Raw genomic sequence first — 57,671 nt, 5'->3', positions numbered from 1 at the left:
TGGTATCATTACTGTTGCTCCGTTAATTTTTCCACCAGGGACAAAACTATTTTGAACATCGTGGAATAAAGAAGCTGGCTCTTCATATATTATTTCTTTTCTTTCACTATTAATTGTAAATTCCTGCAACATACAATTATTCTTACACAATTGCGGATTGAATTTACATACTTCTACTTTATATAAAGCCACTCCAAACAAATTCACTAATACATATATATTTTTATTTTGACTCAAGTACCCGATAATACAATGACTTGCTAACAGAGTATTTTGCTTAAAGCAACCTATAATATCGATATCTTCAATTACAGATACAGGCTGCCCAACACCCAAAGTAATGAAATCGATAATGTCCGTAAAATCATTGTATTTATCGTCTATATCATTTTTTAAACAATACCATTCATATGCGATTTTTGAGATTGTTCTAAACATTTCTTCACTAAAAAAAATACTGGTATTAATTTGAATTTTTTTTTCAATCTCAAGCTTATTTATATCAATTTGTTCAACTCTATTTGGATCTTTAGCAATATTCTCTATATCGTTCAGTAATCCCATCAGATGCTTACCATCTGTGCTTCTCAGCTTTCTTCCTCTAAATAACTCAGTTTCGGAAGATAGCTTTGTCGAATAGTCCAACCCGGCAATTTTGTATATCGCCTCATACTTAGGGTATGAACTGCTTTTACTTGATTTTATATCTAATGAATTAGTGAGGAATGCCAGTTCACTAATTACCTTATACTCAAATAAGTCACTGAACTTATTATTGTGTTCTGTTTTACATACATTCCTATTTAATATTCTTGCGTTTGTTAATGCATCCGGAATAATATCCGATTCTGACAAATTATATTCAGTTCCACAATATATACATTTAGCCATAACCTATTAACCTCACAGTGTATCGTACTTACCGCAACATTTTTTATATTTTATACCAGACTGACACGAGCAGGGATCATTTCGACCGACCCGCTGGTTAAGCATTTGCTCAATTTCCATTATCCGTAAGTACATATCAGCGGGTAACGAAAATGTATTTTGCGTTGATTCTGATGCTATTCGGTCACGTTTATTATAAAGACCAATGAACTCAGCCACTAACGGTGATGAGGTCAATGCTCTACGTATATTAGGTATGCAATTACCCTCATATACCATGTGTTTGTCAACTAAAAACAAGATTGATGTTTCTCCATTGGAATGTGGAGTAATGTCAACTATATCGCCAGTCGGAGATTTCCATACAGCATGAGCCTCGGCTTCAATTAAGACATTCGACCTCTGCCAGATGCTCCATCCGAGAATTCTTTGACCCCCATGCTCTTTTACATATGTGCCAACATTTTGAAAGCATTCGTTAATGAGGCTTCTTGGATCAGCGACAACCGGAACAATCAACGGTTCATATTTAGATATGGACTGGCATAATTCTCGAATTTGCGGAGTAATTACGCGTGGAGTGGTTACTCTTCCCATAAGAATCGACCTCCTTAATCAGTATTTAATGCCAGGAAAGTTCTATTTAAATCTCCTTAGACATGTAGTTCATTGTAATGCTTCTCCAATTCTATGTTTGAAACACATTTTTTAAGTAAACCACTTGCACTACTCTGCGTATCTTTCAAGCAATTGATATCTCCGAACATAAAGAAGTTATCTTTTGCACGAGAAACTGCTACATTCATTAAGCTCTTGTTTGCATCAATAAAAAAACATCCGTCCTGCTTCCCATACACTGTAGATAAAATGATAACCCTCCTTTCTGCTCCTTGAAAAGTATGTACTGTGCCAACGCTTATCTTCGAATAATTGGTTGGCATCTGCTTTTTCAGCTCCGACTTTATACATTCGACCTGTGCTTTAAACGGCGTAATAATTCCAATCAAATTTTCTTTTGGTTCCTTAGGGTAGGCACTTACAATAAATTTGAAATTATTTTTCAGCCATTCTGCGATATATTCTGCTTCTAATCGGTTAAATCTACTGCTGCCTTTTCTGATTGAATTCTCTGTATCAATCTGTTTGAAACCCATTTGCGGCCAGTACTTCATAGCAAGCTTCTCATCTTCCTTGCCCTTCCCTCTCATCGGTTGGAGATTTCCCTTGTAAACCAGCTTATTGCAATAGTAAATAATTTCATCATAGCAGCGACGATGCTCACTAAGGAACAGGCCTTTTTCATCGAATTTTTCATATTTGCAGCACTTTGCAGCAACTTTCATCACGCTAGAGCAAGAACTGTTTAACCCGGTCTGTTCTAGTAATTCAAATTCATCTAAGGATTTTATTGCTCCATTTGACACCGCCAGTGCTTTGTCCAGTGCTCTGTTCACACTCCATACCGGCTCTATCTGATAAACATCACCAACGACTACGGATTTCTTGGCAAGGGAAAACGCCCCTGCAGCAATCTCTGGCGATACCTGTCCGGCTTCATCTACAATGAGCAAATCGATGTAGTTGTAGAGAAAAAAGGTTTTTTGATCTCCAAATGCCATGAACTGCTTTGGCAACATGTAGAATGTCATAACCAGGCAAGGTGTTATCATGCTAAGCCTGTTATAAAACTTTTCTAAAACATTTATAAAGTTAGTGCCCTTCTGTTTTTCCGATAGTTCATCCTCTCCACTCACCCACCTACATTCATAATAATGAACTGCCAGCCAAAACTCCACATACCTATGCTTTTTATCCATCAAGTCGTTTATATATTCAAGGTCAAGCTTATACTTTTCATCTTTTTCTCCATGTAAATCAATATTATGCTGTTGTAGCTGCTCCAGTTCATTGTCATATCGGCTTTTTATTTTCCCAATCACAGATTTTTTCTTCTTAAGGTCAGAAATTGTTTTATTGCACTCTGCATACAACTGGCTGTATTTTTCTTTAATTTCGTCAAAGATCATATATTCATTCAAAAAGCTCTGCTCTTCATCGTTTATAAACAGCCTGAATTCTGTTTGTATTTTCCTTGCAAAGTTTTTTATAAACTTTAACCATTTGACATAGAAGGGTATCTTTTTGTAACAGCTTTCCCAGTCAATAATTCTTTGGCGGATGTTGACGATAGCTGCTTGCTTTTCTTCAATTCCCAGAATTAACTTTTCAAGGTATTTATCAACAGTTTCACCATTCAAATCACATTGGGAAGCCTCCTGAGCAAGTGAAAGCAATGCAGTTTTACTCTTTTCAATGAATAACAGCTCTTCATGCAATTTCTCCTGACAAGCGGTTATATTTTTATATTCGCTCCCAAAATATTCATTGCAGGCTTCTATTAGCTTAACCTTGGATTTTTCGATATTATCTTTGTCTTCAACATCAGAGACGAAGAATTCCCCTTTTTGATTGGTATACTGATACCCTTTGCTTTTTGCTTCTTTTATCTTTGAGGAAGATGGAAAATAGGCTGCGAAACTATTCACTCCCTCAACCCATCTTTCTTCCAGATTAGATATGCCCATCTTTTTGATATTTCCGAAAGAGGCAATGATATTTGTTACCGCCTGATTGTTCGTTGAAGAAGCTACAATAAGTGGAGCCTTTTCCTTTTTCATGGCCCTTTTAACATACATGTCTGCAACTATGGTTTGCAACAAGGTGGTTTTCCCCGTACCGGGCGGACCATTTACCGCCAGAATTTCTCCACTATTTATAGTGTTAAAGTGATTGACGGCCTCCCTTTGAGATGGAGACAGAGGATACTCTCCATTCATCTGACCACAATGTACCTGCATTTTTGATAAATCGTTTTCTATAAGCGGACTTACATCTGCCATTTGCGTAGATATGAAATTATCATAAAGCGCTTTGGGCTGATCATCTTCCTGCAGGTGATTATATAAATTCATAATATGAAAAGTAGAATAAACAGTCTTGTCCAAGAAAATATACACATTATTCTCTAATTCAAAAAAAGGTTCTTTTGCATCCATATTCCGGATTATGTTTTGTTCAAATGGAGAATCTGCAACAGCTTCATATAATCCTTTAAAAAACACAGAGTAATCAGACCAAGATTTAATCTTTTCAATCCGGTCTACGTGATTGCTCACGAAACTATCAACAGCATCGGCAGTCCCTACCGCTAATTTGGGTTCAACCATCGGCATCAAATATTCTCTTGGGAACCAAGGAAGTTTTTTCTCACCCTCATCAAATAGTAGCAGGCCTTCCTCATTAAGAATTGCCGGGACATAGTATATTCCCGTCAGTTCATCAATTTCATCTTGCACCTTCTCATTTGCTTCAAAAATTGTTTTTATGGTTTTAGCACAGATGATGATATTGACAAGAGGTTTTTGCTTTGCTTCATTCTCATCATCAAAAGTATCTTTTTTCGCTTCTGCAAAAATGCCTTCACAAGTTGCCGGGTTAATCTTTCCTTGTACCAATTCTTTATGATCAACTATAAAAAAATTATCAACTTTAAAATCAATTCCCATATTAGCCTGAGCTGCTACTGTACTTCTAAAGTATCTTGTTATTCCTTTTAATCTATCGTTCATCTTCCTCACCCACACTAATTGAATTTTATTCACGTTATAACCATTATTCAACGGTATCGTTGTTATCAATCACCTATTATTTACCTGCACAATCCGGTTTCTGAAAAGGCGTAGTTTTATCTTGGTGTATACCTCTAAATTAGCAAGAAAAATAATTAAATACAACTAATCTTCTTCGGCTCTGAATAACAACTGTCTCCAAGATATCTCATTGTCTATTTCTAAAGAAAGTAGTTTCTTTTCTTTAGCTGGCTTACTTGGAGTTCCATAGAATTTATAGCTGTCATCTTCAAAAGATATGGACACTTCAAATATAACAGCTTGATTTCGCTTTTTTAATATATCTAGCAAACACTCTTTTTTAATAATAACCACGTTTCCGTATGTACTATGTTTTTCATATCCACTTTCATCTTCTGGCTCACTCCAATGATATACTTGAACAGGGAAGTCATCAACATTATATATTCTTGAACGTAAAATTTGGTCTTCCAGCGTTACAGACAAGTACTTTGCGAGATCATCGGATACCCCCATTAAGTAGTTTGATGTAGTTAGATAATCTTTTAATAACGGGTCTTTTTTATCAAGTGCATAATCTGGGAAAGTAGTTATTACATCACATGTTGGATAAATAACGAGCTCTGGTTGTTCTCCATTCTCATATTCATCATCCTCATAATAAAAGTGAGAAAGTACTGTATATGGTTTTTTCATTTCTGATACTAACTTGTCAATATTCTCTTTCTCAACAAAAGCGCTTTCGATACGAATGTATCTGTTGCTTTTCTGAAAATGGGCAGAATATTTCATATTAAGGGAAACGCCCAAACCATGTTCTATCATTATTGATGCTAAATCACTTGGAATAAAATACCTTTTCTCTGGCACATCTTCCACCGTTTTTGTAAAATCCCAAAGTAAAGGAATAAGTGGAATATGGTTACGAAATTCAAAGCACCAGAAGCCTGCCTTCCCCGGCAGATATTTATTCAACCAATCTTCATATGATGAATCTTCATCTTGGATCTGTTCCTTGCTCTGACGATATTTATCTGCTACATGGAACATAGAATGCCATTCTGCATATTTTTCCAGTGTTTCTACGGTAGGAATAATGCCGTGATCATTGTAGGTCTTTTGGTATTCATTTTGGACCAAGTACCGTTTACTCCATTCTCTTGCATTCTGATTTGTAATCCCAAACTGAGCAACAAAATAATCGCATTCGGTCGCTATTTCCTCTTCCATACATGCAAACATCCCAGCTAAATCATCATACCAATACCGCAATGTATCCATCGTACCAAAATCAAACTTCCAATTCTGAGTACTATCTTTACATTTGCGTTGATAATACGACATTTTTTTCCTATGACTATCGCTACTTATGCACTGATCACACACAGATAATTGTTCTATATCATGAGGTTCACAATAGGGAGCTACTTGCAGACAAATGTCTCTGGCTAATCTGCGATGCAAAGCATGCACCACCCCTTCAGCACATGCGATAGACTTGAAAAAAGAATATAATGGAGTAAGTAGCTTTGCATTCGCCTTTCCTATCCTCATACAGGTCGCTAAATACCAAAGTCTTGCCGATTCTATAAAAAAGTAATTGTTATTATCCAAATACATTTGAGGCAATGGTTGGAAGTATAGCTCAGAAATCTGTTCTACTACTCCTACATCTTTAAATAAACCATAACGCAACAAAACATGAGCTGCTTTACAACGCACACCTTTATCTTTGTGTCCCATCAAACGCCATATAAAGCATGCCACGCTACTATTAAAATTTCCATTTACCCCTAACTCCGGTTTATAGCTTTCACTATCTCCAGAAGCAGGGTGAATTTTATCCATTTCAATCTCTGTCGTCCATTTTAGCAGTTCTTTCGCGTCTTCTCTGGAAAGAGCAACCGACATTCTGCAAATTGCCTTTACAAGTTGTTCGTCATAAAGTTCAATATGATTTGATACATATTCTAAAAATGCATCATACTGTGTCGCAGTATCAGCAGGAAACACGCGGAGTATTGTCCTAAACTCGTCATCATATCCGTCATATAAATGTAAAAGTTCTCTCGAAAACGCTTGTAAATAGTACTTTTGATTCTGAGTATTATTGCGCCATTTATCAATTTGTGGCCATGCCTTTACGCTATCTACAAAATCTGCAATGATGCTTAATATTTTTGTAGTTCCAAATCGATAATAATCTTTTGAAATAAGCTCTATCATCCATGTTAAAGCTTCTGTATACCTATCTGGAGAAAGACCTTCCAGCCACTCCTTAACAAAATTCTCTCTGTCAGTGGTATTTAGTCTTTTCACTCTCTCTTCCAACACCTGTTGGGATACTATATTACTTTCAGCTACATACTGCTTTATATTTACTGCACTGTGTACATCTGAACGGTTTTCATCATAATTTGGGCTTTGAGTTTCCAATTGTTTTAAAAACTTGTCCATTGCTCTGATCTTATCAGCATTCAGCTCTGGAGAAGACACGTTCGAATCTAAATATTTCACAATGCAATGACTTCTATATTTCTTTTCGTCCATAGGAATATTAAAAAGAACGTCATGTATTAAAATTTCAAGTATAGGCTTCTGTTGCCCAGGCGTAAATTGTGAAATCTTCTTTAAAATAATGTCTACCAGATCATTGTACTGTGATGATAAGTCAGGAAGCAATAAGCCCATTAAGGCTACTGCATTCTCAATCGAAATTCGATCTGTTTTTAATAATGTATCTAATACAATCGGTATAGTATCTTGCAATGAAAATCCATCATAATTATCTCTATCATCCAAACGACAGAGTGCCCCCCAAATGCTTACCGTGGAGAGCAGTGTGGCAGCTGATAATGACTCATGATAAGGGAAGTTTTTTGTATCCCCCATTTTTCTGCAAAAGTCTTCACTTAAGCGAATAATTCTATAGGCCAGTACGGAATTACTCGTATCATCTTTACCAATTTTGTCAGAAAGTGTTTTGTATAGGTAGATTTTTCGATAAGACTCATAATCTAATCCCTTTGTGCATTCAATCGCCTTGGCGAAATATTTCGCCCCAAGTCCTTTTTCAATTCTCTGCCCCATTTGGGCACAACTTAAATATACCTCAGCCATTTCTTTGGCTGAAGCCGGGTATTTTTCATAGGTAGCATTAATTTCCTCCAATACGGATAACCCTGCCTGATAAGCACGTTCATTGCATATCAACTTTTTTAAAAGCTCCATCTTAAATTGGGGTGATGTATTTCTTATATTCAAAGTTTTATCTATTAAGCCTTTTAATTCTTTTTGATTCAAACTTTGTTCGAAGCAAATCGACTCAGTGAACACCAGCAATCCTATTTCTAATAATTTATGCTTATCATATGAATAGAAACTCCACGAAGAACGATCGATCTTTGAAAATGTCTCGTTGCATGTAGCAAAAAAATTATCGTCCTCATTTTTCTGAATACAAGTTAACCGAAACAAATAAAGTGGTAACAGAAAATCCGCCATTTGTATTATAGATTTTTTGTTATCTTCGGATTGACACTGTTCTGAATTTTCCTTAGCTTTCCAAAAATCAGCCGGGTTAGTGGAGGTCCTTTTGCATACATGCCTTAGCGCATAATATCGCAATGCATCAGATAATTCTTCCTGCTCATCTTCCCTATAAAGAGAAGGTACACTTGAAAACTGAAATTCTATAGAAAATTTATTTATTAGATCTGACACGATATCCTTGGCATCTTCAATACGCAGTATATACTCGACAAACATCAGTAATTGGTTGTTACTAAAACGGCTTTCCGGAATTTCAGTCATCCGATTAAATAATTTTAACAAATAATCAGTATATATTTGCGGTGGCGTTTTTCCTAATGAAATATATGCACAAACGATAGCTAACTTATTGGGGCTTGACCATTTCTGTAATAATAGAGCTTCATAAAGCTCGTGATAATCATATTTTAAAAGCTTTTGGAAAAGTTTATAAACAAATTTAGTTGCAGCCTTTCTAGGACTCCAGCCGCATATCCAGTCAACCGCCTTTTCAGTTTCTCCTAATCTCAACATTGCTTCTGCAATATTAATAATGTCTGCTGTCCTAGGCCGTGAATGATAACCTCTATCATCTTCATTTTTATTATAGTAAACTTTAATTGCTGCCAGATAGCTTTTGATATATTGCTGCGAAATAGTTTTATAGATAGGCAAACGTGAAAACACAAGTGCTGCTTTTCCTAAACTATCAAAATCATTAGAATCTGTATAGAAAATATTATATACTGACAATTCATCACAGTACGTAACAGCTTCATCGGGTGCGCTCAAGAGTAATTCCTTTAATGCGTCCTCTTTGGCATTATAATCAATTAGTCTATACACTAATTTACATGCTAACAAACGATTTTGAGGGGCATACATCTCATGTCTTTTCAGAACATATTGTATGCGCTGTTTCATTATTTGATTTGCTTCTGCTATTCCAATAGCGGCATCATCAATTTTTTCATTTAGGGCAATCTGAACTAAGCAGTCAAAGTAATCCGCCTTATCCACGAAAATGTGTAAATATCTAGCACAGTATGGATTTGTCACTCTATTTTGATACATATAATCGGCAATAAGGTTGATTGCAGTTTCATTGTCCTCGTAGCAAGTTCTTAAATATGTTTCAAAATCCTCATCCTTAAGAAATATAAAAGAATCAGCTATATAAAAACCACGGCGGCATTCCACACTCATGCTCATCAAGGTATCAAACGTTATAGAACAAAGTTCACATAACATAGCAACCGGAATAGGTCTTGGCAAATTTATTAGTGCAGAAAATAGAATTTTTATATCCACTATGCTGTTATATTGCTTTTTAGTAGCATGAATAAACTCTTTAAATAAAGAGTTTATAGTCTTTCCTTTTGGTTTTATCTGTGACAACATTCCATCAATCGAACAAGCTTCAGATAACATATATGCTTGTAAGCGAGGATTCCTATCTGTAAGCATATGGAATTCTTCACACTGCGCATCAGTTGCGTCCGAAAATATAGAACGGATATGTTGGGAGCTTTCGGACAATTCAAACGGAGGAAGATTGAAAACTTCCACTTCGTCTCCAAACGGAATCAAATGCTGTCTTTCTATTCTTGTAGTAACAATTATCCATACACCATCAGGAAGAGTTTGATTTAATAGTCCCTGTAAAAAGCATTCTTCCTTAAACACATTAGCAGCTACCATGCTGTTATCTGCTGCATCTATGATAATTACTACTGCCGCTGATGCATTTTGCTGTTTTACATAAGATACTGCTTTTTCCAATCGGTCGTTTAACATACGCCAATATTCATATTCATTAGGAAGCCGACCAACTATCCACTCTGTTCCACATTCCGTTGCTAATGTGTTACAAATTTGTGGGATTGCTACTTCCGTTAAATGTCTTCGTTCACCAGGTTGTAGAAATGAGCCTCCACCATAACAATCATATAAAACAGTCACTGATTCTTCAGGTAAAACGTTATGTAAATGACTTACAAAAGTAGTCTTACCTGCGCCCGCAGTAGCTTGCAGACAGACAATCTTTTTTTTGTTTTTCTGAATGCATTCAACAATATCATTTTTGACACCACGTTCAATATAAGTATCTAAAGCCAATTGGATTTTTATTGGCGCTGGAAACACCTCATTAACGCTGGTATCAAGCGCTGCCAAAACATATTCTCGATTCATCGGAAAACCAAGTGTATTTTCCGGTAGCATCATTTCTCGTAAGTGCATAATTAAAGAATTATATCTGCTACGTATATCGCTTGTATTCCAATTGCCCAATTGCTTTATTATTTCTGCTCTATGGATGCTTCGAATTTCAGTACCACAATCATCAAAATTTAAAATTAACAAAAATTTAATGAAACCAGTGGAGCTCAATTTTGAAGTTTTATATATTTTATTGATATCTTCTTTGCATTTAGGAGTCAATCTTTTTATTAAATCGCCCGTGCGCCTATACTTCTTTTCCTTTAGTATAGTTATGCACTCATCTATGTGGGCTGAAAAATCTGTTTGTAAATTACGGTTGCTGACTAATTTTAAAATAAGTTTCGAACTAACATTATCATACTTCTCGCAAAATCCACTATATGTGTCCGCCAGCCGTCGAATGATCGAGTTGCCTTTATTAGTACCAGAACATAAATTAGATGCTGTCCATGGCTTGTCCATTTGATATGCACTGTATTTTAATTGAGAGAAGACAATTCGCTGCGCTTGTTCAAAGTTATTTCCACCATAATACTCTGCCAAATCAATAGAGTATAGTTTTTGTTCATCCTCAATTTGAATAGAATCTTCCCAGGTAGGACCTTCAACTGATATAGCTGTTAGTTCACTATTGGGTTTTAATATTTCTAAAAGCTTCTTACATGCCCAGATCAGATGAAAATCGTCTCCAGCATTAGAAGCAACAGCTCCAGCATTATTTTTTCTATCCATTAAGAATACACCGCCTTTCATTTCTTATATCGCAGCATTATACTGGTTTTACTAAATTTCACTTTAAAAATTTTTGCAACTCTACATATATGGTATTAAATAACGTATCATTATTTATAATTCTTATCTTTATATAACATTATTCTATTTTAGAACAGAGGCGTTTTTTATATCTCTGCTGCCCAGACGAAGTCTTTTCAATAGGAACAATCCTAATATTAACTGTTTTAACATAATTGAGAAATAAAGTTCCCAATAGCAATCTGTCATTACGAGAAATTCGGTTTCATTAACAACCCTTAAAAAGATCACGAACTAAGAATATTTCACCTGGATTAAGATTTTTCAATTCATTTCTTGATATATCCAATAATTCATTTACTGTTCGCTTGTTATACCCAACCAAAATTATGATATAACAACATTGTTATTCTAATTGTATAACCTTTCCTGCTAATTTACAACAACAAATCTATTTATCATACATATATTTACAGAATATTTAGATTTAATCTAGTAAAACTGCCAACAATAAAACCCTCAGCGTACTAAGGCTTTAATCTTAACAGTTTTATATATAGGTAGGGAGTAAAACCTACTCCTGTCTTAGTTTCTTATTCATCATATGGCACTCGCTGTTTCATCACAATCCCTAACTTAAACCGTATTTCGATTTTATCCTCATTGACAACTGTGATTCTTTCTAGAAGCCTTCTAACTAGATCATCATCAAACTATCCAATTTTATAGCTTACCTTTCCGATACATCGATCCACATCTTCAACCCGCTGGTCATAAATCTCAGCCAGCTTTTGATCCTGCACCACTTCAGTTTTTTCAGCTTCAAATCCCTGACTTCTTATGATTGACCGAGACAATACTATTTTCAAATTGCCTGACCAAACACCAGCGAGTATTTTCACTTAGGTTCCGGCTTTTCTCCTGTGCCTGACTGCCGAGGATAGTAATGAAAAGCTCACTGGTACCCTCTAGCGTATAAACACCCTCTTTTTCAAAATAAACACCAATGTTTTTCTCTTTGAGTTTTCGGATGTTCTGTAGGGAATCCAATAATCCTTATCAGCAAAAATTTCATTTCTTATATATGTCTCATCATTTTTTCATATTAATCTCCATTCCGCCGCCAAAACTGGCGGCACAAATAGTAATGAAAGTGTTTCCACCTTCAAGTTTTCGCGTTATAATAAATTCATTATTAAGGCATCCCGGCATCAATAACAGATAGACCCACCTGTTTGCTGTTGATGTGCAGGTGCGCCTCGTTTAAATTAAGTATTTGGTTTTATTAATGCTGCAACTCCATTCCTAACTGCATATCGTTTCCATCGACAATAGACAATGTCTGATTTTGGCTATCATAACGGTATACATTGTCTGATAGATACTCTGTCTCTTCGACTGTAGTCTGATTGACTAACTTCACAAGCTCCTGCAATTCACTTATATCCGCTGTAAGTGATTCCTTCAATATTATAATTTCATTCACCGAGGAAGGAAGAATCAGAAAATCCCCATCCATTTCTTCACTAACCAATTTCAAAACATCCGGACAGCACAGATAGGAAGCTCCATAGTATTCTTGGCTATTGGTCAGGACAAACATTCCATTTTCATCTTGTACCTTTTCTATTTCAGGATAAGGTACTCCCATTAAATTTAGTATTTTACTCTCTAACGAATAAAACTCTAGAGTAAATAAACGGTTCATATTTTTCAATGCCCGTTCATGAAGGGTTTCCTTATCAATTCCCCACTCTTTCAACAATCCGTTATTTATCAATACCGATCCAACCTGCTCGTTGCTCTTATATACCATGCTACGGTATATTACTGCTAAATCCTCTATCCTCTGATGAGGTACTGAATCTAACATTTCTTGATTTTTTTCTGCATTAACTACACAGAGAAATAACTTATCTTTCATATGATCATATGATAAATCTATGCCCTGCTGAAATCTAATGCTATTTTGTGCAGAAAGATAACTCTTTCCTATTAAACGCAGGGTATCCTCTATTGACATACCTTCTTGATAAAGTGCATAATAATCCTCCAAATAAATAACTGGACAAATATTCTCACTAGGACCTTTCAGAGACATTCCATGAAGGAGCATGTCATTGTTTTTTCTCATCTGTTGGATGAGTACCTCTGAGTCTTTAAATTCCCTTGGTAAATACTCCTTCACATGGAGCTTTATTTGTTCTACATAATTAGTAAACTTCATAGTATACCTCCCATTTTAATTTATTTGAATGTATCCCGTATCTTGTTCCTTTAAAAGGCTAAAAGCACTATGCTATCATGCCCCGTAACAGAACATTTCCATGATGATACAACAGGAACTTTATCACCATGGAAAAGGTAGAAATTCTTTATTCCATTTTTATTTCAGGCTGATTTGGATAGCACCCATTAAGCATCTCCATTATCTTTTCCGGTACATTATCAAAATCCACATGATGGTCACGTTCCACAGATATGGTATACCAGTAATCATAGGGAACATAGTTCCGCTTTAAATACTTAGAATCAGAAGCTGATAGCTTTTCCATTCCCTGATCAATCACACCTCTCGGTGTGAAAAAGAAAGTTCCCCAATGTTCACCGGATGACTGCAAATCAAGCGTTACGATACCGAGCCCAATATGACCGGTATTGCGCCCTTGTATAACCGCAGGGAGTTCAACAAACTCATACTCACTGTCCAGATAATCTGTATCATAGACTTCAATAAAAATGTCATGCATTTGCTTCAGTATTTCCTTAGCATATTCATCTTCTGCTGAATTACAGGACTGATCCAATTTTGTAAAGTCCAAGGTAGGGAGAAATGCATTTAGGCGTTCAATATAGACTTCTTGCAAATTTTTATTTTCCATCTCATTCACCTCTCATTCCATTTTCATGTTGCATTGTTCTGCTTCATTTTCCGGCTGATCTGCTTCATCGAAATTTACATATTCGCTAATAATATTAAGAGCCTCTTCATAGCTTCCGGAAACTATGAGCTTATTGCACATTTGATCAGCCTGGTCTTGCAACCCCGCCTCACGCAATGTACGCGAAGCGATACCCATCAGATTGAATATATTGCCGTTGGCACCAATGAGCGGTGCATGTGGTTTGCATTTCTTCTCCTGCTTATGCTCTGGTTTTGATATGGTGGCGAAGTTGTCCACATCAGGAACAAGGGCAAGAGAACGGCCATTATCCCATTTCATCTGTAGCTGCCCGATGTCATCCACAAAATCTACAGTTCCCATTAATCCTGAAGGCATATCCGCTTCTCCAGACATGGAAATTAACTGAATGCGGGTTCCTGCAGGATATTTCTCTTTGAGGTGCTCCATCTTTTTTTGGTCATATAGCATATTTCTATTCCTCCCTTCTAAAGTAAAAATAGCAGGAGCAACAAATTACTGTCGTTCCTGCCATAATGTTAATCAAAATATGAAACCTGCTGCTTCATCACAATTCCGGATTTAAATTGAATTTCAATAAGTTCTTCATTGATCACTTTAATATTCTGTAGCAGTCTGCGTACCAAGTCATCATCAAATTCCCGCACCGCACAAGTGGTTTTTTTCAGGCAATCATCCATGTCAACAATCCTTTGTTGAAAGCTTTCAGCCTGCTTGCGTTCCCGAACCATATCCAGCTTCTTATGTTTTAAGTCCTTTATCTGTTCAGCTATTATTTGGTACTGTTCGTCAAAATCCTCTGTTATGGAGCCTTTTTTTGCATTGTCCTCGATTAGTAACATCATCTCACTCTGTAGTTTTTCAATCTGTTCATCGTATTCAGTTGGTATATTTTTAGTAGTATAGCTACCGATAACTCTGATGACATTTTCACGGAAGGCACCCACAAATTCACCGTGGTTTTCCACTACGCTATTTATAGCATCCATAATCGCTTCCTGCAAAATTTCTTCTTTTAAAGTAGGAGAGTGCTTGCAATGTTTGGTGCCATTCTTCAGGCGGTTTTCACATCTCCAAACAGCACTTTTCTGCCCGTATTTCGACCATACTTGTCTACGATATGGCTGACCGCATTCCTTACATACCATGATATCTGTTAGAGCGTATTTTGAGCTATATTTGCTTTTCTGTTTTTCTTCTTTTGCTTTTCTAGCTACGGCAGTTTTACTTAGGCTTGCTCGTCTAGCCTTTTCCTCCTGCACCTTGAAGAAAAGTTCTTTCGGTATAATAGCGTCATGATTATCTTCGATATAATACTGAGGAACGATTCCAGTATTCTTCACACGTTTTTTGGTCAGAAAATCTACTGTATAAGTTTTCTGCTGAAGAACATCTCCCATATATTTTTCATTGCTTAACATCTTATTAATAACGCCAGGACACCATTCGGTTAATCCAGTAACAGTTTTGATTCCATCCTCTTCTAAATCCTTTTTAATTTCAACGATACTTTTACCTTCTAGATAAAGTCTGAAAATCCGTCTGACCAGTTCTGCCTCTTCTGGGACAATGATCAGCTCTCCGTTCTCGTCCTTGGTGTATCCTAAAAATTTTTTATGGTTGACCGAGACAATCCCGTTTTCAAAACGTCTGACAAGACCCCAGCGAGTGTTCTCACTTAGATTACGACTTTCCTCCTGTGCCTGACTGCTCAGGATGGTAATTAAAAGCTCACCTGAACCTTCCAGTGTATTGATTCCTTCTTTTTCGAAGAAAACAGCGATATTTTTTTCCTTGAGCTTTCGTATATTCTGCAGACTGTCAACGGTATTTCTAGCAAAGCGGCTTACTGATTTGGTAATCACCATATCGATTTTGCCTGCCATGCAATCCTCAATCATAGCATTAAAATCATCACGTTTTTTTGTGTTGGTTGCACTTTTTCCATCATCGGCATAAATACCGACGAACTTCCAGTTAGGATTGCTCTTTATTTTTTCCGTATAGTAGGAAACTTGAGCTTCATAACTGGTTTCCTGCTGCTCCAGAGTAGTACTGACACGGCAGTATGCTGCTACCCGCAGTGCTTTAAACTGGAGCTTTATACTTCTATCATATTCCGGTTGAGGAGGTATGATAGATACATTCTTCTTTTTCGCTGTTGCTGTCTGCATCGCATTCTTCCCCTTTCTGGAAATTTTCCATACTTAACTTAAAATGTTTCTGCTGAGCCTCAGGATATAATTGCTCTATATTACCAACTCTTATATACATCGCAGTTTTTAAAGGCTTTTCTTCTTTATTTTTATGATTGTTCTTTTTCATCATTTCACCTTCTCTTTGATTTAATATTGAGCTTCCATAGTCAATCCATTAATAAATTCAAACATCAGCCGATGGTCAGCATAAATCGTGACTTGCTTCACTACCGTTAAAAACAGTTCTTTATCAAACTCTCTGAGAGGTTGTATGCCGGAAAATGCCTGTTTTATCTTCTCGGTGCTATAGTCATAGTCATCAATCTGTGCTGTTTGATAGAAGGCCTTTGCCCGTTCATAAATAAGAGCTGGTAGCTCTTTGGACGAATACCGCCCTTCTGCTTCCAGCTCTTTAATCTGTTGATCCAATTCATGAAATTTATGGTTATATGGGATAGGTTCTTTTTTACATTTTCTATCAAGGATTTGAATTCTTGCGAGAATTTTATTAGCAGTATCAAGGAAGGCTTTTTCTATCTGCTCGTCTGTTAGGAAACTACATCGACAGCACACTCTGTTCTTGTAAATGTATTTCTTACATTTCCAGAGAGATCTCTCCGTCTTTCTTCCAGCGTGCTCGATGTATTTGCGGTAAATCTCACCGCATTCTCCACAGCGGAGCATTCCAGTAAAAACATATTGACGGTTAGGATTATTTGGTTGAATGCTTCTCCCTAATTGCTCACATCTTTCTTTCCTACGGTTCTGTACTTGTTCAAATAATTCTGCATCTATCATCTGAGGATAGAATTCATCCCCCATGTATTTGACATTCTCCAGTATCTTTCCAATGGAGCCATGATTCCAAGATGCCTTATTGTTGGCATTTAAAACTCCCATTTGTGTTAATTGCTTTGCGATCGCTTGAGTAGAGGTGCCAGAGATGTAGTCCTGAAACACCTTTTTAACAATCGCTACTTTAGGTTCATCGAGCTGCACTTTTCCATCTACCAGCTTATATCCCATGGGCATATGCCTTTGCATCATCCTGTATCGCCTCCTTCCTATATGGTTCGGACAGTTCCAGCCGATTAATGAGCCAGAAGGTGATTTGTCCATTTTTTTGTATTATGATGTTGTCGGTTACCTGTAAAAATAAATCCTCACAGTATTCTTCTATTATGTTAGGGTTGTTTCTAATTAGCTCCAAAAGTAGCTCTGTTCCGGTAATCTCTTGTTCAAAACCGTTATTGTCCAGAAGCTGATTTCTTTTCTTTTTTGTTGCTGTAAGTTCCAGAATCAAGGCATTTTGCCTCTCTATAAAAACAGCAGGATCAATATACCCCTTCGATAACAATCGGCTGAGTATATGATCCTGCTCTGTCAGTTCCATAATTTTATTATTACATTCAACTATTTCCTGTTCCTGCTGTTCATCCATTCGAAGTTTCTTTAGGGTATCCAGCAGAGGAATTAGGATTTCAGTATAGTTGCTTACGAGCTTGTTCCACATCACAGTAAATGTCCATTGGATAACATCCTCACGGATTGCTTTTTGACTGCATTTGGTGATGTCCTCAATATGTTGGTGGCAGCTCCATTGGACTTTCTCATAGGGTTTCCCTATGTAAATTTTTTGCCTGCGGAATATACTGCCGCATTCTCCGCAGATAATTTTACTACTGAACGCATATCGGTTTTGATATTTACCTGTATCGTCCATTCCCATCTGTTTTCTGCGGTAATCAAAAATTTCTTTGACTGCCTCAGCCTGTACCTTTGTGATAATGGGTTCATGGTTATTCTCTATCATATATTGAGGTAGCTGACCCCTATTAGGTTTTCTCTTAAAGGGAACCACATCTGTGGTTAAAGTCTTTTGTTGAAGTAAATCTCCGGTATAAACGGGATTTTGAAGAATTTCCTTTATCACTGTGTCCTGCCATTTTTCAGCCGTGCGAATGGTTGGTATTTCTTCTTCTGATAGCTCTTTGGCAATCACATAGGTACCTTTTCCATTCAAGTATTCACGGAAGATGCGTTGGACTATTTTTGCTTCTTCCTCTTGTATGATTAACTCTCCATTCTCATCCTTTGTATATCCATATGCTGGTGTACCAATGATGAATGTTCCATCCTGAAAGCGTTTCACTGCCGCCCATTTGTTATTCGTGGAGATATTCTCGGATTCCCCCTGAGCCAGTGAGCTTAAGATGGTCAACATCTGTTCACTTTTTTCTGACAGACTATTGATATTTTCCTTTTCAAAAAAAACAGCTATTCCAAGCTCCTTTAATCTTCGGATTGCCTGAATGCTGTCTACGGTGTTCCTAGCGAATCTGGTCACAGATTTTGTAATAATCATGTCAATCCGGTCGTCCTCGCAGTCCTTCATCATTCTTAAAAAGTCATCTCTTTTTTGCAGCTTCGTCCCGCTTCTCGCTTCATCAGCGTAGATTCCTACGAACTCCCAATCCTCCTTGGCTTCAATCAGAGCCTTATAATACTCCAACTGTGCAGAGAAGGAATTCTGCTGTTCACGAGAATCGGTGCTTACCCTACAATATGCACAAACTCGCTTTTTAGACTGTAACTGTCGGGTAACCTGTTGCTTAACAGGATCTATTTTCGTAATTTTCTTTGCCATAGCTTTTCTCCTTTCCTTAATATTTGATCTCTGTCAACAACATACATTACCACACAAGTTTCAATATAGCTAGTGTTTTTACGCATATACTTTAGAAAGTTCCGGTGTAAAAGTCTGACGATTCAAATCATCTATTTTTTTATACTCATCAGGAGAAATAATCTCGTTTCTGAGCATAATATTCAACAATTTCACCGCTATCTTATACTTCACTTCATTGGATTCCTGGAGCTTTGACATATGTATCACCTCCCGCTCACTACAGAGAAGGGAAGAGGGATTGATAATTCAAATGTATTTCACCCTCCAATGGTGAATATGCCTGAATACCTAACTGGTCAAGCTCTCGGAGAAACTTCATCGTTTTCTCGGTATCCCGTCCCAAACAATCTATTTTTTTAATGAGCAGTACGTCAAATTTACCATCTGCGGCAGCCTTTATGACCTCCAAAAGACCATTGCGGTTGAACTCCATAGCACTCCCCATATCTTCCGAAGATCCCACGATTTCAAACCCCATCTGCTCAGCATAGTCAAAAAGTTCTTTTCTCTGATTCTTTAAACTGCCGTGTGCATCTTCAGGAGCATCAATACGGCTGTAAGCCCATGCAAGCTTCTTTTCCTTCATAAATAACCCTCCGTTCTAATTCTAAAAAAACAGGCGAGAGGAATATTGTATCCTATCGCCTAATCAATGCTTACTCATGTAGCTCAGCAGTGACTACAACATCTGAAGTTCTGCCTCTACCACTTGCCTCTCTTCTTCATCTAAAAAAGCTTGATACTCCGCTTCATCCACAATCAGAAATTCGACTGTATCTTTCTCACCCATCTGCATAGGGAGCAAGTCTTTCAGAATCTCCTGCAGTAGTTTTTGATCCGGGCATTGGTTGATGAATTCTCTGAAAGTATTCAAAACCAAGCGGTCAGCAATATCCGTTAAAATCATTTTATCTGTGTTTTCCTTGTGCAGCATGATGAAACTGGCAATGTTAGACGGAGTATTATCAAAATAATATGCTTTACGGTTTCCGTCATAGTCGTATACATAGCCAATAACCATATCCTTGCCAATTAGCTCATCCATTTTTTGATTTTCCATAATGATTCCTCCTTGTTCTTTTTTCTGTTTAATCTTACAAGGATGCTGCAGGGAATAAATCCCCTGCAGCATAGTTTCTAAGATCAAACGATCTGCTTGTTCTTCATTTTAAAACTATTACAATGCTTCTATTCGACACTACTTCCCGAAGCACAAAAGCCTTACGGCTTACAGGGCGGCAACATAAATGATTTGCTGGTTAAGCAAACGCCATAGGAATTTCACCTCTCCCAGGATCTCTGCGAGCCGCCCCCATTGCGATGTCTGTGGCTGGGCGGAAGTAGCATTATCACTGTCCATTTCATTGCGATACGGTCCACCACAGACCGTTTTATGAACGGGCTTTATCGCTCGTAACCTTCGATGCCATCGGTTCGACGGATGTCCGTTACCCATCCGCAGGCAGTCTTGGCGCGCCCATCAAAGTCGCTGCCGCTCATCACGGCTGAACAGCTCATGTATTTAAGTTACCGGATATGAAATTTTCAAGGAGCAAAAGGGAGAATAAAAAAACCCCCTCACTTACTTCCACGTTGAGTGAGGGGGGTGCACGGAAATATTTTTATTTTTCTATAAGTTTTTTTAATTTATTAAGAATTCTAACCTTTCTGTCATGAATAGTCATATAGGGAATATGTGTTTCTTTCGATAATTGTCGCTCGCTCTTACCTTTAAAATATAACTCGGTGATTAGCTCTTGTTCCGCTGGAGTAAGTAGTTTTAGACAGGTCCTCATTTTCTCAATCATTATTGACTTTACTGCCGCATCCTCAACACTTTCACCTTCAGCTGCAAACTGCCGATTCTCCACCAATAGCCGTTCATAGGAATCCTCGCGGCTTGGTATGTAAGTTACAGTTTGCCTTGCATAATCAATTCTGCATCGTTCTGCCTTCAGGTCATATTGTTGATACTCCATCTTTCGGTCACTTTTTTTCAACACCTCAATAATTTCTTTACTTAAGTCAGGATATTCCTGGCTATAATTTGTTCTTCTTTTTCGTTTAACCATAGGGCTTGTCCTCCATTTCATGATTTTTAAATCCAAAATGAAGAACAAGCGGCGGAGATCTACAGCGGGTCAGTTCCAGCAGTTTTTTATATAAAATAAAAGGCTTCCAATCGAAAAGTAACCTTATTGGTCGGAACTGGTGCCTTTTTGTCGAACAAAAAAAGCCAGCAGAATGCCTTTGGCAAACTGTTGGCTTCTTGTAATATGAAGTTGTTAGAAGGCCATATGTAGATAGAACATCTTCAATTCAACCTCCCAAAAAAACATATGTGTATGAGATTCATCTTTGTACCTCACTTTCACCTTGGTCAATAGCAAAAGGGTGATATCCAATAAAACATGTTCAATCAAAAGCCGCTTATGCATAAAAAGACCTGCCCTTTTAGAAAAGAGCAGGTCTTTTTTATGACTTGGAACTTCTGGCAGCCAGGCTATCATAATGCAACAGCATCTTAGATCCTATAGCTTTGCGTCCCTGTCTTTTGACAGGTTTGCCCTTAACTCTATTTATATCTTAAATTATATAAAATATAAGGTTAATAGGAAATTCAAAAGTACAGAAAAATAAAAACTACCATCAATAATCTAGCTATTATATTCTTCATGATACACTCCAAAAAACGAATCTTGACATCCACTAACTACATCGATTCCATCGATTGGTTTTTCACAATAAATATGATCAGTAGGTTGTAAAAATCCAAATGTATCATGTTTAACACCTATAACAGAATTCAGAGAGGCCGGAAATGTGAGCAAATCATCATTACTATACGCTGAGACAACAATAATTTCGCTTTTCTAGTTTTCAGTCATAAGTTCTACAAATCTGACTCTGTCAGTAAATTGAACTGATCCCATGCTGAGATTAATAACATCAATATCATTTATAAGACACCAATTTAACGCGATAACAAGTTTTTCGAAATTTACTGGCTCAAGAGTATGCTCAAAAATCTTAATACTATATATAGTAACTCCATACTCACATTTTTCATCAATAACTGATGCTATTCTCGTGGCGTGACCTATACCGTCTGGCATGAACGGCTTTCACTTCTATGTCGGCAACTTCATAACAATAACAATTCTTCAGGATTAATAACGGATTTACACCATCATCAATAATCGAAACATAGTTCTGGTACTTCTCCAGAGTTTTTTATAATAATTATTGGATGACAAAGATGAATGGATGATGCTCTTAATTATTATGTCGAAGTGCTTCTACATCCCGTTCATCATGTATTTGATAAATAAGATTTTCTACACTTAGCTGTATCCGCTTATTGCTATATTGCTTTTCTAACCTGTCAATTTTGGATTCTAAAGCAGCCTTACCTCCAACCAATTCATCTTCACTCTTGCTATAGATAAATGCTCGAACTCCATTTATTAATCCCATCAAGGCCCGGTCACGCTCTGCGACAGTAAGGTTATTTTCATCAAGTATATCATAGCATAGGGTATATTCAATTGTCGCTTGGAAAGTTGTCATTTCTGTATTACCTCCAGATATTGGAGTAGTCAACTCTCGATTTATGCTGTTAGATATATACGGACGCATAACTTCATCTGTATACTGCTGCATATGTTTTACTGCATTTTCAGTGATAGATGCATTTAATGTGATACTTAAGAAGTGCAGATCTTGCTGTGTCAATGTTACTGGATAAGTTCCTGACTTTAAACTGTTATTAATCTTTTCAAAAACTTTTTGAGGATACTTTCCATCATCCTCCATAGTTACTACAATCTCCTTATTGAAATCGGCAACGGATAGTTTTTCGTATCCCTTTGTTTTTAGAGAAAGGAACAATGTAAAATCTTCCGAGGTAGCATTTTCAAGCTCATTCTCCTCTGACTTTTTCAATGGTATTGATACGTTTTCAAGCTCCTGTTCGTTAATTACTTCTGCCCGAAACGATAAAAATGAAAATGCTACTTTCAGTGACGGATCGCTGTACTTTTTCACCCATTTTTTACTTTCAGCTTCTAATAGCGTTTGTATAGCAGTTTCATCTGTAAGTTCGCTCTTACTTTTACCTTCCACAAAGTTGCTGATATCCGCATTTATGCCTTCAATGGCTTGATTTCTTTCCCCCATTGTGAGTGTGTCGGCGTCCAATATGGTGTAGCTCGCTCCATACTCTATCTTTCCTGTATCCCACACTTTATTGCCTCCAAAATTCCATGTTTCCCATTTCTCTGCGATGATTGGAGTTAATACATTAAGAATGAAATAAACATCCCTATCTGTTTGTTTAATATCTTCCCAACTCTCTGGTATATGATTAAGCAATTCAAAATAGGCTGCTTCATCCTGACCAATGATATCCCATACCTTGTTGCGATATTCAGCTACGGTCATATTTTCGTAATCTTCAAATCGTAAGGCGAGCAATTTGTTGTATTTATCATCAACCTTTGCGATTGAAGAAAAATTTTTTTTACTAACGTTATTGCCAGCCTTGTTATTTGTAGCCAATGCAGATCCAATCGTTACAATTCCGATCAATACTAAACAAAGAATCGTAAAACCGGCTTTTTTTCTCTTTGTGTCTAAAATTGAAACAATACGATTTTTCATACCTCTTTTCCCTCCATAAAAATTTGTTGATAATACGGTTTTTGGGAGCGTCCCATCCCTAATAACGCCAATAATCGTTTCACCATACTGCTTACGCTGCTGAAAATTTGCGTCTTGTAAAACCAATGCGTCACAAGCAATTTCACACTGTACTTCAGTTGCTCTTGCCATGAGATAAACCACTGGATTGAACCAATGGAGTGCGGTGGCTATCAAAATCATTGCCTTGTACCAAAGGTCACGTCGTTTGCAATGAATTAACTCATGCCTTAGAATGAGAGATAATTCATTATCGGCAATTTTAATGGGTGGTAGTAAGATTGCCGGATGGACCAAACCAACAAGCATTGGACTTTTGATACCTGGACATCTCTTTAACGTCACTTGTTCTTTAATTTTCAATTCTGACTTCAAACTGTCAAATATTCTAATTACCTTTACATCAGTCACGGATTCGCTCCATCGCTTTATCACTTTCATGAAACGCCTATACTGCAAAATATGATATACTACGATAACGCTAAACCCAACAATCCAAATAGCTGCAAACACCCACCATAAAGACAATGCTACTGGAGTACTTACTATTTCTCCACCAACTGTTACAGGCGAAGCGGTATTGCCAATTGTTGATTGCATAGATATAAACTGCGATTGTATTATATGATTATCTGGCATTTGAACAGGAAGAAGCGGCAAATCAAATTGAGGACGATAGGGGAATATCCAGCCAATTACTATCACCAGCCAAATCCTATACTGCCATTTAGCGGAATATCGTTTTGATAAAAGAGGATTCATGATCATGTATGCAAGAGTTATCGGTGTCATAGAAATAGAGCATTGGAATAATGTAGTTAAAAATCCTTGCATATTAATCCCCCCGTTCTTTAAGCCATTTTGCCAGTTCATCAAGGTCACTATCCTTTAGCTTTTTGCCATTATAAAGTGTAGCAACTAAACTGACAAAGGAATTTCCATGAAAACGTTCTATAAAGTCTCCCGTTTCAAATTTCAAATATTCTTCTTTACTAATAATTGGAAAGTAAGTGCGTTCTTTTCCGTTCTTTTCCGTTCGGATAAAACCACGCTCCACCAGTCGTAACATCAGGGTAAGAACGGTTTGCGGTTTCCATCTTTTTTCTTTTCCCAGCTGTTCCATAATAATACTGGTTGTAATAGGTGGTTCATTCGCCCATACTACCTTCATCACTTCAAATTCAGCTTCGGGAAGTTTTTTTATTGTACCCATAAATGCACCTCCATATTCTACAATTGTCTGTAATTATATTCTACATCTGTCTTTATTCGATGTCAATAGAATTATTTTTTATATATTATATTTTTAACCTGTAGTATTATTTACATACGAAACAGTACAATTTCTTTCTGTTTTGAGACGACTATACAATGGAACTTTCAATGTATCTGATTACTTTGATGCAACTACGTATACATGAAAGAAATGGATCCACTTTTATGGATCCATTTCTTTCATGTATACCTGGTGATGTTATTTCCTACGAGAAGAGAATTTACAAGTGCCAGCGCAGTCACCAGAGCAAGTCTTTTCACAACCACCATAGCAACCGGTGTAACAGCTACCATAGCAAACAGAGCAACTCGCTAAAGGCTGCATAACGCCAAATCCAGATATCTTTTTTGTATACTCCATATTGCGACACTCCTTTCCTAAATATTTATTAGTAACTTAACATCTATAAGTTAAGTCTAACAGCATTGTAATACTACACCTGTGCTTCTGAAGCTGCTTTAAATAAGTTTGAAAATATTTCGCAATTTTTATATAAATGATTAAAATCACCTTGAGTAATGATTTTGCCATCCTGTAATACATAAATACAATCACTATTAACTATCGCATTTACTCGGTGACTGATTGATAAGACAATTCTATCTTTACTCATATCCTTCATAATATTACTTAATAGTTTTTCAGACTTGCCATCTAAATCAGACGTTATCTCATCAAATAACATAATTGCAGACGGATGAAGTATAGCTCTTGCAAAACTTAATTTTTGTCGCATTCCACTAGATAACAAATCACTATCTTCATATAGCATTGTATGTAATCCATCAGGTAAAGTTAGAATAAAGTCTTTTAGCCCAACTTTTTCACACACTTCAAGAACACTTTGCTCACTATCATCGGAATACAACCGAATATTTTCTAAAAGTGAATCATTAATTACAAAAGGTTCTTTTTGGACATATGTTATAAAACTTCTAATATAATGTGCAGATAAATCACTATAAGAGAAACTATTCAATCTAATGCAGCCGGATTGAGTTTCATAAAAGTACATTATCAATTTTAATAATGTTGTTTTACCGCAACCATTTTCTCCAACAAGTGAATAATAGCCATTTTTCTCTATATCTATAGATAATCCGCTAATTACTTCTATGTCATTATATTTAAAAAAAATATTATCAATATTCAATGTAATTTGATTATTTTCTGTTTCTTTTATTAATACTTCATAATTATCTTCTGGTGCAGACTTTAAGGTAGACAATCTATCCAGTGCAACACTAACTGGTTGCTCATTTAACTGAATTTTTTGAATAGTATTTATACTACTAAATAAGCGATTAGTGTATATGTTAAAAGACATCAATGTGCCTATAGTTAGTTCGTCATTTAGAATAAGTTTAGCTGCTAAGTATAACAAAAGAAAAGAAAATATATTTTGTGACAAATCATTAAGCGTACCAATAAATGTATCCAATATTGTTTTATCCTTGTCGCTTTTGTATGACCTATCCAGTAATTGTTTAAATTTATTACTCATTGTATTTTCAAGTTTGAATGCCTTAAAAGAAGATATATTTTTGATAGAATTACAGATGAACGTATAATATTGATCGTCAATTTCCTTACTTCTTTTAAAAAACATCTTCTTTTTGTTTCTAAATACATAGTAAATAGTTACAATCATTGGAAAAAATCCAATTGTAATTAAAGCCATTTTATAGTTTATTAAAAAAATAAAAACCAATGGAATAAAAAAATTAAGTGCTATAAAAATAGTTGTAGTTATTAATTCAACGTCATAACTAATAATTGTAGATATATCCGAGGTCAAATTTGATACCAAAAGACCAAAATCAAAGTTTTCGACATTAGATATCTTGGTTTTAAGAAGCTTTGTAAAATAATGTTTCTGATGGTATATGTTGATTTTATTGCCAATGTTTACAGAAAACACAGATTCTAAAGAAGAAAACAAAATAATGGAAATTGTGATTACAGAAAAATACAATAAATACATCATTGTCTGATAAAAATTTTTAGAGGTAATAGCATCTATTAATCTACCATAAATGATTGGTGAAATACTATTAAGAGTAATACCGAGCATAATAATAATGAGCAACTGTGCGAGTTTCCCTTTAAAACCTTTTAAATATGTAAATGCCTGTTTTTTGGTATTATTCTTATTTTTTTTCATAATGCTATTACCCCTTTCCCCGTACTTATTATGGGTTAGTAGAACAAGAAAGTTATTATTCCGCACGAAGTGTCACCTTACCGGTCTTGAAGTCTAAATGAAAATAATAGCCTTCTTTTTCTTGGATGTCATACTTTTCAGCGATTTCTGCCCAGTAATTTTGATAATCATGCTCTAATTGTGTATAATCCTTAATAAAGCGCTGATATAAATCTTCATTACGGATAAGTTCATTATTCTCACAAACTAAAATTAAGTTGTTTAATGCTGCTCGTTTTTCATAAAAATCTTCAAAAGTGTGTATTTCTTGCATTGATATTGAAGCTTCAGTATTTGACATTATTTTCCCTCCTTTAATATGGATTCATCTTGTGTCTATTTATGTGTTAATATGAAATCCTAGCGTGGCTTGTGTAGCCTGTTCGTAAGCTTCATATGGACTAATGTAATCAAAAGGTTGCAACTTTCTCAGTTTAATTTCCGGATAAACTTCTAAGATGTGACTTTCGAAAATTGTAGATACATGATACTCAATTAAAGACGGTTGACATTTATAGTTTGGCGGAACATTTACTTCCCCGGTACCAATTTTATTATTGATAGAGCATCTTGTACAATGTGTTGCAAGGCAATTTTTACACAAAGGAGCATAATTCCATGAATATAGGTGTTTATTTTTTACTTCCAAAGTCCTCTCGTATACATTTCCAACCGAATTTCCTCTAGCAAGATATTCATGTGGACAAATAAAAAACTCTCCATTTGGTGCTAATGCAAAATCAGATTCACCTGTCTTGCATGAAGTTTGTTTTACAGTAAATAAGACATCTGTTATTTTATTGAATTCCTTCAACGGTCCTTCATCTATCCATGATTTTTCAAGATAATCACAGATAGTTTTCAATTCTCTTTTATAAGTAGGTATATCAATATCATATTTAAATCCCTGCAAATTTAAATTGATTCTATCGGTACTATTAAATAGAGATATAACGTAAGTCGATAGATTTCTAATATCATTCCAATTCACATTTAATATGACATGATCTTGATGCGCACAATTAACCGAAATAGTCTCTTTGTCAAAAACAAATATACAGTTTTTTTGATCTTTTAGTTGATTATAAAATTTTGCCGAAACTATGTGCGTAATTCTATGCTCATTAAAACCACTGAATAATGATAGATTTAAATTATTCTTAGAATGTAGGAAAACAGGTGTAAAGAAGTTAGTTGCACAATAATCGAGTCCAGCTTGAATTGTAGACATATCCATTTCTTTATATAAAAAGTTATAATCATCAGAACATGATTCGCAAAAATCTGTAAAGTTTGTATCAAGCACAAAATACATCTTCTTGTATTCATTTTTATAATCTTCACGTTCTATATTTTTTTCATTATATAATCTATTGAAATAATAGTTATTTGCACGTACTCTTGCTTTATGCATTTTACATATCGCTTTAGAACGTTGAAAATTTGTAGGAGTGGTGGCGGAATCATATGATTGACCTTGACAAAACATACAACCAACCGCAATTTCACAATTCATACATTCGTCATCACACTGCATAGGATATGTAGATACTCTAAAGCGAAGAACTTTATTAAAATCTATTCCATTATCAACATCTCCAATTATGATTTCTTCTTTATCACTTTCTAATGAATAATCTTTGTACCTTAAACAAGGATAAATTTTTCCAGATGGTCCAAGAGCAACCATTCTTCCTGCGCCGCATACTGGTCTAACCTGATGCTCATCTGACAACGGTTTTCCAATTGCCTCATCAAACAAAGAAACGTAGTTATCATTATACAATTCATTGTCAATCATACAGTCAGCAAGCTTTTTTAGTTGGTTTTCAAATATCTCATCATCCCCATCATGCCACACATCTTCAAATACAACATTTGCACTAATATCATTAATTCCTAGACCCCACAAATGCAAAATGCTTTCTTTCAGTAACGGCAAATCATCATGAGCAAAAGTAACTTTCGTCGTACCTGGAAATTGTGATAAATACAAGGGTATATTCTTTGCAATTATATCGTACGATCCTTTTCCGCTAGGGAAGACACGTTGTAAGTCATGTTTTTCTTTAGTTCCATCTATCGTTATTGTGATTGAAAGTTTATCATGATTCTTTTGTATAAATCTTTGTACGCTTGGCGAAGAATAATTGATACCATTTGTTGTAATACTAATTCTATAATTCCACCACCATTCACTGCCAGATATGTAAGACTTCATTTTAAAATAATCAACGATTTTATCAATAAGATCAACCTCTAAAAAAGGCTCTCCACCTATAAAGCCTAGAATAGCACCTGGTTCTCTTGTAAAAGTATCCGAAAACAAGTAGTCAATAAACTTTTTCGCAGTATCAAAACTCATCACTTTGTCTGCTTTTTTATGGCAAATATAGCAATACTTGCATCTTAGATTACAGTCCTCAGTAACGATGAAATCAATGCTCTGCGTATTTCCTCCACCCCATTCAGGGCTTTTTGTCAACGAAATGTTTTTACAATCCTCCATTGTAATCCCCCCATCTGTATTATTTATAGTTACATAGCCGAGTTAAAAAGCAGTTATTGTTAATAGCTTTGAATTAGCATAGAAAAGAGCATACTCCAATTGTATTCACTACCTTGTTTACTCTAAATAAAAATAGAGTAATCTCTTTGAAAGATACAGGGCTGTTTTTAAGTCTTAGAATAATCAGGAGATTATCTTTTCTTCTTTAAGTAAGACAAATACATCTTCCTTCCTAAATAAGTCTTGTCCAAGTGTTTATTTCGAATGAATAAATATATTCTAAATACAATGATTGTATTTAGAATACAATGTCATTAAATCATATATTTTCTATTTTGTCAAGTATATATAAGATATTTCTTATAATTTAATAATACCTTAGAAGTTGACATATTCTACTTTTATACTTATAATAAAATTAAAAATTAACAATAATTTAGACATTTACTGTATAAAGGGAGAATTTTAAATGCCAAGACAAAATAATCATTTTAAATTAACTGAGAGAGAATTAGATATCTTAAATATCTTGTGGTCTGCCAAGAAGCCGTTGCTGGCTTCCGACATCCCCAAGATAGATAATTCTATAAGTATCAATACAACACAAGCTGTTTTAAGAAAATTACTGAAAAAAGATCTCATTGAAGTTGCGGATATTGTTTATAGTGGAACGGTTCTTTCGCGTAGCTATCGACCAACCATAAGTTCAAATGACTTTTCTCTGCAACAATTTATCAACCAGTTTCAAAATCTAAATAAAAGTATTTCTACACCCAGTATTGTTGCTACACTATTAGAACACGAAAAAAATGAAGAAGTTGTCATAGAGGAGCTGGAAAAAATGCTTAAAGAGAGAAAAAAGCTTCTCGAAGGGGAGGATTGAAATGTTCTTTTCCTTTACCGCTTTTATAACTGTTCTATTTTTTAGCAGTGCATTGATTATCCTAATGTGGTTTTTCTTAAAAAATAATAAGCTAATCAGGGAAATTGGAAGCGGTTCCTTATTTCTCTGTATAGCAGTTATTATGATTAGGTTGTTGATTCCGTTTGAATTTACTTTTGCAAATAATTTAGCTTTTAAACGGGTGCTTCCGAAAATTATTTTTTTCTTTGAAACACCATTAATAACGTTAGATGATTATAATGTCTGTTTCCGACATATTTTATATCTTATTTGGTTAATAGGAATATTTATCCAATTGGGTAAAATGCTCCAATCATATAAACGTTTTAAGAGGATAATAGGTAAATTATCTGTAGTGAAAAATAGACAGATTCAAGACATTTTACAGAAGATACTTCAAAACTACAACAAACCAGTAAATTTTAAAATTATTCAATCCGATATTGTTTCTACTCCCATGGTACTTGGGATTCGGAAACCATGGATTGTTGTTCCTCAGTTAGAATTTTCAGAAAACGAGTGGCTCTACATTTTAAGTCATGAGGTCGCCCACTACTATCATGGTGATTTATTGATTAAAATAGTTGTTGAGTTTTTATGTGTCATATATTGGTGGAATCCTTTTATATATTTGCTAAAAAGACAAGTATCCAAAATGCTTGAAATACATATAGATCTTACTATTACAAAATCAATGGATGAATTGGAACGAATTGAATATCTGGAATGCCTTTTAAAGATAGCAAAATTTCATGCTAATAAACACTCGAATAAGCTAGCATTAACTTTTGATAGTGAAAGTGTTTCTGTTCTCTCGCAACGGTTTCGTATAGTTTTGGACAACTCAAAACAAAAAGAAAAATTCAAGCTGAAAAATACTTTCCTTATGGTCGTACCCGTATTTCTTTTAGTTGTTTTATCTTTTTCTTTCGTATTTGAGCCGTATTTTATATCTCCAAATGATGCTTCCGATACGGTTGAGCTTACAAATGAAAACTCATATTTAATTGAGAATCAAGATAATACTTATGATCTTTACATTAATGATCAATTTTTTGGTACTGTCAATGAAATTAAAGATTCGTATTCGAATCTGCCCATATATAAAAATATAAGAGAGGTGCAAAATGATGAGAAAAATTAGAAAGAAAATCTCTGTATTTATTATCTCAATTTGTATTGGCACAGCCCTTTCATCCATTGATGTATCTGCTGCCAGTCTAGATACAGTACAAACAAAAGCACAATTCAGTACAGTTGTTCAGATTACAAAAAATCCACAATCTGATCACTTAATAACTCCATTTTCCGATATCATTGGCTGGAGGTATAAGTCAGTAAACGGAAAAGTATATAGGCGCCAATATAATTACTCAAAAGGAAAATGGATTGGGGAGTGGGAGGCTTGTTAAAAAGAAAAGTGAACAAATCTTATTAAATGAAATCCACGAATGGTATATACCATTCGTGGGTTTCATTTGTTGTAATCTAAATCACATTCTATATTATTTTAAATCAAAGACTTATTAAATATCTAATCACTCATACTATTAAACTTCTTTCTACACATTTATGACTCAGAAAAATTATCCAAGCTATAACCTTGTATCATTCCAATTGATAAAGTACAATAATTTTAAATCTACACATTCACTACAAATACTTATGCTACATTTTTAAGTCAAGGAGGTGCTATTATGCAAAAAATCTTAATCGTTGAAGATGATTTGGATATCCAGGAACTTTTAGAAAATCATTTATGCGAATCTGGATATGAAGTTTGTTCAGCAAAAGATGGAATTGAAGCAATTTCACTTTTTGAGAAAAATAAGTATGACCTTGTTCTTTTAGATATTATGCTGCCTAAAATTGATGGGTATGGTGTGTGTGAATTAATACGTCAGCAATCACAGATTCCCATTATAATGCTGACAGCTTTAGATAGTGAGGCAGACCAAATCAAAGGATTCGACTTACAAATTGACGATTATGTTACTAAGACTTTTTCCATGCCAATATTAAAAAGAAAAATAAATGCCCTTTTGCGAAGAACATCATCTTATAAAATCGTCGAACAATATCTTCATTATAATAATATATTACTTGATTTAGAGGGTTATAAGGCATATGTTGAAAAAAAAGATATTGATTTAACCGCAAAAGAATTTGAAATCTTACGAGAACTTCTATTAAATCAAGGAAGAGTATTTACGCGTAAAAACCTACTAAATATTTTGTGGAATTATGATTTCTGGGGCGATGAACGTATTGTTGACACTCATATAAAAAATATACGAAAAAAGTTAGGAACAGACATTATAGAAACAATCAGAGGGGTGGGATATAGAGTTGCTAAAGAAAATAAAAAATAGTCTGACTGCTCGAATATTTATAGTGACTTGTTTATTGCTGATATTTACAAGTAGTATTACCTATATTTTTATTAGTGTAATGACACCTGTTACTTATAGTTCAAAATTAGATCGTACATTAGAACAGAAAGTACATCATTTGATAGAAAAATTAGAACAAACAACACTGGAAGATAGTAGCACTATTTTTGACAGATTTCTGATGGATAGTGGAGCAACGATTTTTTTACGCTATCCAGATGGTTCAATTACACTTCCTCCTTCAAATCTCGTAATCGACAGCAGCTCTGACCCTAACATTGCCATAGGTAAGGAAAATGAGGAAACGATATACATTGGAGATGGCAAAATTATTCCTAATACACCGCATGATATAACTGCGGCAAAAGAATATTCGTTTTCCTTCTCTCAATCTGATACACAATATACTTTATTGGTAAGTGGTAAAATGGGTACAATAAATCAGGTAACATCAGTACTTCTACAAATTTTACCTTGGCTGATTCGCACCATTGTTTTGATTTCCACAATTGCTGCATTTTTCTATTCTCGATATATTACTAAACCAATTGTTTCAATTAGCAATATCTCAAAAAAAATGTCACTCATGGAGTTAGAATGCCGGTGCGAAGAAAATTGAAAAAACGAAATTGGTGTGTTAGCAAATAGCCTTAACGAAATGTCCCAAAAACTATCAGCTGCACTTTCTGAATTGCAGTCCGCGAATTTGTCGCTACAGAAAGATATTGACCGCGAGCGTGAATTGGATAAACAGCGCATGATACTTTTCTCTGCTGTATCTCATGAGCTAAAAACGCCTATTACAGTATTACAAGGTCAATTAGATGGAATGCTTCAAAACTTGGGTAGTTACAAGGATAGAGATAAATATCTAGCTCGTTCTTTATCTATCACAAAGGCAATGGAAAGCATGGTACAGGAGATCGTAACCATTTCTCGTATAGACTCTCCTGATTTTACATTACACATAAAAAAATTTGATTTATCTGAGGTTATCAGAGAAATCATTACAAAATATATTGAAATTATAGAACAGAAAAAAATGAAATTAGAAATAAATATTGCAGATGAACTTATTATAGATGCTGATAAAAAACTAATAGAAAAAGCTGTAAGCAATCTAATTAATAATGCAATAAGTTATTCTCCTGATGGAGAAAAACTTATAATTCATTTGTATTCCCGGGACGAAAAAATACAATTTTCTATATGTAATACAGGATCTCATATTTCTGAAAAAGCATTGCCATAATTATTTGATGCATTTTATCGTGCTGATGACTCTCGTAGCAGACAAACAGGAGGAAGTGGACTAGGACTATATTTGGTAAGTCGTATTCTTAAACTACATAATGGTACGTATCAAATTAGAAATACAACATCGGGTGTCGAAGTTAGTTTTTCATTATAGGATTTATCGTAAAAAATAGAGCTTGTTTTATATCGCTCCACACAAAAAACATATTTGCTCCATATGTAATCCATTTGACTTTGTTATTCTATAAATGCAACGAAAATTAAAATCATTTGAAGCAAAGTTAAATGATTTAAAACTAATTTGACAAGGAGTTGACTTTATGAAGTTTAAAAAAAATAAGATTGCGTATGCGTTGCTAGCACTCATCTTAATAGCGTGTGGCACGACCAGCGTATTGGCATCATCAAATACAAAAGTTGGGGTTGTTAGCGAAACAGATGCTTTTGTTATTGGCAAAGATAAAGAAGCCGGCGGTCAGAATAAAATAAGCTTTGACAATGGCCAAACTTGGATAAGCGAAAAAGATTTTTACTCAAAAGTCGATACTGATAATGTTGAGTATTGGACGTATGATGAATATAAAGCTTACACTAAACAGGTTGAGAGAGATCTCATGAAAATGCTTGCTGCTAGTGAACCTGATCTGACACAAGCTGATATAGATCAATGGATTAAAGATTCCGCCGCAATGCTAGAGTTCATTAAAAATGGTACAAAACTATCTAAAGACAACAACAACCAGATTATGACTTCTACTTTAGATAATAGCAATATTGGTACAGCTGAAGATTAAATCTATTCAATAATTTCGAATGATTTTATCGTTGCTTGAATAAAAATCCACTATATCAAACTGTTCAAGAAAATCAATTATATGGTGGATTTTGTTCAATTTTTTATGACATGGTTCTGAAAAATCAAAGCCGTCGTTTCGTTTACTATTTTTATATATCCCTAAAAATAAACGACTATTATTCCCGGGAATAAAGTACAGAATCTTCATACTGTAGATAGCCCGATAGATAAACTAACAGTAGAGTGATGGTATATTCGTTTAAACCATAAAGGATATTCATCATTCACTGGACCTAACAAGACAACCTTGCCGTTTTGTAGAATATATTCTTCTTTCTCTGTTGTTAAATCTCTGTTAGAGTGAGATGTTCACCTTCATGGTTCACCGTGACCCCTCCTATGGTCCATAGAAAAAAGAACAGACCTCTCCCCTAGCGGAAAGGTCTGCTTTTACTATCTCATTCTGAATCTTTCTGAATAAGATAAAACATATTACTGCTTTTTCCTCCGTTTTCCCTCCATCTCTGCTCCTTGCGGAGATAACCGCTCCTTTCCAGATCAGAAATGGCACGCTTGATAGTGCTGCGAGACAACCTCAGCTCTCTGGCAATGGTACCAATCGCCGGATAGCATTTGCCGTCCTTATCTGCTCTGTCAGCGAGATACATATAAACAACTCTCGCGCGATGCGGCAACTCAGAAGCGTATAATGAGGTAAAAATACCCACAGGCTTCACCTCCTATTCTATTCGAACGGATTTCTTTGTCTGGATATCCGGTACTGGCTCTCGCATCAGTGAATGAAATATTCCTCCTGATGAAGTCACTACCGCTTCAACGTCTTCGGGAATGTCCTCACAGGTCGCTTGTCGGCGAATAATCTCCTCTTCCACTTTTCGGCGGTCGGCATACTCCACCTTTCTAGCAGACTTTTCTGCAATCTCATACGATTTACCGAAGGTAATCCCCCACTCAAGGAATAGCTTCAGCCTAGTGCGTATAGGAAAGGAACCGGTTTTTGTGACAATAAAATGTCCTTTTGGCATGGATTTCAGCTCATCTGGCGTCATCAGTGACCTCTCTATCATCTGTAGTGATTGACTCGGATCATTTTTTCCTCTACTAACAGAGCCACTCATAACGGTCTTACTGCCAAGAGACTTTGACAGTATCTGTGCAGATTCACTGTTAGGCGCAAAGCCGCCAAACACCGTATCCTGACAGTTATCAATAATAATAGCAGCACCTTCCTTTCCGTAGTTTTTCTCAAGCTGGGCGAAACTCTGTATTATGGCAACAATAGATACACGGCGGGAACGGCTGGCTGAAAACATCATCTCTGCAGACTCGATTTTTGGGATAGTACCAATCTCATCTAAGAACATCATTACACGATTCGGAAGCTTACCACCATGCTCATCAGCCACCGACAAAATCTCACGGTATAGTTGCTGCACAATCAGACTGATGATAAAATACTTAGTGCTATCTTCCTCTGGCATTACAAGAAAGATAGCACTTTTTTGCTTACAAAATTTTTCAGCATCAATTGCCGTATCAAAACATAATACCTGCTCCAGCTCAGAATCCAAAAATGAATTAAGTCTGGACAAGGCGGTGGAGAGAACACTTTGCATAGCTTGCTCAGCTGTATTAAGAGCTGCGCCTGCAAACCACTTTGTTTTGTGTTCATCTGGCAAACGAGCAAGAAGGAGCTGGAATAAGGTTCTTCCTTTAACACCGCTGGGCGCCAGTAAATCCTGAATGAGTTTAAACACAGATACGATATGCCGCTGTTTTGGTTCACAGTATTCAGCAATCAGAAGGATGACTGAGGCTAGCAATCCTTCTGCTGCATCATAGAAAAATGCATTTTGCCCCGCCGCTGCCGAATCAAAACCTCCAGAATTGATAATGGTCTTAGCTGTGATTTTGGCATACTTTTCTGCTCTGGCCTTTAGGGCCAAATTCTCTGGCTCTTCAAGATATAGGTCCATATATCGGTTTACCAGATGAAGCAGATTGTTACCGTCTGAGCGGGTTGGATTTCTTAAGTCAATAACTGCAACATTGTAACCGTAATACTCTTTTGCGATACTGGCATAATTACGGTAGAGGTCACCTTTGGTATCAGTTGTGATAAAGCTCATACCACAAGCACAGGCGTATTCCAGATTAGGATAAAGAAAGTTAGCAGTCTTACCGACACCCGCTGCACCGATCATAAGGCAGTGGATATCGTCGTCGTCCACCAGTGCGTAGCCGTGAGGAGCCGTTTTATCAAACAGTGAGGCTTTTCGCCAGCCAATAACAAGCCCCTGCGCTGTTGGAAGATTTTCTCCTTTTCTCCACTTCTCTGGTTCATATGGAACTTCGGTATAGGTCTTTTTTATCTCCTGCTTTGTTGCCCAGCGTGCGGTTCCGTGTTGTCCGTCACCAACGGTCTTGGACTTGATTCCGTTTAATGTGTAATAGTGTGCCAAAAGCGATAAAAAGCCAATGACGCCGAACATAGTCAGCGCCACAGCAATCAGAATAATGATTTGAGATGCTTGCAAGTTCATCCCTCCTTTACACGGTCATGATAAAATTTACATTCTGCTCCAGGACAGGAAGCATAGTTGGTATCTCCATCTCCACAAACATCCATGCTTTGACACAGTCAAGAGCAAGACGAAGATAAGAACGGCTGAGCTGGTTTTGATCTTCTACACTTCGGATTCCTGGGGTATTTCTCTGCTTCTCAATGTCTGCCAGATCCCTACGGATATCCTCAGCCTTTGTTCTTAACCATCCCCTGTCCTCATGGGGACGGTAGCTGGTTTGCAGTTTTCTGATAAGCTGATTTCTTGTTACAGGACACTCCATCTGCCGGCATTGATTTTCCAAAAGCAGCAAGGAGCCTGCTGCCATACACTTCAGGCACTTTTTCACTGCTTTGGCGTTTTCACCGACTGTCTTTCCCGAAGTCATCAATGGCTTCACGACTTCTTCACATTCAGTAATTAAAGAATGGATATCTTTGTATACGGAAAGCGACTCACACAAAACAGATAATTCGGCACAAATATAGGGGAGAAGTTCCAGCTTAGGATGTTTTTCTGCTGGAATAGGTAAGATGCCATGTCTGGCTTTCAAATCCTCATTCCAATCCTTATAGGTCGATTGTAAAACAGACACGTCTGTATAGTCTTTTTTAATCAGAATATCCTTCAGCCGTCCAACAGCTTCAATACCTGCCTCATCATGATCCAGACATAGCACAATACTTTTTAAATGTGGATTTAACTCCAGTTGCCTGACCATGGCATGCTCTGACACACCATCCAGCGTCACATAGCTATGCTGTTTCCAATTCTTCGGGTAAAGCGTAATAAATGAGAGCATATCGACCGGAGCTTCAAACACATAAAGAGTGTCGCTTTTTCCAATCCAATGAAAGCTATACCGTGGATCACTGCCTTCCGCATTCCCCTTATATGTTTTCCCATTCGTGTAGGTACCGCGTTTGTGAGCGTGTCTGGCAATACCATTTTCATCTCTGCCCACAAATACTGCATTATGATATTCCTTATCCTCATAAAGCAGGTTTTCATGGGCAAAGTGAGACAGTACCTCATTGCTGATGAATCTTTGCTTAATGAGGTAGGCAAATACTCTTCTCATATCCTGACTGGCTTCCGGCAGCATAAATTCTTTCCTGGGAGGTGGTGCGCTTTTGTCAGTCTGGTTCCACTCCACGCCAGACTCTCCGCCAAGAAGCAATGTCACGGCATCAGGAAAACTCAGGTCATAAAACTGCTGTACGAAATCAATCGCATGACCTCCTTCCTTGCGGGAATGACGAAACCACTCATTGCCACGCACTGTGACGCTGTCATATCGCTTCCAACGCCATTCTCGTCCAGAACGGACGAGCTGCTCTCCCTGCCGCTGGAGGAAATCCACCAAATCTACGGAGTTTGCACGCTGCTTTTGCTCCTCTGTAAAATGTACATAAGCCATACTGTATCCCCTCCTCCATCAATGTTTGCGCTTTCCGCAGTGCCTAAAAAAAGCCACCCGCTGATAAACGGGTGACCTGTTAGGCTGCTGATTGTATTTTGGAGGTGGAATTTCTTTTTTCCTTTTTTGCTTTGAATATTGTTTTTGCATTAAAATCCTCCTTTATATTTAGTAAGTGATGATTGGGTGATCGTAATCGTCCATGGCATGCCCCTGGGCGATTTTTTTCTGTCTAATTTTCCTTCGCAGCTTGCTGTCCACCTGCATACCAGGTCTAACGGGAAGCTTTCGCTGTTCCTCCTGAAAAACCCGGCTCAAATGATGCAAGAGTCTTGTAGCTGCAAGAAACAGAGAAGGATCACGAAATTCATTCCAATGGTCAAGAAAAAATTGCGCATAAATATTGCCCTGTGCTGCAGAAAGAGTAAGCCAATGCAGTGCCAATTCCCGGTCACGAGGTACATCATGCCCCAGGAGATAGAGTTTTCCGAGAGTATATTGCGCATACTGGTTGCCTTGCTTTGCAGAAGCGGTAAGCCATTTTATTGCTTCCTCCACATCCTTGGGGACATCCTCTCCTAAGAGATAGAGCTTACCAAGCTGATACTGTGCAAACATATTGTTCTGTAATGCTGATTTTGTAAACAGCTCCAAAGCTTTTTTAATGTCTTTTGATATTTCCATACCAATGAGGTATAACTTTGCCAATGTATATTGGGCGAATTGATTGCCAAGGTCTGTAGAAACCGTCAGCCACTTCACAGCTTCTTCTGCATTTTTCAGTACATCCTTATCCATCAGGTACAGCTTGCCAAGGGCATATGCTGCATACTGATTATCTTGCTTGGCTGAAAGAATAAACATAGCGATTGCTTTTTCAATATCCTTCTCAACATGACTTCCATCACGAAAGAGCTTGCCGAGGGCATATTGAGCCAAGTTGTTTCCATTATCTGCGGCTTTCGTCAGCCACAGGATTGCCTGTTCCACATTTTCATGGCCGCTGTCCTTATCCAGATAAATTTTGCCGAGCATATACTGTGCATGAACATTTCCGAGCCGTACTGCCTTTTCAAAGTATTTAATAGCTGCCTCCATATCTTTTTCCGTACCGGTGCCTGTATAAAGCATATGCCCAAGGCGGTACTGGAGCTTATCGTCGTGGCTTTGTTCCTCCAATCGTTGAAAACCATAAAATGCTTCCTCAAAATGCAGTTCTGATTCCTCGACGTTCTTTTCTGTGCCGATTCCATCCCGATACATTTTTCCCAGTTCATAATTGGCATACGGTACACGCTGCTTGGCAGATCTCTGGTATAATTCAAATGCTGTTTGGAAATCCTGCTCCACGCCTTGTCCACGGTAATACAGACCTGCAAGGGAGTATTGTGCATATTTGTAGTTTTGGGAGGCTGCCATACCAAGCCATTCAGCAGCTTCTTCGTAATTCTGCCGTGTACCAAGCCCTGCAGCATACATTTTTCCTATCCGATATTCTACATACCGATTTGCTTTATCTGTTTCAATATACAGAAAGCCAGAGAGTGCCTTTTCATACCACCTAAAGGCAGCATCGACATCTATCTCAATGCCAAGCCCGTCTGCATACATTCGGCCAACGTCATGCATAGCAAGTACGTTTCCAGCTTCCGCTTCTTCTAGAAACAGTTGGAGAGCTTGATTAAAGTCAAGCTCTATATCATCGGAGCCGTAAAGAAATGTCCGTGCCTCCTTATAGCGATCACTCCACGCAATATGCGGCTTACTGAATTCGCCCTCATCAGAATCCTGACGGAGTGAACCCTCTGGAAAAGCCCCTTCCTCACCGTCCTCCGAAATATCATCTGTAATGAAACTCTGTTCTTTCAACTGGACCGAGGAATCCGATTCTGTGGCTCGTGATGCAAAAATCTCTGCTTCCTCATCTGTTATTTCATCTTCATGCTCATCATCCTCAAAAGTGAAACGGTGATTGCCAATGTTCACTGCCTCAGCTATCACCATGTTTTTAATCTGCTTAAATTCCTTTTGTTCTGAAAGTGGAAGAGGCTCCGGTAGATTATCCTTATATGTTAGTAAGACTTCATTTCTAAGTTCATACCATTTGGCATATGCTGCCGATACTCTTTCATCCTTTGCCAGTTCATCCACTATTTTATTGACAAGCTCCTTTAGTGGAGCTTTCAGGTAACCGTACTGCTTTTTTCCTGTGGTATGTTTTAACCTCTCTGAAAGCTGTGACAACAATCCCTCTATAACAGGGTTCTCACAGACTCCAGATTGCATCTGCATCAGTATATCCCGAAGCGCATCATGGCTTTGCTCGATCAGGGAATTTCTGTGTGTAGTCTGCTCGGTATATATCTGCATGAGATCCTGTTGAAAAATTTCCCTCGCCAAACTGCTTCTCATCTTTTCAATGCCTGACTTAGTGACATAACCCTCACGAGGATTGCTCGAATAAACAATCATATGGCAGTGGGGATGATGTCCCTCATTATGAAAAGCCGCATACCAGCGAAGGTTTTCCGGAGCAATCTTCATCTGTTCGGCAAAGATGTTCCTTTGTTTACGAAGGAGTGCCATCCATGCAGCAGCATTATCGTATCCTAGTCGTGCAGCGTCCTCCCGCCGTAGAGAAATAATCGGTGTCCAGACATTTCCGGTATGATTTGCGACTTCTTCTGCAGCTTGTGAAAGCACCAGTGACTTATCATTATCGGAGAATAGACCGTGTGTTCCCAACTTCTCTACACGAGGTCGGGTGGCAATATAACTGACATAAACCTCCTGATGCGATATCTGGTCAAGATTGTGGTCAATTGCTGCAGTAATGAATTCTGACGCATTTTCCAAGGTCGGATTATTCCGATAATCCTCGTACTCAAACAAGCGGTTGGAATCAGGAAATCGTGACAGGATATCCTCAATACGTTCTATCTGTTTTTGTGTTGCAGATTGATTCCTCCTGTTTAGCGGAAGTTTTTCTACTCCTTCTCTTGTCCCCGCATATATCAATAGATTCTTTGCATGCTCTGGATCATCTTTGATGTAACCACATTTGAATATAATCCTTGGCATGATTATTCACCCTTCTGAAATTTCATAACATCTTCAAAGGTAACTGTGCCTACCGATTTCTTTACATCGCTTACACATTTTCCCCTTAGTCTTCGAAGAGTGCTCTCATCCACATCTGCAGTGGATGCGAGAATATTCATCATCATGCTCATCTCTACCGCCAGCTTAAAAACAAGACGGGCCATCCTATTTTCCAAGCTATCCACCATTCCGGTCATTGCCGAGGTGATGGCAGCAGGTAGAAAGCGCACACCTTCTTCTGCTGAAATATATCCACAATAAAACCTGATTGCTTTTTCAATGAATTCACTCTGGCTTTGACAGTTGTCCCTTTTATACCAGTCTGTTACCATCTGTCTGGTTTCAGGATACATCCACAAGGGGAATTTCTTTTTATTCTTATTTTCTTCTGACATGAGATAGCCTCCATTTCAATGAGAAAGGACTGCAACCCCTATTGCAGTCCTTCTTAGATTCTTTGATATACGGTACTTTATTGTGTTAACTACTTTTATAACCCCGAAGTCGACCCCAAGGCGTATATTACGACCCCGGTCAAAATCCCTTCCCGACCCGCATTGCGGGGCGATGTGATACGGAGTGGGGGCGTTTTACGACCCCGCTCCTTTAACCTGCACCAAAATCAATAGGGGGGTTCACTCCTATTATTGCGATAATAATCATCTAAAAATCAGTATTTAAGCGATTTTAATATCTCCTATGAGTAGTCAGCATATTCGCCCCAAATTTCTATTTACTATAGATTAGGTATAAATATACCACCTCCCTCTTTATAAAGGAACACAGGGGCAAATAAGCCCTCAAAAATTGTCTTATTCTTGTATTATAGATTGATTGTTAACTTCTGCCTTGGTTTTGACTGTTTTTTTAGGCTTTTTAGCCTTAATCTCTTCCTCTTGCTTCTCATCAATATATTCCCTTACATTGGCTGGAACATATTTCTCATATAGCTTTTGCAGCTGATCTACCAACTCATCTTCTAAATCTATTTCCTTTTTATCCATATATTTTTTTATAGCTCTTAATTTTTCAGCATTAAGACTTACCCTAATAGCATCTTTTTTCATCTAATATTTACCTCCTTAAAATTTTTAATTTAACTTAATTTTTATTTATTCAAAGCCTTTTTCTCCATTTCACTAACTTTTTCAATAAGTTTTTTCATCAAAAAATCACCCACATATGTGAGTGATTCTTGATGTTATTTTATTTCGTAGTTTGAAATTTATAATTTACATTTTGATTTGTAGGTCAAACTCAGTTAACCTCTCCTGCTGCTCAGCTATCTCCTTTTCTTGTTTTATCAATAAATCCATACTGTAATCAAGTATTTTTTTCTTGCGTTCAGTAATCATCACTTTATAAAAATCTTTTTCAATAGGCAAAAGTGTAGGTATTTCTTCAATTAATTCATATATTTTATCCATATCAATTTTCTTAGAAATCCTTTTTAAAGCTTCATTACAATCTGGATTTTTTAAAGAAGATATAAAATCAAAGTAGGAAATTTTCTTACCATTTTCTTCAATAGATGATGCAGGAAATACGAATATTCTTTGGTTAATTTCATCATCACTATTTAAAACTTTCTCCATTCCATCAACTGAAAGCTGGGGGTACAGACAGGAACCACAGTCATACACTGGAGCTATTTCTGCAGTTTTCAATCCTTCGTCTATCAAAAATCCCCAGTTGCCATTGTGCCTATCAAAGTTTCCAAGCAATGCATCTGCTATAAACATATCCCAAAAAAATGTTCGAATCACATTTGGCGGCAATAGAATTTGTTCATCAATTGTTTTCATAATAGATGATAGTTCCTTACCATATCCACTTTGCTCACTATCAATACAGGTGTTTTTTAGATGGGCAAACTCCATCAGTTTCTTACCATCAGCTGTAAAATCCTTACAAGCAACCACTATTTTTTCTTTGCCACGCTTATCTGTATAAGTTCCTAATATGGTTTCTTGTGTATTTATACCAAGTGACTTAAATATGTTGCAGGCAAGATATTCACTAATACATCCATTTGTATAGCTCATCAACTTGTTTCTGCTCGGTACAGGTGGGAATTTTAACATATAACTTTCATCTTTATAAATAATATTGATTTTATTTCCGTTTGCTCCACCATAGGCCTTAAATTTATTTACCTCACATGATGTAAAATCAATCATTCAAATCCTCCTGTGTGTCTCCATAGAGATATTCTTTTCTTAAATAATTTGCTTGTTCTTCCGTAATATAGCCTGCCCAAAGGTCTGCATTAATGGCTCCATAAAGCTCATTCCATAAGCAGTCTAAGTGTAGTACATCTTCTTTTTCTCCTTGTACATAAACTTTTAATGCTTTATCTAGACTCTGAGATAAATTTGTTTCTAAATAATATTTATCATTAGGTTTTCCGTTCTTTGAATCTTCTTTTACTTCTATTTCTAATTCAATAAGTTCTTCAATAGGCATCTCAAGTACCTTGGATAGTTTTGAAAGTGTTCTTGCACTGCATCTATTAAGATTAGTTTTACCTGAACATATATCTGATAATGTGGACCATGGAACTCCACTTAATTTTGATAAGCAATATCTTGACATACCTTTTTCTCTTAAAATTTCTTGAATTGTCATAATCATCACCTATATTTATTATATCGGTGTTCCGTTATAGTGTCAATAATTTATCCTACTTTATTTCAATATGCTCGGGCAAAATTATATAGAATCTAAAATTTAAAAATCAAATCCTATAAACTCCATCCTCGGCTGTGCTTCTGGTTCTTCACCAGTAAACTCTTGAATCTTACCAAATTCTTCTATATATTTTTCTATTTGCTCATCAGTTAATGATACAAACTCTCCGTCTTGACTATCTCCTACAATAAAAAAAGGACCAGCAATTATATCATTACCGACCCTTCGATTTAATTCCATTCCATTTAATTTTCCTTCGTCATTACACACTAAAATGCAATTATTATCTAAATAAAGGCAATCAAATAATCCTTCAACTTCTCCCTGTATTCCTTCTAAGTCATTACTTATTTCCTTTTCATAGGGTAACTTTTGTGGCTCAATTTTTAAGATACGAATTGTTTTTTCTATATTGTCCATATTCAAGTCCTCCTACATTTTCATATTTTGACATTGTTTTATTTCTTCATCTAAGCTGATGCAGTAATCAAGGTATAAGGTCATATCAAAGCACTCATCTTCAATTTCAATCTCTGAAATTTCTTCTCTCCTATGCAGTGCATCTAAGAGCATCGTACCAATGCCATTGTTTTCTTTTACTGCTAACCCATGGTATTCTTCTATCTCATCGAAGTAGACAGCCCAGCTTCCATTGGAAGAATTCTCTGCAGCTTCTTTTATTATTTGTTCTGCAATCATTGAAATTTGCTGTTCAATATAGGTTTTAATATTTGGCATAAATGCTGCATATCTTGGATAATCATACCCATGACTGTCAATCAAAATCCCATCGCCACCGTCCATATCAAGTGCCAATAGTACATGAATTTGCCCTATGGAGTCTATATACATTACTTCCTTTCTATCTGCAATAAAATCTCTGTCCTTTAATAAATTTTTACTGAATTCTTCAAATTCATTCTCATTCATTAATTGAATACCTTCAATTATACAGTTCTGTGTATCAAATTCAGAAATTTTTCTTTCAAATATTGCTTTTGTAATTAACATAAAATCCTCCTTTCACTTTAAAATATGTGGTCTCCCATACAGTACCTGTTTGTTTGAATCAAATAAATTTCGATATACTACCTTACCCTTTGAATAAGAAGCATCAATAACCTTACCATCTCCTGCATATACTCCTACATGGGTAATATTCATAAACCTGCCATTAGGTTTATGACTCCAGAATACTAAATCACCAGGAACTAAGTCCTTTTTTGAAACAGTAAGATTCTTGTTTACACAAAATCTTGCCTGCTCTGCTGCAGTTCCTGGTATATTAATACCTATCTGACGATAACTCCACATAGTTAAATAGCTGCAGTCAGTGTATCTGCCTTGTCCTCTTCTTTCTTGTGAATAAGGATCTCCAAGTCTTGACATAGCAAGTTTTACAATTTTAGATCCTTTCTCTCCTTCTGGTAAATCATGATATAAATCCTCTAGTTCTTCTGGTTTAAGACCCTGTATCCAATCCTCCCACTCTGTAAAACTGTCACCTTCACTAGGTGCAGGAGTTCCATATTTTATCCTATAATATATTTCATTAGCATTTGCCATATCTTCATAAGTCACTGAGTTTACCATTGTGATTTCTATATTTTTATAAACCTCTGACAGATTAGTTATAGGTACTGGAACTATATAAGTCTCTTCATATTCATTACCTTCTTCATCAGTTACAGTTCTTTTAAGCTCTTCGTATCTGATAAAGCAACCTACAAATTTTGCTTTATCTATATTTGACGGTTGATTTTCGCCGAAATACAGAGAATAAAAAATAGCCTTAACTCTAATTGGGTCTAGACTATTTCCATCCTCTATTTGCTTATTTATGTCCTCTATCTTTCCATCAAGCATTGTAAAACTCCTACGCATATCTTCTATATGTCCCCTATATTCTTCTGGAATATTGTCTGATATATTGCCTCCATCAAAAGATAGATATAAAGCATTATTATTATGATTTGTTGTTCCTGAAAGAAGACTTAATATAATAACAATGATTAATATAAAGGGAGACAGGATTGCTGCAATAGTCCACCCTATTCCTTTTCTTAGTCTTTCATCTGATAAAGCAGATAAAGCTGTTTTTACAATGATCCCTAATGATCCAGGGTCTGCCATTTATATCACCACCATTTCATTCCAAATATATCTCTCTGTTCAGGTTCATGCTTCTCCACTTCTTCAAAATTCTTCATTTGGCTAAGTGTTTTCTTCACTGCATTATATAAAATATCTAAATCAAATCCTGCATCAATATAGCCCTCTTCTATGGTTTTTAGATAACTATCGGATGGATTTCCAAGTTTATAACCTTCTGTCATTATATAAATCATTGCTGTAGCTTTATAATTGCCTACAGTAATATCCACTCCAGATTTTCCATAAAAACTTGGATAACCTTCATATCTATCAAGGGCTTTCTCATCATCAGGTTTGATACTCCATAGTAAAACTGGTACCGTACTTCCTTCACATGGTTCGATAGTTGCTACTGCACTTCTGCTTGATCCTCGAAACACAAGTTCATAATCCTTAAGCTCTGATGTCCCGATAACCTTTGCCGTAGGGCATCGATACTTCATCTGATTTAAATTTAGGTTACTGCCATAGGCTATATATAATTTATGATTTGAATCTTTCTCCATATTTATTTCTTCCATATTAACCTCCTTATCAATTCATGGACATAGTAAAAGCAGGAGAATCTTCCTCCTGCTCATCTATTCCCATATCATTATTTTCTAATTCTAATCTTTCCTCTTGTTCTAAAAGCTCTTGTTCTCGTTTTTGCCTAAGTCTTTCCTTCTGGGCCTCAGCTTGCTCCGGTGACTTCCAAGCAATATTTCCTTCTAGATTATCCAGAAGATGCTTCCTAGCTGTTTTAAATTCATCTCCAATTAAGTTGAGTCTTAAAAGCCATACTCTAAATGTATATTTCTCATTATCTGATATGGTTTTTCTTGGACTCGCAGATCTTTGATTGTAGGCCTGTGCTGTAATTGCCATACAAAATTGCAGATAAGCTTTAAGTTTTCCTGCATGAAGTGATCCATTAAAGGCACGAAATTCTATTGTTCCTTTTTGAAAAACAGAGTGTAGATTTAAACATCGATATCTACTGTCATGGTAATGTTGATGGCTTCCATCCCTCCCTTTATACCAGAGACTTTGAATCCCACTTATTGTTTTGGGTTTCTTTTTGTTTAGTTCTTCTAAAAAGTCCTTATCTATCTTTTTGCAATATCGTCTTTCTCTTTCTGAGTCTACCTTCAAGGCTTTATATATCATATCTTCTTTTGCTGCTATAATATTTACAAGATTTCTAATTTGATAAGCCTTAAATGGAGCTGCATTAATGTGAATATGAATACCACAGCTTTTATTACTGAATGCTCCAGCCCTTCTTAACTCTCTTATCATCTCTTGAATATCTTCTATATCGTCATAAAAACATATAGGACTCACTAACTCAACACTATATTCTTTATCTGCTATTTGCTTTCTATTTCCTACTTTCTTCTGACAGGTAATACTAGCATCACTTACAAGTTTCCATTTCCTATTTTGGTTATCTGTTACAGTATAAGTTCCATATCCACCTCCCTCAAAATCCACTGTACCATTTAAATATTCACCAATAACCTGTGCTGCTCTCTTTCTTGTGATACCAGTCATTTCTACCTCTACTCCAAACTTTTGCTCCCTAAGATCCATATCTTCACCGCCTTACCATAGCTTTTTTTCATTTATAATATCTATGGCATTTTCATATCCTGCATATTTAGCTGAAGTTACAATAAACTCTATAAGTCTTTTATTTCTCCAAGAGTCTATTAATTCTCCATAGCATTTATCATGAAGTTCATTGATTTTCAAGATAGTATCTGCAATAATCTTTTCTATTTCTTTATCTAAATCATTAGATGCTTTTCTAGAATTCTTTAGTTTATCAATAAATTCATCTAGGACATTATCCAGTTCTTTAATGTCCTTCTCATTATAATAATTGTAGGCTAGAAATGGATTTTCATATTCTGTACCATTAATACAATGTTTTATCTGCTCTAATAATCTTGGGCGATTTTTGGTATCTGCCTTTAGATATTGTTCCATAAAACATAGAAGATCATTATCTCTATTTGGAGTATAACTAATGCACACTATTAAATCATCTATAATGCCTTGCTTTTGATTTCTAAAAGATTCAATTTTATCAAATATCACTATCTGCCACCTGCCTTTCCAAATAGCTTTTCTTTATATTCTGAAGCATGAACTGCTAGATTGTAACGTTCATTACCACATTTATATAAACACACTCCCCTCTGCGGAAATTTAATTAGATTATATTCTGATTCCTCTAGCTGCAGTGTATCCATATAAAACTGCTTATCAATATTTCCTGCATTAAATAAAAAAGCGTGTGCCGGAATAGAAAACAGTGGCTTTGTCAGCTCCCTAATTCCTTCGATATTGAAGTCTTCAAGGTTTTGACTGCTGAGTATTACCGCTGATTCTTTCTTTCGCACTCGCTTCATAAAGTTACGTATATATTCTATTGCAGTAAGATTTGTTAGGAATAAATAAAGCTCATCTATTCCTGCTGCAGTATTTCCTTCTGTAAGAAGTTTATCTGACATAAAGGATAGTACATTAAATAGTAGGGCATTTTTAACATTTTTACTGGCTTGAAGTAAGCCTTTAACCCCGAATACAATAAACCTATTAGAGGTAATATTGGTATGTCCATTAAAGAATTTACTCTCTGCCCCTTTGCACATGGAATGTAGCCCAAGTAGCATTTCTTGCAGTAGTTCCTTTGTATAGAGCTGATATTTTTCATTATCATAGCCTTTGTATTCTTCCTCTATCAGCACATAAAAATCTGATAAAATAGGGTAATCAGTGGATTCTAATCTACTAAAATCTGTACTATCGCTGATATTATATTTATGATAGAGTTTTCCAAGCATAATTTCTATTACATCAATATGCTTATCATCAAAATCTTTATAACAACGGAAGAAATCCTTTAAAAAACTAATATGCTGGCTTAACTTAGTTGCTTGTCTAAAAGCTATAGGAGCATCTTTATCCTGTGGACTCCCTCCTTCATCCCAAGTTTTAGGTTCTAGTGGATTAATCATATATTCTCCACTCATTAAATCTACAAAGCATCCACCTATGTTCTCTGCTAATTCTACATATTCATGCTCAGGATCTAGACATATTACATTCTTTCCTGACTCTAGGATATTGCAGAGGATTAGCTTTAACAAATAGCTTTTCCCTTGGCCAGAATTTCCTAGAATTAGAATACAAGGATTGGTTTTGTCATCATCTCGTTTATCAAAATCCACAATAATATTTGAACCAAATTTATCCCTGCCTAAATAAAAGCCATTGCTATCGGTCTTTCCTGAATAGTTAAAGGGATATAAATTTGCTACAGATGATGCTGGAAGTACTCTTTCATATTGAGTATCAAATATATTTCTTCCAGTTGGTCCAACACATAAAAAGCCTTGCTGTTGACGAAGCATCAGTCTATCTACATTTAATTTACTCCTTACAAGTTCAGTTAATACATCTGTTTGTAGTAGTTTTAATTCCTCATAATCGCTGGCAATAAGTTCAATATATACTGCACAATGAAATAATGGTTCTCTATTTCGATGCATAGTGGATACTAATGTTACAACATCTTGAAGGTTGCTTTCTGCTGTTACTGTCTGTTGTAAGTCATTTGTATTTGAGGTGTTCATCCTATTTTTATTGGCTGCATTATGAATTATTTTCTTTTCTTCATTTGGAGTTACCTGCCTTGTATAGATTCTAAGGGTCACCCCATCCTTTTCTCCAAGGTGACGAAGAATTGCCTGTTCATTGGTACTTGTAGGATATTCTCTAAGTGCCCATACACATCTATAGGTATTTCCACAAATAAAGTGATCGGTGTTAAATTTAATAATAGACGGTGCAATCATATCTATAAAGGTTTTGATTTTTTCATCTTCTACTATAGGTATTGTCTTTTTTGCCATATTATTATTTTCCTCCTTTTTATTTTTTACATTAAAAAAAGCCCTACACATTAGTGCAAGACTTAATCAATACATAAATTATGTTCCTATTTAATTACTAACTTATCAAACTAAGATAGCACCATAGGTCTAAATATCTCCCCCTCAATCCCGATAATTTCATCAATAGGGATTGAGATACCATTCTGACCTTTCAACAATTCCTTCTTCTACTACACGATTTGCTGACATATTGACCCTTCTAACTAAAAGATTTTTATCTACAATTCGTTCAAATAAATCCATGACAGCATCTATAATTAGCTTTGTAGAAGAGGTATATCTATCAAAATTTACAGTACCATGTGCCTGTTTTGGTACTTTATGTCCATAACCATCAGTGATTATCTCTCCTTTATATAATTTCTTTATCTCTGAATTTGTTAAGTTTTCTATATCATATTCTACTGTTAAAACAATCTGATCAGTTACAAGTCTTTTATCCACTAGCTCTAATACAAGTAAATCAGTCATTTCCCGTACAATTAACTTTGCTTTTTCATAGGCATGACCATATTGGAACACCTGCCCTAATCCGATATTTTTGGCACTTGGTTTATATCCTTTAATATCAGCTATGGTACATGTCTCCCAACCCAATGCATGATCTATTAGCAGTTCTGCATTAATACCAAATAGCTTATATAATAAATCTTCATTATGATAATCAGTAGGCTTGCCTATAGAACATCTTGCAATATCCCCCATGGTAAATAGTCCTTGTTTTTCTAATCTTCTAGCATATCCTTTACCTACACGCCAAAAGTCTGTTAGGGGCTTATGTGACCAGAGCAATCTACGGTAACTCATTTCATCTAGTTCAGCTATTTGCACACCATTTTCATCTATCGGAATTCGTTTTGCTTGAATATCCATTTCAATTTTAGCTAGATATAGATTTGTGCCAATCCCAGCTGTTGCTGTAATTCCTGTGGTGCTAAGTATTTCCAAAAGTATTTTAGTAGTAAGGTCTCTAGCTGATAGATTGTAGGTATTTAGGTAATTTGTAACATCCATGAAAACCTCATCTATGGAGTAAACATGGATATCTTCAGGTGCAATATATTTTAAGTAAATATTATAAATTTTCCTACTATATTCTATATAATATGCCATTCTAGATGGAACTACGATATAGTCAAGTGAGAGATTGGGCGAAGATTTTAATTCAGTATAATTGAAAGAAATATAAGTTAAATTATAATTTTCTTGTCAAAATGGAGTAGTCAAAGTCAAAAATATTATATCCTTCACTTTATTATCAATGATATAGCCTAATTCTACTATTAATAATAATACTAATTACTTAAAATACTATTGTATAGTTCATCATTTAATTTAATATTGTATTGCCTTTCGTAGTAATCAAACATATAGTCTTTAAAGAAATCTTCTTCTATTGTGCCTTCATAGTTCTTCATTGTCATCCACACTAAAGTAAGTGGAGAGTCTGCATTGGGAGCCCCCCAATTAAACATTCCTCTTGGCATATTATAAACTTGCTTGTTTTTCACTGCACTTATCTTTGACCAATCTTGCCCATCAAATTGATTGTTTAAGTACTTATCTGCATTAGTTCCACCAAAATCATATATTACATCTGGATTCCATTCATATATTTGCTCCATACTTACTTGAACTCCATCTCCATCTGTACCTGATGCACAGTTTATTAGACCAGTTTTTACAAGCCAATCATCACCATAATAATTTCCACCTCTAACAGCTATAATTCCTCCATCATTTGAATTTATCATTATGGCTTTTTTCTTATTTTCTCCTGTTTTTTCTAGTGGCTCTTTTACTATTTCATTGGCTTTTTTCCACTCTTGTTCTAATGAATCACTTTCATCTTTTTCAAATATATCTCTCATTAATTTGTCTATTTTAACAGACCATTCTTCATTTCTAGAGTCATTTTGGAAAAAATCTACTACTGGTACTCCTAGTCTATCCAATCCTTCTTTCTGAGTATCTCCATATACTAAAATTAAATCTGGTTTTAAATTCATAAGTTCTTCTACATTAGAAGTATATCCATCTATAAAACTAGTGTTAATATCCTTCCAATTTGGAATTATAAGTTCTAATATTTCTGGATTTGCATTGGAAAACCCTTTTGGATGAGAACCTACAATTTTAGTGGTGTCCTTTACAACTGATGCAAAAGTTGCTGGTAGTGGTGGTGCTATTATTACTACTCTATTTATATTTTCTGCAACTGGTATTTCTACTTCTGCTCCTGTTAAGTCTACTATTTTTTTAGTTTCAGACTTAGGCTCTACACTTTCTGTCACTGCAGGTTTATTTTCAGGCACAGTTTTTTCTTCATTATTCTTACTACATCCACTTAATGCTAAAGTAAATGTAAGCCCTGCTATTAATAACGTATATTTTTTATTCATAATTACCTCCTAATCTAATAAGACAAAAGTTTTTTTATTTATTCCCATACTTTTTAAATCTAGTATTTTAGATTTCATTCCAAAATACACCTCTATATTCTCTTCGCTTAATATTTCCTCTGTTAGACCATATTCATAGCTGTCTTTACCTAGAAATAAGGTGTAGTCTGAAATACTCATGGCGTTTTCTGGGCTATGAGTATTTATTATACAAGATATTCCCTTGCTTTTAGATAGATTTAAAATCTTGTCTAAAATTATCTTCTGATTTTTAAAATCTAAATGAGCTTCTGGTTCATCTAATATTATTAATCGTGGCTCTCCTGCTATTGCCCTTGCTAAATACACCATCTGAAGTTGTCCACCACTAAGTTCTGTACACTTCCTATCTTTTAAATGATATATTCCCACTTCTTCCATAGCAATTTTTGACTTCTCTTCATCTATTTTCTTTGGCATACTAAATGGAGGCATTAATTTCGTCCTTCCCATTAGTACCAAATCATTTACTCTATAAGGTAAATTAGTCTTTCCAGCTTGTGGAACATAGGCTACTTCTTTTTTATTTAAGATTTGATCTACTTTACTTCCATCTAAGCAGATTTCACCACTACTTAATTTAAATATACCTAGCAGACATTTTAAGAAAGTCGTCTTTCCAACTCCATTTTGTCCAAGTACTGAAACTATTGTATTGTGGTCTATTTCTAAATTTATATTACTTAAAATATTTGTCTTTCCATCATAAGAAAAACATCCATTTTTCATTTCTAATTTCATTTTATATCTCTCCTAGTATAAGTATAGATAAACATTGGAGCACCTAAAATAGCGGTTAATATTCCTATAGGAATTTCTGTTCCAGTGAGTGACCTTGCTATTAAATCTACTAAGACTAAAAATATAGCTCCCACTATTCCTGAAAAAGGTATTAAATATCTATTATCTGCTCCTATGATTTCTCTACATATATTTGGAATAAGCATTCCTATCCATCCAATTATTCCAGATACCATTACTGCACCAGAAGTTATTAATGTAGAGGCCATTATTACTAAAACCCTATTTCTCTTTGGATTTACTCCAAGGCTTTTTGTATCTTCATCCCCTAGAGATAGAATGTTTATTCTCCATCTTAAAATAAACAGTATTACTATTCCACTTATTATTGGAACACTTGCTAAAAATACTTTATCCATACTAGCTCCAGTAAAACTACCCATTAGCCAATATGTTATTGATGGAAGAGTTGATTCTGTATCTGCAATTAGTTTTATAAAAGAAGTTAAGGCATTGAAAAAAGAACCTACTATAACTCCTGATAACACTAGAGATAGTACAGAATCTTCTACTTTTATCTTTGCAATTAAATAACTTATAGCGACACTTAATATTCCCATTGAAAAGGATATTGTAAGTAGTAGTTTAGATGAACCTGGAAATAACAGTAATGCTAGTGCCGCTCCAAATCCAGCTCCACTACTAACACCTAGTATATCTGGACTTACTAAATTATTTTTAAATATACCTTGAAAAGAAGTTCCCGCTACTGAAAGTCCAAAACCAACCAGTATATTTAATAATACTCTTGGAATTCTAATATCCCAGATTACAGTACTATTAAAGGATTCCTCTGAAACACTATGAATTTTATTTGAAAATGCTTCAATTACTTCTCTAGGTTCAATACTATATCTTCCTAAAAATAGAGATACAAAAGAAACTAGGATTAAAATAATAATTCCTAGTGCTATTTTTTTATTCATTTATATTACCCTTTTTAAATATAGTCCTTGGATGATTTTCAATTTCCACTTCTACAAGTGAATACTTATTTAAACTTTCCATTACTAAACTTTCTGGCTTTAAAATGTCTAATCCATTTAAATTACCTGAAAGCCATCCTAGTATAAAGTTCTTAGGCTTAGTAAAATCATCATTCATTTGATGAGTGCTCACATATAAACATCCGTCATCATCTAAGGAATTATAAATTTTATCACTCATATTATCCATGTCTTTTACAAAGTCTAAAACTCCTGAAGTTATAATTAAATCGTATTTTTCTGTAGGTGTATAAGTATTAAAATCTCCTACTTCAACTTCTACTCTGTCTTCTACTTTATTTTCTGCTATAACGTCTTTTGTAAAGTTAATAACTTGTGCTTGGTCTATTAATGTACATTTTGCATTTGGGAAATTTTTGGCGATTTCAACTGAAAGAACTCCTGAACCACAACCTAAATCAAGTACTTTTATTGATTTGTTTTCGTCAAATAATGACTTCATAAGCTTTACAAATCCCTGTACTCTACCTAAGTACATTGAATTTCTAGCTCCTCTTCCCATTGACCTAAAGTCAAAGAAATCAGATCCATTGTCTTTATTTGCATTATCTCTATCTGCTCCATTTTTCAATAAATCATGGATATTGTCTATATTGGTTAAATCTTTCCAGTATAGAAGGTTTTCACCTAGATACATATTAGATTTTTCATTTAAGAAGTAATTAGTTTCATCTGTATTTTCAAAGATTCCATTTTCATATTTTATGTAATCCATAGATACTAAGGATTTCAAAAAGTACTCTAAATTCTTTTCATCTAAATGTAATGATTTAGCTAGTTCATCTATAGATTTTCCAGTTTCTAAACAGTTGAATATATTAAGTTCTAATGCCGTATAGATAAGTTTTGTCTCTAAATATTGAAATGTTAAATTTATTAATTTACTACCATCGTATTTTGGTAATTCGTTTGCGTTTTTCATAATATCCTCCTAATATATAATATGTTTTTTATAGTACATATTAGGCTATGTCTTTTTCATAATATTAATTACCTCCCCATCGAAAGCTTAATAGATAATTAGGCAGGTCTCCTGACTTAAAGATTTAGAATACCTCACCTTCCCAGTTTCCCAGTGGTTTATAAGGTACAACTCTTTTTACAGTAGCGAGGGCTGTTGTGGATTTTAACCACATTCCCTATTAAGTTAATAACACCTAATTTATATAGTATATTGTATATGTCGATTATACTTTCATTGATAACTATTGTCAATGAGAACCATTCTCTATGCAACACATTAATAATATATGGTTAAGATAGAACTTCAAACCCATTGATTTATCTATACTTCATGCTCGTGTCATTATTATAGCACGTTCCCCTCAAGCTGGGTCGGAGAAAATATGGTCATTCTATTAACATTTAGAGCTGTTTTTATGATTTTAGATATAAATTTAAAGAGGATTTAATCTATGTCCATCTTCCCTAAAGTTGTTATTTACCATATCTAATGACATTTAATACTATTTAAAATTCTTAAGATTTATTCATGCCATTACTTTGACAAGAGGGATTACACACAATAGTAAATTATTTGCTAATTTAGGTCCATTGGGATTTTTAAGTGCATCCTTAATATTATATACAAAAAATTCTAAATGACTTGGTTTAATTGGTTTTTTTGGATTTTGGGGTTACTTCAAAAAAGTTCAAGACAGAATTAAAAATCTAATTTTATTGTTAGTCGATCCCGTTTCTGAATATTTTTTATTTACATTCGTACTATCCAACTTTTATATACAGCCACTTAAAACACTTACCATTATAAATGATATTAACAGCAATACTGCTAAATGTTTCATAATTTGCTTTTTCATTTTTTATCCTCCTTATAATTTTGACTAAAATTTAAGTCTATAGCTGTTTTAGTAAATCAAAGGTTGATATTAGATAAAGAAAAAACCTTTGCTGAACTTTCCAACAAAGACTTAGATATATTTTTTAAGCGATAATGTAATTGTGAATCGACTGCCTTGGGCTGATTTTTTTCATATACTATGGTTCCTTCGTGCTGAATTATGATTTCCCTTGCAATAGCAAGACCAGGACTTGAACCACCAAATTCTCTGGAGCGAGATCTGTCTACTCCATAAATTAGATATAGCATGCTCTATCAATACTTAAAATATCAGTAGCTAATCTTTTTGCAGGTTTAAGAACTAATCCTGATAAAAAATACATGAACCCTACACCTGTGACTATGGCTACCACCATAAATAAAAAACTGAATCGTGAATATGGCCCCACTGTTTCTTCGATAATTATCTCATTCAAATTATCAAGTTTGATTTCTCGTATTTCCTCATCTAATTAGAAATCTAATTAATCAATATTGATTTTTTATTATTAACTGCAATGGATCTATAACGTTTACGTTAAGATTATAAAGTTCCGAAATTGTAAAAGCCACACACAACAGAGTGAGAAACATTGAGGTAATAAGTGTGAGCCTGATTCTCAAAGAAATCCCTTTTTCATATGTCATCCTCCCTAACAATTAAATCGTTTTGTAAACTTAAATGAAAATTGAGGACTCCAACCTCTGTATGGTACAATGTTTTTGCTAGAAAACAAATACCTCCCAGAAAGGATGAAGTCCTCATGCAAAAAATTGTATCAATA

54 protein-coding genes, 1 pseudogene and 2 riboswitches (1 of these 57 running past the window's edge) are annotated in these 57,671 nt (G+C 35.4%); of the genes and pseudogenes, 8 read left to right on the top strand and 47 right to left on the bottom strand.

The features are described from left to right. Nucleotides 1-891 carry the 5' portion of a hypothetical protein gene (locus KQI38_RS00420; RefSeq protein ID WP_216554193.1) on the bottom strand. It extends 474 nt beyond the left edge of the window, so the window shows 891 of its 1,365 coding nt (coding positions 1-891); the start codon lies at nt 889-891; its stop codon lies off the left edge, out of view. A 12-nt stretch (nt 892-903) separates the two neighbouring features. After that, nucleotides 904-996, bottom strand: a complete 93-nt coding sequence (locus tag KQI38_RS22740) for an SEC-C metal-binding domain-containing protein (protein WP_420857124.1) — start codon at nt 994-996, stop codon at nt 904-906. A gap of 100 nt (nt 997-1,096) precedes the next feature. Between KQI38_RS22740 and KQI38_RS21820 the strand changes: the two genes are divergently transcribed. After that, nucleotides 1,097-1,264 (top strand): hypothetical protein, encoded by a 168-nt coding sequence (locus KQI38_RS21820; protein ID WP_246565472.1) that lies wholly within the window; start codon nt 1,097-1,099, stop codon nt 1,262-1,264. 280 nt (nt 1,265-1,544) lie between these two features. Here the strand turns inward: KQI38_RS21820 and KQI38_RS00410 are convergent, their stop codons facing one another. The 23 genes from KQI38_RS00410 to KQI38_RS00300 form a co-directional block, all read right to left on the bottom strand. After that, nucleotides 1,545-4,520: an AAA domain-containing protein gene (locus tag KQI38_RS00410; protein ID WP_216554190.1), complete on the bottom strand. Its 2,976-nt coding sequence runs from the start codon at nt 4,518-4,520 to the stop codon at nt 1,545-1,547. A 165-nt stretch (nt 4,521-4,685) separates the two neighbouring features. After that, nucleotides 4,686-11,048 carry a P-loop NTPase family protein gene (locus KQI38_RS00405; RefSeq protein WP_216554187.1) on the bottom strand — a complete coding sequence of 2,121 codons (6,363 nt, stop codon included), beginning with the start codon at nt 11,046-11,048 and terminating at the stop codon, nt 4,686-4,688. Between the two features lie 118 nt (nt 11,049-11,166). After that, entirely contained in the window at nt 11,167-11,307 is a 141-nt protein-coding gene (locus KQI38_RS22930) for a DUF1413 domain-containing protein (protein WP_476756233.1), read from the bottom strand. A gap of 454 nt (nt 11,308-11,761) precedes the next feature. Then, entirely contained in the window at nt 11,762-11,905 is a 144-nt protein-coding gene (locus KQI38_RS00395) for a hypothetical protein (protein WP_216554220.1), read from the bottom strand. After that, on the bottom strand, nt 11,871-12,098 hold the full coding sequence (locus tag KQI38_RS22735; protein ID WP_216554185.1) for a recombinase family protein: 228 nt from the start codon (nt 12,096-12,098) through the stop codon (nt 11,871-11,873). Before KQI38_RS22735 ends, KQI38_RS00395 begins: the two co-directional genes overlap by 35 nt. 235 nt (nt 12,099-12,333) lie before the next feature. After that, nucleotides 12,334-13,275 carry a DUF5688 family protein gene (locus KQI38_RS00385; protein ID WP_216554183.1) on the bottom strand — a complete coding sequence of 314 codons (942 nt, stop codon included), beginning with the start codon at nt 13,273-13,275 and terminating at the stop codon, nt 12,334-12,336. 148 nt (nt 13,276-13,423) lie between these two features. After that, nucleotides 13,424-13,930 carry a hypothetical protein gene (locus tag KQI38_RS00380; RefSeq protein WP_216554181.1) on the bottom strand — a complete coding sequence of 169 codons (507 nt, stop codon included), beginning with the start codon at nt 13,928-13,930 and terminating at the stop codon, nt 13,424-13,426. 12 nt (nt 13,931-13,942) lie between these two features. Then, entirely contained in the window at nt 13,943-14,422 is a 480-nt protein-coding gene (locus KQI38_RS21810) for a DUF4314 domain-containing protein (RefSeq protein WP_246565470.1), read from the bottom strand. A 68-nt stretch (nt 14,423-14,490) separates the two neighbouring features. Further along, nucleotides 14,491-16,146: a recombinase family protein gene (locus KQI38_RS00370; protein ID WP_216554179.1), complete on the bottom strand. Its 1,656-nt coding sequence runs from the start codon at nt 16,144-16,146 to the stop codon at nt 14,491-14,493. After that, nucleotides 16,085-16,297, bottom strand: coding sequence for a hypothetical protein (locus KQI38_RS00365; protein ID WP_216554177.1), 213 nt, complete (start codon nt 16,295-16,297; stop codon nt 16,085-16,087). Before KQI38_RS00365 ends, KQI38_RS00370 begins: the two co-directional genes overlap by 62 nt. A 20-nt stretch (nt 16,298-16,317) precedes the next feature. Beyond that, nucleotides 16,318-17,217: a recombinase family protein gene (locus KQI38_RS00360; RefSeq protein WP_216554175.1), complete on the bottom strand. Its 900-nt coding sequence runs from the start codon at nt 17,215-17,217 to the stop codon at nt 16,318-16,320. After that, complete coding sequence (locus tag KQI38_RS00355; protein WP_216554173.1) at nt 17,186-18,817, bottom strand: recombinase family protein; 1,632 nt, start codon at nt 18,815-18,817, stop codon at nt 17,186-17,188. Before KQI38_RS00355 ends, KQI38_RS00360 begins: the two co-directional genes overlap by 32 nt. Before the next feature lie 78 nt (nt 18,818-18,895). Beyond that, nucleotides 18,896-19,057, bottom strand: coding sequence for an SHOCT domain-containing protein (locus KQI38_RS00350; protein WP_216554171.1), 162 nt, complete (start codon nt 19,055-19,057; stop codon nt 18,896-18,898). Nucleotides 19,058-19,076: 19 nt separating this feature from the next. Further along, the gene (locus KQI38_RS00345) at nt 19,077-19,445 is read right to left on the bottom strand and encodes a recombinase family protein (RefSeq protein ID WP_216554169.1); all 369 of its coding nucleotides are present in this window, start codon (nt 19,443-19,445) and stop codon (nt 19,077-19,079) included. 93 nt (nt 19,446-19,538) lie between these two features. Continuing rightward, a complete protein-coding gene (locus KQI38_RS00340; protein ID WP_216554167.1) occupies nt 19,539-19,919 on the bottom strand; it encodes a hypothetical protein in 381 nt (126 codons plus the stop codon). A 562-nt stretch (nt 19,920-20,481) separates the two neighbouring features. Beyond that, nucleotides 20,482-20,952 carry a sigma-70 RNA polymerase sigma factor region 4 domain-containing protein gene (locus tag KQI38_RS00335; protein WP_216554165.1) on the bottom strand — a complete coding sequence of 157 codons (471 nt, stop codon included), beginning with the start codon at nt 20,950-20,952 and terminating at the stop codon, nt 20,482-20,484. Nucleotides 20,953-21,349: 397 nt separating this feature from the next. Continuing rightward, a riboswitch (cyclic di-GMP riboswitch) is annotated at nt 21,350-21,437 on the bottom strand. A 79-nt stretch (nt 21,438-21,516) separates the two neighbouring features. After that, a complete protein-coding gene (locus tag KQI38_RS00330; RefSeq protein WP_216554164.1) occupies nt 21,517-21,690 on the bottom strand; it encodes a hypothetical protein in 174 nt (57 codons plus the stop codon). A gap of 42 nt (nt 21,691-21,732) precedes the next feature. Further along, a complete protein-coding gene (locus KQI38_RS00325) occupies nt 21,733-21,975 on the bottom strand; it encodes a S8/S53 family peptidase (RefSeq protein WP_216554162.1) in 243 nt (80 codons plus the stop codon). A gap of 160 nt (nt 21,976-22,135) precedes the next feature. After that, nucleotides 22,136-24,394, bottom strand: a complete 2,259-nt coding sequence (locus tag KQI38_RS00320) for a M56 family metallopeptidase (protein WP_216554160.1) — start codon at nt 24,392-24,394, stop codon at nt 22,136-22,138. Between the two features lies 1 nt (nt 24,395). Next, complete coding sequence (locus KQI38_RS00315; RefSeq protein WP_216554158.1) at nt 24,396-24,773, bottom strand: BlaI/MecI/CopY family transcriptional regulator; 378 nt, start codon at nt 24,771-24,773, stop codon at nt 24,396-24,398. 496 nt (nt 24,774-25,269) lie between these two features. Further along, nucleotides 25,270-27,000, bottom strand: coding sequence for an ABC transporter ATP-binding protein (locus KQI38_RS00310; protein WP_216554156.1), 1,731 nt, complete (start codon nt 26,998-27,000; stop codon nt 25,270-25,272). 55 nt (nt 27,001-27,055) lie between these two features. Further along, entirely contained in the window at nt 27,056-27,340 is a 285-nt protein-coding gene (locus KQI38_RS00305) for a CXXX repeat peptide modification system protein (protein ID WP_216554154.1), read from the bottom strand. Between the two features lie 39 nt (nt 27,341-27,379). Beyond that, nucleotides 27,380-29,548, bottom strand: coding sequence for a radical SAM peptide maturase, CXXX-repeat target family (locus tag KQI38_RS00300; RefSeq protein WP_216554152.1), 2,169 nt, complete (start codon nt 29,546-29,548; stop codon nt 27,380-27,382). A 469-nt stretch (nt 29,549-30,017) separates the two neighbouring features. Between KQI38_RS00300 and KQI38_RS00295 the strand changes: the two genes are divergently transcribed. From KQI38_RS00295 to KQI38_RS00260, 7 genes and pseudogenes are all read left to right on the top strand, one after another. Then, nucleotides 30,018-30,431: a BlaI/MecI/CopY family transcriptional regulator gene (locus tag KQI38_RS00295; RefSeq protein WP_216554150.1), complete on the top strand. Its 414-nt coding sequence runs from the start codon at nt 30,018-30,020 to the stop codon at nt 30,429-30,431. A gap of 1 nt (nt 30,432) precedes the next feature. After that, nucleotides 30,433-31,596, top strand: a complete 1,164-nt coding sequence (locus KQI38_RS00290) for a M56 family metallopeptidase (protein WP_216554148.1) — start codon at nt 30,433-30,435, stop codon at nt 31,594-31,596. Continuing rightward, the gene (locus KQI38_RS00285) at nt 31,583-31,864 is read left to right on the top strand and encodes a hypothetical protein (protein ID WP_216554146.1); all 282 of its coding nucleotides are present in this window, start codon (nt 31,583-31,585) and stop codon (nt 31,862-31,864) included. The genes KQI38_RS00290 and KQI38_RS00285 overlap by 14 nt, the downstream gene beginning before the upstream one ends. A gap of 285 nt (nt 31,865-32,149) precedes the next feature. Continuing rightward, nucleotides 32,150-32,824, top strand: a complete 675-nt coding sequence (locus tag KQI38_RS00280) for a response regulator transcription factor (RefSeq protein ID WP_216554144.1) — start codon at nt 32,150-32,152, stop codon at nt 32,822-32,824. Beyond that, the gene (locus KQI38_RS00275; RefSeq protein WP_216554142.1) at nt 32,802-33,464 is read left to right on the top strand and encodes a hypothetical protein; all 663 of its coding nucleotides are present in this window, start codon (nt 32,802-32,804) and stop codon (nt 33,462-33,464) included. Before KQI38_RS00280 ends, KQI38_RS00275 begins: the two co-directional genes overlap by 23 nt. A 39-nt stretch (nt 33,465-33,503) precedes the next feature. Continuing rightward, nucleotides 33,504-34,256 (top strand): annotated as a pseudogene (locus tag KQI38_RS00270) (sensor histidine kinase). 166 nt (nt 34,257-34,422) lie between these two features. Next, nucleotides 34,423-34,896, top strand: a complete 474-nt coding sequence (locus KQI38_RS00260; RefSeq protein WP_216554139.1) for a hypothetical protein — start codon at nt 34,423-34,425, stop codon at nt 34,894-34,896. A 460-nt stretch (nt 34,897-35,356) separates the two neighbouring features. Here KQI38_RS00260 and KQI38_RS00255 read toward each other — a convergent pair whose 3' ends face one another. From KQI38_RS00255 to KQI38_RS00150, 22 genes are all read right to left on the bottom strand, one after another. Further along, complete coding sequence (locus KQI38_RS00255) at nt 35,357-35,626, bottom strand: helix-turn-helix domain-containing protein (RefSeq protein ID WP_216554136.1); 270 nt, start codon at nt 35,624-35,626, stop codon at nt 35,357-35,359. Between the two features lie 12 nt (nt 35,627-35,638). Beyond that, complete coding sequence (locus KQI38_RS00250; RefSeq protein WP_216554134.1) at nt 35,639-37,462, bottom strand: VirD4-like conjugal transfer protein, CD1115 family; 1,824 nt, start codon at nt 37,460-37,462, stop codon at nt 35,639-35,641. 7 nt (nt 37,463-37,469) lie between these two features. Continuing rightward, on the bottom strand, nt 37,470-38,903 hold the full coding sequence (locus tag KQI38_RS00245; RefSeq protein ID WP_216554132.1) for a DUF3991 domain-containing protein: 1,434 nt from the start codon (nt 38,901-38,903) through the stop codon (nt 37,470-37,472). Nucleotides 38,904-39,071: 168 nt separating this feature from the next. Next, nucleotides 39,072-41,984 carry a MobP3 family relaxase gene (mobP3, locus tag KQI38_RS00240; RefSeq protein ID WP_216554131.1) on the bottom strand — a complete coding sequence of 971 codons (2,913 nt, stop codon included), beginning with the start codon at nt 41,982-41,984 and terminating at the stop codon, nt 39,072-39,074. A 2-nt stretch (nt 41,985-41,986) separates the two neighbouring features. Further along, the gene (locus tag KQI38_RS00235) at nt 41,987-42,400 is read right to left on the bottom strand and encodes a hypothetical protein (protein WP_216554128.1); all 414 of its coding nucleotides are present in this window, start codon (nt 42,398-42,400) and stop codon (nt 41,987-41,989) included. Nucleotides 42,401-42,817: 417 nt separating this feature from the next. Then, nucleotides 42,818-43,072: a DUF6103 family protein gene (locus KQI38_RS00230; RefSeq protein WP_216554126.1), complete on the bottom strand. Its 255-nt coding sequence runs from the start codon at nt 43,070-43,072 to the stop codon at nt 42,818-42,820. 165 nt (nt 43,073-43,237) lie between these two features. Next, on the bottom strand, nt 43,238-44,185 hold the full coding sequence (locus KQI38_RS00225; protein WP_216554124.1) for a HipA domain-containing protein: 948 nt from the start codon (nt 44,183-44,185) through the stop codon (nt 43,238-43,240). Then, nucleotides 44,178-44,633 (bottom strand): helix-turn-helix transcriptional regulator, encoded by a 456-nt coding sequence (locus tag KQI38_RS00220; protein WP_216554121.1) that lies wholly within the window; start codon nt 44,631-44,633, stop codon nt 44,178-44,180. Before KQI38_RS00220 ends, KQI38_RS00225 begins: the two co-directional genes overlap by 8 nt. Nucleotides 44,634-44,735: 102 nt before the next feature. Further along, nucleotides 44,736-45,116: a DUF3846 domain-containing protein gene (locus tag KQI38_RS00215; RefSeq protein WP_216554119.1), complete on the bottom strand. Its 381-nt coding sequence runs from the start codon at nt 45,114-45,116 to the stop codon at nt 44,736-44,738. 12 nt (nt 45,117-45,128) lie between these two features. Then, nucleotides 45,129-45,707 carry a DUF6329 domain-containing protein gene (locus tag KQI38_RS00210; protein ID WP_216554117.1) on the bottom strand — a complete coding sequence of 193 codons (579 nt, stop codon included), beginning with the start codon at nt 45,705-45,707 and terminating at the stop codon, nt 45,129-45,131. A 12-nt stretch (nt 45,708-45,719) separates the two neighbouring features. Continuing rightward, entirely contained in the window at nt 45,720-46,829 is a 1,110-nt protein-coding gene (locus tag KQI38_RS00205; RefSeq protein WP_216554115.1) for a C40 family peptidase, read from the bottom strand. A 5-nt stretch (nt 46,830-46,834) separates the two neighbouring features. Continuing rightward, entirely contained in the window at nt 46,835-47,371 is a 537-nt protein-coding gene (locus KQI38_RS00200) for a gamma-glutamylcyclotransferase family protein (RefSeq protein WP_246565468.1), read from the bottom strand. Nucleotides 47,372-47,384: 13 nt separating this feature from the next. Next, a complete protein-coding gene (locus KQI38_RS00195; RefSeq protein ID WP_216554113.1) occupies nt 47,385-48,425 on the bottom strand; it encodes an amidoligase family protein in 1,041 nt (346 codons plus the stop codon). Between the two features lie 12 nt (nt 48,426-48,437). Beyond that, nucleotides 48,438-48,935, bottom strand: a complete 498-nt coding sequence (locus tag KQI38_RS00190; RefSeq protein WP_216554111.1) for a hypothetical protein — start codon at nt 48,933-48,935, stop codon at nt 48,438-48,440. Then, complete coding sequence (locus tag KQI38_RS00185) at nt 48,935-50,755, bottom strand: VirB4 family type IV secretion system protein (RefSeq protein WP_216554109.1); 1,821 nt, start codon at nt 50,753-50,755, stop codon at nt 48,935-48,937. Before KQI38_RS00185 ends, KQI38_RS00190 begins: the two co-directional genes overlap by 1 nt. A 162-nt stretch (nt 50,756-50,917) precedes the next feature. Beyond that, nucleotides 50,918-51,928: a Y-family DNA polymerase gene (locus KQI38_RS22540; RefSeq protein WP_338114430.1), complete on the bottom strand. Its 1,011-nt coding sequence runs from the start codon at nt 51,926-51,928 to the stop codon at nt 50,918-50,920. Nucleotides 51,929-52,092: 164 nt separating this feature from the next. After that, entirely contained in the window at nt 52,093-53,199 is a 1,107-nt protein-coding gene (locus KQI38_RS00175) for an ABC transporter substrate-binding protein (protein ID WP_216554105.1), read from the bottom strand. Between the two features lie 9 nt (nt 53,200-53,208). After that, the gene (locus KQI38_RS00170) at nt 53,209-53,979 is read right to left on the bottom strand and encodes an ABC transporter ATP-binding protein (RefSeq protein ID WP_216554103.1); all 771 of its coding nucleotides are present in this window, start codon (nt 53,977-53,979) and stop codon (nt 53,209-53,211) included. Further along, nucleotides 53,976-54,965, bottom strand: coding sequence for a FecCD family ABC transporter permease (locus KQI38_RS00165; RefSeq protein ID WP_216554101.1), 990 nt, complete (start codon nt 54,963-54,965; stop codon nt 53,976-53,978). The genes KQI38_RS00170 and KQI38_RS00165 overlap by 4 nt, the downstream gene beginning before the upstream one ends. Next, the gene (locus KQI38_RS00160; RefSeq protein ID WP_216554099.1) at nt 54,958-55,968 is read right to left on the bottom strand and encodes a methyltransferase domain-containing protein; all 1,011 of its coding nucleotides are present in this window, start codon (nt 55,966-55,968) and stop codon (nt 54,958-54,960) included. The genes KQI38_RS00165 and KQI38_RS00160 overlap by 8 nt, the downstream gene beginning before the upstream one ends. 84 nt (nt 55,969-56,052) lie before the next feature. After that, a riboswitch (cobalamin riboswitch) is annotated at nt 56,053-56,222 on the bottom strand. Nucleotides 56,223-56,922: 700 nt separating this feature from the next. Beyond that, entirely contained in the window at nt 56,923-57,156 is a 234-nt protein-coding gene (locus tag KQI38_RS00155; protein WP_216554097.1) for an ATP-binding protein, read from the bottom strand. Next, a complete protein-coding gene (locus KQI38_RS00150) occupies nt 57,144-57,323 on the bottom strand; it encodes a hypothetical protein (protein WP_216554095.1) in 180 nt (59 codons plus the stop codon). The genes KQI38_RS00155 and KQI38_RS00150 overlap by 13 nt, the downstream gene beginning before the upstream one ends. Between the last annotated feature and the right edge of the window lie 348 nt (nt 57,324-57,671).

The sequence above is a fragment of the Tissierella carlieri genome, from assembly GCF_018917285.1.
GTDB lineage: Bacteria > Bacillota > Clostridia > Tissierellales > Tissierellaceae > Tissierella > Tissierella carlieri.
This window is presented reverse-complemented; position numbering and strand designations above follow the sequence as displayed.

What these genes read in the sequence shown, in the direction of transcription:
- KQI38_RS22740 (WP_420857124.1), bottom strand. Translation starts at nt 996, where the DNA reads ATGCTTAACCAGCGGGTCGGTCGAAATGATCCCTGCTCGTGTCAGTCT.
- KQI38_RS21820 (WP_246565472.1), top strand. Translation starts at nt 1,097, where the DNA reads ATGAACTCAGCCACTAACGGTGATGAGGTCAATGCTCTACGTATATTA.
- KQI38_RS00410 (WP_216554190.1), bottom strand. Translation starts at nt 4,520, where the DNA reads ATGAACGATAGATTAAAAGGAATAACAAGATACTTTAGAAGTACAGTA.
- KQI38_RS00405 (WP_216554187.1), bottom strand. Translation starts at nt 11,048, where the DNA reads ATGAAAGGCGGTGTATTCTTAATGGATAGAAAAAATAATGCTGGAGCT.
- KQI38_RS00385 (WP_216554183.1), bottom strand. Translation starts at nt 13,275, where the DNA reads ATGAAGTTTACTAATTATGTAGAACAAATAAAGCTCCATGTGAAGGAG.
- KQI38_RS00380 (WP_216554181.1), bottom strand. Translation starts at nt 13,930, where the DNA reads ATGGAAAATAAAAATTTGCAAGAAGTCTATATTGAACGCCTAAATGCA.
- KQI38_RS21810 (WP_246565470.1), bottom strand. Translation starts at nt 14,422, where the DNA reads ATGCTATATGACCAAAAAAAGATGGAGCACCTCAAAGAGAAATATCCT.
- KQI38_RS00370 (WP_216554179.1), bottom strand. Translation starts at nt 16,146, where the DNA reads ATGCAGACAGCAACAGCGAAAAAGAAGAATGTATCTATCATACCTCCT.
- KQI38_RS00365 (WP_216554177.1), bottom strand. Translation starts at nt 16,297, where the DNA reads ATGAAAAAGAACAATCATAAAAATAAAGAAGAAAAGCCTTTAAAAACT.
- KQI38_RS00360 (WP_216554175.1), bottom strand. Translation starts at nt 17,217, where the DNA reads ATGATGCAAAGGCATATGCCCATGGGATATAAGCTGGTAGATGGAAAA.
- KQI38_RS00355 (WP_216554173.1), bottom strand. Translation starts at nt 18,817, where the DNA reads ATGGCAAAGAAAATTACGAAAATAGATCCTGTTAAGCAACAGGTTACC.
- KQI38_RS00350 (WP_216554171.1), bottom strand. Translation starts at nt 19,057, where the DNA reads ATGTCAAAGCTCCAGGAATCCAATGAAGTGAAGTATAAGATAGCGGTG.
- KQI38_RS00345 (WP_216554169.1), bottom strand. Translation starts at nt 19,445, where the DNA reads ATGAAGGAAAAGAAGCTTGCATGGGCTTACAGCCGTATTGATGCTCCT.
- KQI38_RS00340 (WP_216554167.1), bottom strand. Translation starts at nt 19,919, where the DNA reads ATGGAAAATCAAAAAATGGATGAGCTAATTGGCAAGGATATGGTTATT.
- KQI38_RS00335 (WP_216554165.1), bottom strand. Translation starts at nt 20,952, where the DNA reads ATGAAATGGAGGACAAGCCCTATGGTTAAACGAAAAAGAAGAACAAAT.
- KQI38_RS00325 (WP_216554162.1), bottom strand. Translation starts at nt 21,975, where the DNA reads ATGCCAGACGGTATAGGTCACGCCACGAGAATAGCATCAGTTATTGAT.
- KQI38_RS00320 (WP_216554160.1), bottom strand. Translation starts at nt 24,394, where the DNA reads ATGCAAGGATTTTTAACTACATTATTCCAATGCTCTATTTCTATGACA.
- KQI38_RS00315 (WP_216554158.1), bottom strand. Translation starts at nt 24,773, where the DNA reads ATGGGTACAATAAAAAAACTTCCCGAAGCTGAATTTGAAGTGATGAAG.
- KQI38_RS00310 (WP_216554156.1), bottom strand. Translation starts at nt 27,000, where the DNA reads ATGAAAAAAAATAAGAATAATACCAAAAAACAGGCATTTACATATTTA.
- KQI38_RS00305 (WP_216554154.1), bottom strand. Translation starts at nt 27,340, where the DNA reads ATGTCAAATACTGAAGCTTCAATATCAATGCAAGAAATACACACTTTT.
- KQI38_RS00300 (WP_216554152.1), bottom strand. Translation starts at nt 29,548, where the DNA reads ATGGAGGATTGTAAAAACATTTCGTTGACAAAAAGCCCTGAATGGGGT.
- KQI38_RS00295 (WP_216554150.1), top strand. Translation starts at nt 30,018, where the DNA reads ATGCCAAGACAAAATAATCATTTTAAATTAACTGAGAGAGAATTAGAT.
- KQI38_RS00290 (WP_216554148.1), top strand. Translation starts at nt 30,433, where the DNA reads ATGTTCTTTTCCTTTACCGCTTTTATAACTGTTCTATTTTTTAGCAGT.
- KQI38_RS00285 (WP_216554146.1), top strand. Translation starts at nt 31,583, where the DNA reads ATGAGAAAAATTAGAAAGAAAATCTCTGTATTTATTATCTCAATTTGT.
- KQI38_RS00280 (WP_216554144.1), top strand. Translation starts at nt 32,150, where the DNA reads ATGCAAAAAATCTTAATCGTTGAAGATGATTTGGATATCCAGGAACTT.
- KQI38_RS00260 (WP_216554139.1), top strand. Translation starts at nt 34,423, where the DNA reads ATGAAGTTTAAAAAAAATAAGATTGCGTATGCGTTGCTAGCACTCATC.
- KQI38_RS00250 (WP_216554134.1), bottom strand. Translation starts at nt 37,462, where the DNA reads ATGAACTTGCAAGCATCTCAAATCATTATTCTGATTGCTGTGGCGCTG.
- KQI38_RS00245 (WP_216554132.1), bottom strand. Translation starts at nt 38,903, where the DNA reads ATGGCTTATGTACATTTTACAGAGGAGCAAAAGCAGCGTGCAAACTCC.
- mobP3 (WP_216554131.1), bottom strand. Translation starts at nt 41,984, where the DNA reads ATGCCAAGGATTATATTCAAATGTGGTTACATCAAAGATGATCCAGAG.
- KQI38_RS00235 (WP_216554128.1), bottom strand. Translation starts at nt 42,400, where the DNA reads ATGTCAGAAGAAAATAAGAATAAAAAGAAATTCCCCTTGTGGATGTAT.
- KQI38_RS00230 (WP_216554126.1), bottom strand. Translation starts at nt 43,072, where the DNA reads ATGAAAAAAGATGCTATTAGGGTAAGTCTTAATGCTGAAAAATTAAGA.
- KQI38_RS00225 (WP_216554124.1), bottom strand. Translation starts at nt 44,185, where the DNA reads ATGATTGATTTTACATCATGTGAGGTAAATAAATTTAAGGCCTATGGT.
- KQI38_RS00220 (WP_216554121.1), bottom strand. Translation starts at nt 44,633, where the DNA reads ATGACAATTCAAGAAATTTTAAGAGAAAAAGGTATGTCAAGATATTGC.
- KQI38_RS00215 (WP_216554119.1), bottom strand. Translation starts at nt 45,116, where the DNA reads ATGGACAATATAGAAAAAACAATTCGTATCTTAAAAATTGAGCCACAA.
- KQI38_RS00210 (WP_216554117.1), bottom strand. Translation starts at nt 45,707, where the DNA reads ATGTTAATTACAAAAGCAATATTTGAAAGAAAAATTTCTGAATTTGAT.
- KQI38_RS00205 (WP_216554115.1), bottom strand. Translation starts at nt 46,829, where the DNA reads ATGGCAGACCCTGGATCATTAGGGATCATTGTAAAAACAGCTTTATCT.
- KQI38_RS00200 (WP_246565468.1), bottom strand. Translation starts at nt 47,371, where the DNA reads ATGGAAGAAATAAATATGGAGAAAGATTCAAATCATAAATTATATATA.
- KQI38_RS00195 (WP_216554113.1), bottom strand. Translation starts at nt 48,425, where the DNA reads ATGGATCTTAGGGAGCAAAAGTTTGGAGTAGAGGTAGAAATGACTGGT.
- KQI38_RS00185 (WP_216554109.1), bottom strand. Translation starts at nt 50,755, where the DNA reads ATGGCAAAAAAGACAATACCTATAGTAGAAGATGAAAAAATCAAAACC.
- KQI38_RS00175 (WP_216554105.1), bottom strand. Translation starts at nt 53,199, where the DNA reads ATGAATAAAAAATATACGTTATTAATAGCAGGGCTTACATTTACTTTA.
- KQI38_RS00170 (WP_216554103.1), bottom strand. Translation starts at nt 53,979, where the DNA reads ATGAAATTAGAAATGAAAAATGGATGTTTTTCTTATGATGGAAAGACA.
- KQI38_RS00165 (WP_216554101.1), bottom strand. Translation starts at nt 54,965, where the DNA reads ATGAATAAAAAAATAGCACTAGGAATTATTATTTTAATCCTAGTTTCT.
- KQI38_RS00160 (WP_216554099.1), bottom strand. Translation starts at nt 55,968, where the DNA reads ATGAAAAACGCAAACGAATTACCAAAATACGATGGTAGTAAATTAATA.
- KQI38_RS00155 (WP_216554097.1), bottom strand. Translation starts at nt 57,156, where the DNA reads ATGCTATATCTAATTTATGGAGTAGACAGATCTCGCTCCAGAGAATTT.